This is a genomic window from Vibrio sp. T13N, assembly GCF_032970445.1.
GTDB lineage: Bacteria > Pseudomonadota > Gammaproteobacteria > Enterobacterales > Vibrionaceae > Vibrio > Vibrio diabolicus.
Map to the genome: position 1 here is coordinate 173,014 of NZ_JAWJYE010000002.1, position 57,671 is coordinate 230,684.

General features: G+C 44.1%; 48 protein-coding genes (2 of these 48 only partly in view). 26 read left to right on the top strand and 22 right to left on the bottom strand.

What is annotated here, in order from left to right; genetic code table 11:
* From R2S67_RS03875 to R2S67_RS03890, 4 genes are all read left to right on the top strand, one after another.
* Positions 1 to 691: the 3' portion of an outer membrane protein transport protein gene (locus R2S67_RS03875; RefSeq protein ID WP_012842310.1), read on the top strand. 554 nt of this gene lie to the left of the window's left edge; 691 of the gene's 1,245 nt are visible here — the last part of the coding sequence; its start codon lies off the left edge, out of view; it ends in the stop codon at positions 689 to 691.
* 20 nt (positions 692 to 711) lie between these two features.
* Positions 712 to 3,120, top strand: a complete 2,409-nt coding sequence (locus R2S67_RS03880; protein WP_317342361.1) for a VolA/Pla-1 family phospholipase — start codon at positions 712 to 714, stop codon at positions 3,118 to 3,120.
* 135 nt (positions 3,121 to 3,255) lie between these two features.
* Positions 3,256 to 3,465, top strand: coding sequence for a YgdI/YgdR family lipoprotein (locus R2S67_RS03885; RefSeq protein WP_317342363.1), 210 nt, complete (start codon positions 3,256 to 3,258; stop codon positions 3,463 to 3,465).
* 289 nt (positions 3,466 to 3,754) lie between these two features.
* Positions 3,755 to 4,312: a PhnA domain-containing protein gene (locus R2S67_RS03890; RefSeq protein ID WP_005395511.1), complete on the top strand. Its 558-nt coding sequence runs from the start codon at positions 3,755 to 3,757 to the stop codon at positions 4,310 to 4,312.
* A 191-nt stretch (positions 4,313 to 4,503) separates the two neighbouring features.
* Here the strand turns inward: R2S67_RS03890 and R2S67_RS03895 are convergent, their stop codons facing one another.
* The 3 genes from R2S67_RS03895 to R2S67_RS03905 form a co-directional block, all read right to left on the bottom strand.
* Positions 4,504 to 4,695 carry a hypothetical protein gene (locus R2S67_RS03895; RefSeq protein WP_005376351.1) on the bottom strand — a complete coding sequence of 64 codons (192 nt, stop codon included), beginning with the start codon at positions 4,693 to 4,695 and terminating at the stop codon, positions 4,504 to 4,506.
* Positions 4,696 to 4,973: 278 nt separating this feature from the next.
* Complete coding sequence (locus R2S67_RS03900) at positions 4,974 to 5,993, bottom strand: TerC/Alx family metal homeostasis membrane protein (RefSeq protein ID WP_317342369.1); 1,020 nt, start codon at positions 5,991 to 5,993, stop codon at positions 4,974 to 4,976.
* Positions 5,994 to 6,619: 626 nt separating this feature from the next.
* A complete protein-coding gene (locus R2S67_RS03905; protein ID WP_317342371.1) occupies positions 6,620 to 8,362 on the bottom strand; it encodes a bifunctional UDP-sugar hydrolase/5'-nucleotidase in 1,743 nt (580 codons plus the stop codon).
* 271 nt (positions 8,363 to 8,633) lie between these two features.
* Here R2S67_RS03905 and R2S67_RS03910 point away from each other — a divergent pair, with 271 nt between their 5' ends.
* The gene (locus R2S67_RS03910; RefSeq protein WP_012842315.1) at positions 8,634 to 10,268 is read left to right on the top strand and encodes an ATP-dependent endonuclease; all 1,635 of its coding nucleotides are present in this window, start codon (positions 8,634 to 8,636) and stop codon (positions 10,266 to 10,268) included.
* Positions 10,269 to 10,419: 151 nt separating this feature from the next.
* On the opposite strand, the gene R2S67_RS03915 is transcribed toward R2S67_RS03910, so the two are convergent.
* Together R2S67_RS03915 and R2S67_RS03920 are read right to left on the bottom strand one after the other, a co-directional pair.
* Positions 10,420 to 10,902: a DUF1097 domain-containing protein gene (locus R2S67_RS03915; protein WP_005395520.1), complete on the bottom strand. Its 483-nt coding sequence runs from the start codon at positions 10,900 to 10,902 to the stop codon at positions 10,420 to 10,422.
* 441 nt (positions 10,903 to 11,343) lie between these two features.
* The gene (locus R2S67_RS03920) at positions 11,344 to 12,249 is read right to left on the bottom strand and encodes a LysR substrate-binding domain-containing protein (protein WP_005395522.1); all 906 of its coding nucleotides are present in this window, start codon (positions 12,247 to 12,249) and stop codon (positions 11,344 to 11,346) included.
* A gap of 304 nt (positions 12,250 to 12,553) precedes the next feature.
* On the opposite strand from R2S67_RS03920, the gene focA reads away from it, so the two are divergent.
* Positions 12,554 to 14,005 carry a formate transporter FocA gene (gene focA / locus R2S67_RS03925; RefSeq protein ID WP_203347438.1) on the top strand — a complete coding sequence of 484 codons (1,452 nt, stop codon included), beginning with the start codon at positions 12,554 to 12,556 and terminating at the stop codon, positions 14,003 to 14,005.
* A gap of 138 nt (positions 14,006 to 14,143) precedes the next feature.
* On the opposite strand, the gene R2S67_RS03930 is transcribed toward focA, so the two are convergent.
* From R2S67_RS03930 to R2S67_RS03940, 3 genes are all read right to left on the bottom strand, one after another.
* The gene (locus tag R2S67_RS03930) at positions 14,144 to 14,713 is read right to left on the bottom strand and encodes a YceI family protein (RefSeq protein WP_005395526.1); all 570 of its coding nucleotides are present in this window, start codon (positions 14,711 to 14,713) and stop codon (positions 14,144 to 14,146) included.
* A complete protein-coding gene (locus R2S67_RS03935) occupies positions 14,710 to 15,249 on the bottom strand; it encodes a cytochrome b (protein ID WP_012842319.1) in 540 nt (179 codons plus the stop codon). The genes R2S67_RS03930 and R2S67_RS03935 overlap by 4 nt, the downstream gene beginning before the upstream one ends.
* A gap of 174 nt (positions 15,250 to 15,423) precedes the next feature.
* A complete protein-coding gene (locus tag R2S67_RS03940) occupies positions 15,424 to 15,666 on the bottom strand; it encodes a DUF2164 domain-containing protein (RefSeq protein WP_317342375.1) in 243 nt (80 codons plus the stop codon).
* A gap of 186 nt (positions 15,667 to 15,852) precedes the next feature.
* Between R2S67_RS03940 and R2S67_RS03945 the strand changes: the two genes are divergently transcribed.
* Together R2S67_RS03945 and R2S67_RS03950 are read left to right on the top strand one after the other, a co-directional pair.
* Positions 15,853 to 16,485 carry a hypothetical protein gene (locus tag R2S67_RS03945; RefSeq protein ID WP_005395531.1) on the top strand — a complete coding sequence of 211 codons (633 nt, stop codon included), beginning with the start codon at positions 15,853 to 15,855 and terminating at the stop codon, positions 16,483 to 16,485.
* A gap of 186 nt (positions 16,486 to 16,671) precedes the next feature.
* Entirely contained in the window at positions 16,672 to 17,460 is a 789-nt protein-coding gene (locus R2S67_RS03950; RefSeq protein WP_005395532.1) for an EAL domain-containing protein, read from the top strand.
* A gap of 27 nt (positions 17,461 to 17,487) precedes the next feature.
* Here the strand turns inward: R2S67_RS03950 and R2S67_RS03955 are convergent, their stop codons facing one another.
* Both R2S67_RS03955 and R2S67_RS03960 read right to left on the bottom strand, forming a co-directional pair.
* Positions 17,488 to 18,747 (bottom strand): DEAD/DEAH box helicase, encoded by a 1,260-nt coding sequence (locus tag R2S67_RS03955; RefSeq protein WP_085343685.1) that lies wholly within the window; start codon positions 18,745 to 18,747, stop codon positions 17,488 to 17,490.
* Positions 18,748 to 18,814: 67 nt separating this feature from the next.
* Positions 18,815 to 19,417, bottom strand: a complete 603-nt coding sequence (locus R2S67_RS03960; RefSeq protein ID WP_317342378.1) for an ACP phosphodiesterase — start codon at positions 19,415 to 19,417, stop codon at positions 18,815 to 18,817.
* A gap of 568 nt (positions 19,418 to 19,985) precedes the next feature.
* On the opposite strand from R2S67_RS03960, the gene R2S67_RS03965 reads away from it, so the two are divergent.
* A complete protein-coding gene (locus tag R2S67_RS03965; protein ID WP_237309299.1) occupies positions 19,986 to 21,416 on the top strand; it encodes a methyl-accepting chemotaxis protein in 1,431 nt (476 codons plus the stop codon).
* Between the two features lie 429 nt (positions 21,417 to 21,845).
* On the opposite strand, the gene R2S67_RS03970 is transcribed toward R2S67_RS03965, so the two are convergent.
* Together R2S67_RS03970 and R2S67_RS03975 are read right to left on the bottom strand one after the other, a co-directional pair.
* Complete coding sequence (locus R2S67_RS03970) at positions 21,846 to 22,514, bottom strand: HAD-IA family hydrolase (protein WP_005397612.1); 669 nt, start codon at positions 22,512 to 22,514, stop codon at positions 21,846 to 21,848.
* 194 nt (positions 22,515 to 22,708) lie between these two features.
* The gene (locus R2S67_RS03975; RefSeq protein ID WP_006742250.1) at positions 22,709 to 23,218 is read right to left on the bottom strand and encodes a hypothetical protein; all 510 of its coding nucleotides are present in this window, start codon (positions 23,216 to 23,218) and stop codon (positions 22,709 to 22,711) included.
* 266 nt (positions 23,219 to 23,484) lie between these two features.
* On the opposite strand from R2S67_RS03975, the gene R2S67_RS03980 reads away from it, so the two are divergent.
* The 4 genes from R2S67_RS03980 to glgC all read left to right on the top strand — a co-directional run bounded on the left by R2S67_RS03980 (position 23,485) and on the right by glgC (position 29,105).
* Positions 23,485 to 23,955, top strand: coding sequence for a CreA family protein (locus tag R2S67_RS03980; RefSeq protein WP_005397614.1), 471 nt, complete (start codon positions 23,485 to 23,487; stop codon positions 23,953 to 23,955).
* Between the two features lie 232 nt (positions 23,956 to 24,187).
* Complete coding sequence (locus R2S67_RS03985; RefSeq protein ID WP_005397615.1) at positions 24,188 to 25,492, top strand: inosine/guanosine kinase; 1,305 nt, start codon at positions 24,188 to 24,190, stop codon at positions 25,490 to 25,492.
* 236 nt (positions 25,493 to 25,728) lie between these two features.
* Complete coding sequence (locus R2S67_RS03990; RefSeq protein WP_256952753.1) at positions 25,729 to 27,477, top strand: formate--tetrahydrofolate ligase; 1,749 nt, start codon at positions 25,729 to 25,731, stop codon at positions 27,475 to 27,477.
* A gap of 410 nt (positions 27,478 to 27,887) precedes the next feature.
* Positions 27,888 to 29,105, top strand: coding sequence for a glucose-1-phosphate adenylyltransferase (gene glgC, locus R2S67_RS03995; RefSeq protein ID WP_006742254.1), 1,218 nt, complete (start codon positions 27,888 to 27,890; stop codon positions 29,103 to 29,105).
* 97 nt (positions 29,106 to 29,202) lie between these two features.
* Here the strand turns inward: glgC and R2S67_RS04000 are convergent, their stop codons facing one another.
* Positions 29,203 to 32,367: a chitinase C-terminal domain-containing protein gene (locus R2S67_RS04000; protein ID WP_317342382.1), complete on the bottom strand. Its 3,165-nt coding sequence runs from the start codon at positions 32,365 to 32,367 to the stop codon at positions 29,203 to 29,205.
* Between the two features lie 277 nt (positions 32,368 to 32,644).
* Complete coding sequence (locus R2S67_RS04005; RefSeq protein WP_164665609.1) at positions 32,645 to 33,526, bottom strand: AraC family transcriptional regulator; 882 nt, start codon at positions 33,524 to 33,526, stop codon at positions 32,645 to 32,647.
* A 206-nt stretch (positions 33,527 to 33,732) separates the two neighbouring features.
* On the opposite strand from R2S67_RS04005, the gene R2S67_RS04010 reads away from it, so the two are divergent.
* From R2S67_RS04010 to R2S67_RS04040, 7 genes are all read left to right on the top strand, one after another.
* Complete coding sequence (locus R2S67_RS04010) at positions 33,733 to 34,881, top strand: iron-containing alcohol dehydrogenase (RefSeq protein ID WP_006742257.1); 1,149 nt, start codon at positions 33,733 to 33,735, stop codon at positions 34,879 to 34,881.
* A gap of 296 nt (positions 34,882 to 35,177) precedes the next feature.
* Complete coding sequence (locus R2S67_RS04015; protein WP_104972557.1) at positions 35,178 to 35,825, top strand: lysoplasmalogenase; 648 nt, start codon at positions 35,178 to 35,180, stop codon at positions 35,823 to 35,825.
* Between the two features lie 170 nt (positions 35,826 to 35,995).
* Complete coding sequence (locus tag R2S67_RS04020) at positions 35,996 to 36,730, top strand: amino acid ABC transporter ATP-binding protein (protein ID WP_317342383.1); 735 nt, start codon at positions 35,996 to 35,998, stop codon at positions 36,728 to 36,730.
* Positions 36,730 to 37,527 carry an amino acid ABC transporter permease gene (locus R2S67_RS04025; protein WP_047008328.1) on the top strand — a complete coding sequence of 266 codons (798 nt, stop codon included), beginning with the start codon at positions 36,730 to 36,732 and terminating at the stop codon, positions 37,525 to 37,527. The genes R2S67_RS04020 and R2S67_RS04025 overlap by 1 nt, the downstream gene beginning before the upstream one ends.
* A gap of 9 nt (positions 37,528 to 37,536) precedes the next feature.
* Positions 37,537 to 38,379: a transporter substrate-binding domain-containing protein gene (locus R2S67_RS04030; RefSeq protein WP_317342385.1), complete on the top strand. Its 843-nt coding sequence runs from the start codon at positions 37,537 to 37,539 to the stop codon at positions 38,377 to 38,379.
* Positions 38,380 to 38,460: 81 nt separating this feature from the next.
* Positions 38,461 to 39,381 (top strand): amino acid ABC transporter permease, encoded by a 921-nt coding sequence (locus tag R2S67_RS04035; RefSeq protein WP_053808447.1) that lies wholly within the window; start codon positions 38,461 to 38,463, stop codon positions 39,379 to 39,381.
* Between the two features lie 92 nt (positions 39,382 to 39,473).
* Positions 39,474 to 40,292 carry an EAL domain-containing protein gene (locus tag R2S67_RS04040; protein WP_317342386.1) on the top strand — a complete coding sequence of 273 codons (819 nt, stop codon included), beginning with the start codon at positions 39,474 to 39,476 and terminating at the stop codon, positions 40,290 to 40,292.
* 103 nt (positions 40,293 to 40,395) lie between these two features.
* Here R2S67_RS04040 and R2S67_RS04045 read toward each other — a convergent pair whose 3' ends face one another.
* A complete protein-coding gene (locus tag R2S67_RS04045; RefSeq protein ID WP_167427474.1) occupies positions 40,396 to 40,929 on the bottom strand; it encodes an RNA-binding S4 domain-containing protein in 534 nt (177 codons plus the stop codon).
* Between the two features lie 226 nt (positions 40,930 to 41,155).
* Between R2S67_RS04045 and R2S67_RS04050 the strand changes: the two genes are divergently transcribed.
* Positions 41,156 to 42,109 carry an endonuclease/exonuclease/phosphatase family protein gene (locus R2S67_RS04050; protein ID WP_317342387.1) on the top strand — a complete coding sequence of 318 codons (954 nt, stop codon included), beginning with the start codon at positions 41,156 to 41,158 and terminating at the stop codon, positions 42,107 to 42,109.
* Positions 42,110 to 42,118: 9 nt separating this feature from the next.
* Here the strand turns inward: R2S67_RS04050 and cra are convergent, their stop codons facing one another.
* The gene (gene cra, locus R2S67_RS04055; protein ID WP_167427472.1) at positions 42,119 to 43,099 is read right to left on the bottom strand and encodes a catabolite repressor/activator; all 981 of its coding nucleotides are present in this window, start codon (positions 43,097 to 43,099) and stop codon (positions 42,119 to 42,121) included.
* Positions 43,100 to 43,473: 374 nt separating this feature from the next.
* On the opposite strand from cra, the gene fruB reads away from it, so the two are divergent.
* From fruB to fruA, 3 genes are read left to right on the top strand one after another with little or no spacing between them, the layout of a single operon-like run.
* A complete protein-coding gene (gene fruB / locus R2S67_RS04060; RefSeq protein WP_317342388.1) occupies positions 43,474 to 44,607 on the top strand; it encodes a fused PTS fructose transporter subunit IIA/HPr protein in 1,134 nt (377 codons plus the stop codon).
* Between the two features lie 9 nt (positions 44,608 to 44,616).
* Positions 44,617 to 45,588: a 1-phosphofructokinase gene (gene pfkB / locus R2S67_RS04065; RefSeq protein WP_317342389.1), complete on the top strand. Its 972-nt coding sequence runs from the start codon at positions 44,617 to 44,619 to the stop codon at positions 45,586 to 45,588.
* An 18-nt stretch (positions 45,589 to 45,606) separates the two neighbouring features.
* Positions 45,607 to 47,346, top strand: coding sequence for a PTS fructose transporter subunit IIBC (gene fruA / locus R2S67_RS04070; RefSeq protein WP_317342390.1), 1,740 nt, complete (start codon positions 45,607 to 45,609; stop codon positions 47,344 to 47,346).
* Between the two features lie 82 nt (positions 47,347 to 47,428).
* Here fruA and R2S67_RS04075 read toward each other — a convergent pair whose 3' ends face one another.
* The 4 genes from R2S67_RS04075 to R2S67_RS04090 form a co-directional block, all read right to left on the bottom strand.
* Entirely contained in the window at positions 47,429 to 48,142 is a 714-nt protein-coding gene (locus R2S67_RS04075; protein WP_317342736.1) for a hypothetical protein, read from the bottom strand.
* Positions 48,143 to 48,317: 175 nt separating this feature from the next.
* The gene (locus R2S67_RS04080; RefSeq protein WP_176319396.1) at positions 48,318 to 51,377 is read right to left on the bottom strand and encodes an efflux RND transporter permease subunit; all 3,060 of its coding nucleotides are present in this window, start codon (positions 51,375 to 51,377) and stop codon (positions 48,318 to 48,320) included.
* Positions 51,377 to 52,438 (bottom strand): efflux RND transporter periplasmic adaptor subunit, encoded by a 1,062-nt coding sequence (locus R2S67_RS04085; protein ID WP_317342392.1) that lies wholly within the window; start codon positions 52,436 to 52,438, stop codon positions 51,377 to 51,379. Before R2S67_RS04085 ends, R2S67_RS04080 begins: the two co-directional genes overlap by 1 nt.
* Positions 52,438 to 53,511 carry an efflux RND transporter periplasmic adaptor subunit gene (locus R2S67_RS04090; protein ID WP_074190630.1) on the bottom strand — a complete coding sequence of 358 codons (1,074 nt, stop codon included), beginning with the start codon at positions 53,509 to 53,511 and terminating at the stop codon, positions 52,438 to 52,440. The genes R2S67_RS04085 and R2S67_RS04090 overlap by 1 nt, the downstream gene beginning before the upstream one ends.
* A gap of 161 nt (positions 53,512 to 53,672) precedes the next feature.
* Here R2S67_RS04090 and vdeR point away from each other — a divergent pair, with 161 nt between their 5' ends.
* Complete coding sequence (vdeR, locus tag R2S67_RS04095) at positions 53,673 to 54,401, top strand: efflux transporter transcriptional repressor VdeR (RefSeq protein ID WP_006742273.1); 729 nt, start codon at positions 53,673 to 53,675, stop codon at positions 54,399 to 54,401.
* 133 nt (positions 54,402 to 54,534) lie between these two features.
* Here the strand turns inward: vdeR and gcvT are convergent, their stop codons facing one another.
* Together gcvT and R2S67_RS04105 are read right to left on the bottom strand one after the other, a co-directional pair.
* Positions 54,535 to 55,653 carry a glycine cleavage system aminomethyltransferase GcvT gene (gene gcvT / locus R2S67_RS04100; RefSeq protein ID WP_104970662.1) on the bottom strand — a complete coding sequence of 373 codons (1,119 nt, stop codon included), beginning with the start codon at positions 55,651 to 55,653 and terminating at the stop codon, positions 54,535 to 54,537.
* 260 nt (positions 55,654 to 55,913) lie between these two features.
* Positions 55,914 to 56,537: a helix-turn-helix domain-containing protein gene (locus R2S67_RS04105; RefSeq protein ID WP_237309289.1), complete on the bottom strand. Its 624-nt coding sequence runs from the start codon at positions 56,535 to 56,537 to the stop codon at positions 55,914 to 55,916.
* A 377-nt stretch (positions 56,538 to 56,914) separates the two neighbouring features.
* On the opposite strand from R2S67_RS04105, the gene R2S67_RS04110 reads away from it, so the two are divergent.
* On the top strand, positions 56,915 to 57,671 hold the 5' portion of the coding sequence (locus tag R2S67_RS04110) for a serine hydroxymethyltransferase (RefSeq protein ID WP_005395177.1). Its footprint extends 539 nt past the window's final position; the window shows 757 of its 1,296 coding nt (coding positions 1-757); its start codon is at positions 56,915 to 56,917; the stop codon falls past the right edge of the window.

A 57,671-nucleotide genomic window follows, 5' to 3' on the forward strand; every position in this document is an offset into this window, starting at 1 on the left:
TGGTAATAAGTCCGATAACCTTGTCGGCATGGAAGGCGAAACTTTTGCTTGGGGTTGGAATATTGGCGCTTTGTACGAGCTAAATGAAAACAACCGTTTTGGCTTTGGTTACCGTTCTAAAGTTGATCTAGATTTTGACGACGGTGAGTTTAGTAGTTACGACTCAGGCCGAGCTCCATCACCAAAAGTGGATGGCCGTTTAAAAATCTCTCTCCCTTCAATTATCGAATTATCGGCTTTCCATCAACTGAATGAACAATGGGCAGTACATTACGGCTGGCAACAGACCGATTGGAGCACATTTAAAGAACTGAAAGCGACGAGTCCTCAATGTAATGATGGAACTGCTGGTCAATGTTTCTACAAACCAGAGAAATACGAAGACAACAATCGTTATTCTATTGGTGCCACTTACACCCTCAATGCGGATTGGACATTCCGTGCGGGCTTTGCATACGACGAACAAGCAGGTGAAGCCACATTGAGCATCCCTGACAGTGACCGTTTTTGGTACAGCGCGGGCCTGACTTACGCAATGAATGAGAATTTAACTTTCGATGCAGGCTTTGCACTTGTTAAGAGTAAATCAGGCTCTTTCACCGAGACAAATGCTCAGGATGAAGAGATCAAGTTCGACTCTGAAGGTACTGCTTACATCAGCGCGGTACAGATGAACTACACCTTCAAATAATGGGATTACGGAGTAAACCAATGAAACACACGTTTAAATTATCAATGCTTTGTTCTGCAATCCTTCTTGCTGGTTGTGGTGATAATACAGCAAGCTCTGGTACTTCCGACAAAGTTCAATTTGAAGATGAAGTCCAAGCACTGCTCGACCGTGGAACATCTATCAGCTTTACGCTTCAAGGGGCGAATGCGGATGTACCTGCGCCCTCTTACTTATTAATGGACACAACAGATGGCACGCTTGGTCTGCCAACTGACGGTGATGATGCCTTAACCAACCCTAGAGCCTCGATGAATACGATGGATGGATGGTCAACGTCTATGCCAATCGTTCTGAACTTTAAAGGCGATGGTTTTGCAACGGGTATGCTGCCGTCTGGTATTAAAGTCATCAAGATTAATCAACGTTTGACCGAGTGGGATGGTAAGTCTAACCCAATCGAAGAAGTTCTCGTTCAGAACCAAGACTACGTTGTTCAAGCAAAAGGCAACTCTCTATATATCCAGTTCATGGATGCGCTTGATGAGTCAAGCGAGTACATTTTTGCAGTAACACAAGATGTTACTGACGTGAATGGTGAGCCAATCGGTACATCAGCCAGTTACGCGACAGGTAAATCGAAAGAAATCGTTTATGAAACTGGTGCTCTTGCTTCTATTCAAGCGGTGACACAAGCGGTGGAAGGCATTTTTGGTCTAGCTCAAGTTAACCCTGACGATATCGTTTACTCCTCATGGTTCAGCACTCAGTCTGTAGGTGATACTTTGGCGGCGGTTAAAGGTGTAACCGCAACCGGTTTCTCAACGGGTGCAAATACACTAAACGCCGTTTACAAAAACGATGCGAACGAAGGTTCAGTAGATTTATCAACAGCCTACACAATGACACTTGGTGCAACCCAAGACTTTAGCACTGCGCTAGACTCTGACGATGACTTTAGTAAGTACGTTAGTGATCTAGACGCGGCAAAAACGGCAATTAAAGGCCTTTATGCGAAGTCAGGTGCCGATGTAAATGTGACTCAAGGTGTGGTCAGACTGCCTCATTATCTAGAAAAAGGGGCAAACTGGAACATGCAGCCAATGGTATCTGCGATGCCAAGCCTAGCGAAGCTAAGTGCAGCACTGGCGGATCCGAACGAGCAAGCGAACATGGTTCAGCAGCTATCAACTGGCGTTTTCGCAAATAACCCTGTTGACGTGACAAAGCTTGCAACCGATCCTACAGAGCAGCTAAAACTGGTGGGTGCTAAACTCACATTAAGCGATGGTACCCAACTCGACAGTGAACGTATTGTGACTCGCTACTCCCCAGTTCCAGTCGTTAAATCGGTAGAAGATGTCGAAGTACTTGTCTTCACACCTAAATCTGGTGTCGCGACCGACGTTGTGATTTATCAACACGGCATCACTTCAGCAAAAGAGGATTCATATGCCTTCGCGTTCAATATGGTGAAAGCAGGTGTGGCTGTTATTGCTATCGACTTACCTATTCACGGCACACGTAGCTTAGATGAGCAACGTTCAGCTAATGCTAATATCTTGGCGTATCTAAATCTTTCTAACTTGGCAATCGCTCGTGATAACCTACGCCAAAGTGTACTGGATGTATTGGGTTTACGCGCGAGCTTAGTGGTATCGGCGCAAGGTGGTCTGTTGGCAGAAGGGCCTCTACAAGGCTTTAACCCAATGACGGGTTCTAAAGTCAAAATGCTAGGTCATTCTCTTGGCGGTATTGTGGCTACATCTGCTGTCGCAGCAGCAAATAATACGCTAGGTAGCCCTAACGCAGATGCACTTTACACATTTAGCTCTGCTTCTGTACAGAACTCTGGTGGCCAAATCGGCAATTTGTTACTAGGTTCAGAAGCCTATGGCGCTCAGATCAGGCATAACTTAGCATATGCTGCGTCTGCAGACTACGCGAGTTATGCAGATGCGTCATGTACACAATTGGAAGATAAAACGTGTTACGAAGCTTTTGAGGCCGCAGCAACAGAAACTCAGTTAGCAACACTAGAAGCTGGCTTCTCGCAGTTTATCTACGCGGCACAAACCACGCTAGATACCGTAGACCCGTTCACAAACGCGTCAGATTTAGTTGCTTCTGGTTCACTAACAACACCATTCCTGATGACCGAGGTTGATGGCGATGGCAATGTACCAAACAGCGTTCCAAATGCACCGTTTGCCGGGACTGAGCCTCTAGCAGCTAAGCTAGGTTTAACGACCGTAAACAGTGCTAATACAGCAGTGTCTCCAATGGCAAGCTTTGTGCAGTATAACGCTACTGCATCGCACATTACGTTTGTTTCTCCAAATGGCACACTTTCTGATATTGACCATCACGTTGAGATGCAAATGGAAAACACTGACTTCTTAATGGATGACACTTTAACGGGTGTGACTAATACTTCCGTTCTGAAGTAATCGTATCATCTCTCTTACCAAAGCCCAGTTTCGACTGGGCTTTTTCGTTCTCTATCATAAAAAACCGTCCCGTATATCCTTTGCTATAGTTAAATCGGTGTCGTACCTAACTTACTTGTTTGAAAGGAAAACTCTATGCGCATATTCACTATAATGGTCACTGCTTTACTTCTTGCTGCATGCGGAAGTAGCCAATATCTTATGTCGACAAATGAAGGAAAAATTATTACTTCTTACGGTAAACCAGACCTTAACGAAGAAACGGGTATGTACGAGTATGAAGACATGGATGGGAAAGAAATGAGCATTTCAAAAGATCAAGTTGTGCAGATTATTGAACGCTAGCAATATGCCCTCTATATTTTTAGAGGGCTCTGCCCACACTTCTGAGCGCAGTTAATACTCCCAACGAACCTCTAACTTCCTCAAGAAATGAAGCAACCAATTCATCATTCAAAACAATCAATGCATTTTCTTATATACAGGTATTATTTGTTTAGCGAATATTTTACATCTTCACCCTAATCAGGTTGGAATATTGTAAAATCTCGGCTTTAATTCGCTAACACCCTTTTATTTCTCAGGATAAAGTGGATAATACCGCCACAAAATAACATTACTAAGGTGAGTCCTTATGTCTATTGAAGCTACTCTGCTTGCGCGCTGCGAGTCAAAATGTGAACTGTGTTCTTCTGAATCTCAACTAACAGCATACGCTGTCCCACCTCACGGTAACGTGACCGTTGATACTGCTATCATGGTTTGTGATAAGTGTCTGGGTGAGATCGATGAGCCAAAAGACATTAACCACTGGCGTTGTCTAAACGAAAGCATGTGGAGCCAGGTTCCTGCAGTACAAGTGACAGCATGGCGCCAACTCACTCGCCTAAACTCTGAAAGCTGGGCTCAAGATGCTCTTGACATGATGTACATGGAAGAAGAGCAAATGAACTGGGCGATGAAGGGTATGTCTGATGATGACAAAACGCTGGATTGCAACGGCACTGAACTTAAGAAAGGTGACGATGTAACGGTAATCAAAGACCTACCAGTTAAAGGCACTAACCAAGTAATCAAACAAGGCACAGTGATCCGTGGTATCAGCCTTGGTGATGATCCGAAACTAGTTTCGGGCAAGGCAAATGGCGGTCAGTCAATGTACGTGATCGCAGAATACTGCCGTAAGAAGTAATATCGTATTACTCTACAAGTCAAAACGGGGCACTATTAGTGCCCCGTTTTCATTTCTAATGAACACCAATTTGGAATAAGCTCCTCTACTCCGGTATTGACTCCGTATAGAGTTCTAGCTCCGTTATTCGCGTTTGAGCAGCTAAAAAAATACCGGCTTATAAGCCGGTATTTTCATTCATTATTTCAAGATTAACGGTACATACCGATATCTTTTTGAATGTGAGCTGACAAATCTTCCGCATAGTAACTGCGTGGTGCAGTATTATCTACGAATAGAATGTCTAGTAAGTGAGCAATCAGTCCTTTGAAGTTAACCGCGTAGGTTTTCTTATCCATAGAGGTTGGTAAAGCTACATTTGTCATTTGCATTGCTTGTGCCATGATTGCCTCTCTTTAAAGCAGTAGTCTGTTTTGTTGGTTGTATATTAGTCAGTTTCTTATTGTTTAAGAAATGACAAATTTTACCTATTCGGATTAGATTATCTAATAAAACAAGCCCATTACAAACATCAAAAATACAAATGAATAATAACAGCATAAATAGTCACAAACTGTCTAATCATGTTGAATAACTTAACGTTACCTGCATAAAGCCATCTCGACTAACAACATATTCTTAACATTAAGTTTCGTTATTTATTTTATTTTTAGCGCTTTACTTATATTTTTTGATTAGTAATTTTAACGCTAGAGCGACTGTTCGACTTATTTTTGAGGAGCGATGCCACAACCGCTGATGTCATCACAACGATTAAGAATGTGAGTGACCACGTTGTCGGAATCTCATACTCTGTTCCCACCAATAACATCTTTACACCGATAAACATCATGATCACCGATAATGCTGGTTTTAAGTACACAAACTTGTCTAACATCGCTTGCAGAACAAAGTACAAAGATCGCAAACCCAACAGTGCAAACACGTTCGCGGCTAAGACTAAAAATGGCTCTCGTGTTACCGCGAATATGGCAGGTATAGAATCCAGTGCAAACATTACATCCATCACTGCAATTACACCGACTACGATCAGCATTGGTGTTGCCACCCACTTACCAGCTTGCTTTAAGATTAAGTGATTTCCTTGGTAATCATCCGTAACTGGCAATATCTTGCGAATAAACTGCTCAGGATATGGGTTAACCTCTTCTGCTTCACCTTTGTCGCGAGCAAGCTTAATACCTGTCCAAATAAGGAATGCGGCAAAGAGGTACAACACCCAGTGGTACTGCGCAAGTAACTGAGCACCAAACGCAATCATGATAGCCCGTAGAACTAACGCACCAATCACGCCCCAAAGCAGCGCTCGCGGACGCAAATGCTCCGGCACACTGTATTGTGCAAAGATGATGGCAAACACAAACAAGTTATCCACGCTTAGCGACTTCTCTAGTAAGTAGCCTGTTAAGAATGAAACCGTTGCTTTATCGTTCGTATAAGTGCTGTGCGGTGCGTAAAGGTCCCAGAATAAATAGATAGAACCTGCAAAAACAAAGGCAAGTAAGAACCAAAAAACACTCCAAAGGATGGCTTTTTTCATCGTTATTACGCCACCACGCGTTTGATAGATATCAAGCGCAACAAGAACAAGCGTAAAAAGACCAAAAGCGCCATACATCGCTAATGACTCTTGAAGTGGTGCCGATTGGCTCAATTGGGTGGTACTTTCGATAAGAGACATGCTTCCTCCCATGGCGGAAGGACATGAGTTTGGTGACCTTCCGCAGACAATAACAACAAGCAGTCACATAGTAATCATGTGCTGCCAGTCAATGAATGCGTTGGTCTCGTTGAAGTGTCGGCGTGGATGAATCACGCAACACCTTTACTTACCGGATAAGCTGATGCTTAACGAGATGACGATAAGTAAACTCGCGCTAACTACTCCCCAAACGCCGCAATGATAACGCCGAATGTCACGCTTTCCAACAAAAAAACTTTGTCCAATCGAAATAAAATTCCTATTAAAAATCAGAAAGAAATATAAAAAGAAAGGAATTGATTCAACCACGTGAACTTTTGTTATTAGGTGTAAAGAGCAGCAAGTGACTCAAGATGATACATTTAGGAGTCAGAGCGTTGTCTTTGAGAACATAGACACAAAAAAGGAGCATAACTGCTCCTTTTCTAACTTCCGTGTTATTAGCAATTCAAAAGCCGCTCAAAGGTACAAAGTAAACTAACGTTGACCAAATTGCGACCCAAGCAACCACCACTGCCGTATCTGTCCAATCTTTATTCCACATACTGCCACCCTCATCATCGCATGTAGCAATTGAAGGACAGCAAAATCGATACCAATATCTACTATCTGTGTTGCTGTGTATAAAGTTTGTGACTTTGATTCAAGCAGTTTGGCTCATCGGTCAGAAGTTCAATAAAACAGTCTGCCATGGATAAGTTGGTTACACGCCCCTCGCCTTTCATCTCCAGTAGCGCATCGTAACCTTCTTTCCCTTTCATGGTATAAGCGGAGGAAGTGCCTCGATACCAGGTGTCGTCTTGAACGTCGACCCATTGTTGACCATCAAAAATTGCTAATGACTGAATTCTTTCACCTTTAGGGGCATCAGCTCGGTACTCAAAGTTTAAATTGTAAGTGTATGGATAACTGCCAGAGCCAGTACCTTCCACATCATTGTTGAGTGCATTGTTTATGGCGCCTTCAAGTGCTCGGCGAATAGCACTGCCTTTTACGTCGTAAAAGCCGATCGGAACGGCAAAAGGCAACAACCGTCCGGCAATATCTGCCACTGTGATATTGCCAGGATTCAATGATGTTCGCACGCCACCCGCATTATGAATCGCAAATTGAACCTCATGCCCGCGTTTATTTAGGCTGTACAAAAATGAACGAGCAACAGAAGAAGCCAGCTCGCTCTCACCAAACTCATCTGGGATTCGCACATGACGCTTTTTGGTGTCAATACTAGCAATGACTTGTGACTGTAACTGTCTTACCCGAGGGATGTATTTATCACTTAGGATCGCTTGAGTCTCCGGGTGTTTCTTACAGACCACCACATTAGGTTGGCCATGGATAAAGTCACACGCGGTTTCGAATACGCCTTGGTCAAGCTGTTGATTTAGTGTCGAGTCCCAAAAAATACGTCGGCCAAGTAACAGTTCATTTTGACCACTCAGCATGGTTGCTTTGCCGTTTTCATCAAATTCAATGACGCAGTGCCCCATAGTCAAAGCATGAAAGCCCGCTTGCACAACGTAGGTATCTTTTACTTTGACACCATAAGGGTCATCTTGCCCTAAACCTATTGATGAGAAATCGCCTTGCAGTCGGTGGCTATGTCCACCAACAATAATACCAATCCCCTCAACTTGTTCAGCCAACTCTAAATCGCCTTCATAACCTAAGTGGCTCAGAAGAATGATATTTTTAATACCAGAGGAGTGAATTTGTTTTACGGTCGCCTTAGCGGTTTCAATTGCAGACTTAAATGGCGTATCTGCATCTGGGTTCGCTATATCGCTCATTTTATCAATGGATAATCCGAAAATCGCAACCTGCTCACGATGAAACTCTTTGACGATGTATTGTGCGCTTTGTGTCTCCGTTTGATAGCTATACACATTGTTGCTATCGCTGACTCGGTGAGGCTTTTGAAGCGATTCATTTGATAGATCCCAGTTACCAGCAAGTAATGGAAACTGAGTGCGTTGACAGAATAAGGCAACAGGTTCATTACCCATATCCAATTCATGGTTGCCTAACGCCATCGCATCAATCTTTAACGCATTCAACAAATCGGCGTTGGCTTTACCTTTAAATAATGAGAAATAAAGTGTGCCTTGGAAACAGTCTCCAGCATGGAGAAATAACATCCCATGCCCTTGACGCTGAGCGTCGTCTCGTAGCTGCTCTACTCGGGTTGCGATGCGAGAGAACCCGCCAGCACTCACGTATGGCTCTAACGTGAGTTCTTTGTTGATCTTAAGCTTTAACTGTAATGACGTTGGCTCAAAGTAGGAATGTGTGTCATTGATGTGTGCCAGTTTGATTCTCACTGGCTTATGATTGTTATTCATCTTCATCTTCTCTCTTTTCATTCCTTATAATAATAAGAAGTGAATCATGACAGAATCATGAATTTTATGAAACTGTGATTTTTTGATTTCATGTTTAAGTGATCACGATGCTATCTACACTACTTTTGAAAGCAAGCGTCGCTTGTTGCGGTCTCTATTCAGTAAGGGGCTCTCGTAATTTTGTGAACTGAGCTTAACTCCAATATTTCGAATTAATATATGCTTAGGAGTAGCAAAATAACTCTCTATAATTCAAATAATTGCAAGGAGGATTGAGATGAGACTAGAACGCATCGAAATCTCCGGGTTTAGAGGCATCAAACGCCTTTCACTCTCTTTTGACGAACTCACTACGCTCATCGGTGAGAACACGTGGGGCAAATCATCATTGCTCGATGCCCTTTCTATCGCGCTACCTGCTAATGGCTCATTATATCAATTCGAACTAAAAGATTTTCACGTTGATTACTCAATTTCTCATCCACAAACCCAACACTTGCAGATCATTGTTTGCTTTAAAGCACAGGACAAGAACGAAGTAAAAGCTGGGCGTTATCGACGGATAAAACCTGCATGGTGCACAAACGAGGATGGTGAGCAGGTCATTTACTATCGAATTAGTGCGTCTCGCGACGAGTATGATATTAAAACTGAATACGCATTTTTGGATCACAACGGCAAGCCGAAGAAACTGCACCACTCTGAGAAACTCGCTGTAGAGTTGATGACTCTTCACCCTGTTATCCGCCTACGAGACTCCCGACGCTTCCCAGATTTAAACCACGTCAACGGCGACAGCAAAAATGCTCGGATTGAAAAACGAATCAATAACACCTGTCGACGGCTATTGGCGATGCCTGGGCACGTAAACAAGGGTGAGATTCGCAGTAGTCTCGATTCAATGCAAACACTTGTCGAACACTATTTTGCGTTCCGCAGCGTCAGCAAAGGTAACCCACGAAAACCTCGTGATGGTCTTTTTTATACAAGCCCTTCCTCTGATAAAGGATTAAGTCAATTCCTTAAGGAAACAAATGATAAACAGAGCCGCTTGCTTTTAATGGGACTTCTCAATGCTTACCTTCAAGCAAAAGGCCCTACCGATTTAAGACGCTGCGCAAGACCGATATTGATTATCGAGGACCCTGAAGGCCGACTACATCCGACTCATCTCGCTAGAGCGTGGTCATTATTGCAGTTGTTGCCAATGCAAAAGATTTTAACTACCAACAGCGGTACGTTACTTGGCTCGGTTCCACTTTATTCAATCCGACGTTTGATTCGCTTGTCAGACCGAACCATTGCCAAAAGTTTAAACTCTGCCAAGTTTGGTAGAGATGAGTTACGCCGAATTGGTTTCCACATTCGTTTTCATCGCTCTGGGGCGTTGTTTGCACGGTGTTGGTTGCTCGTAGAAGGCGAAACTGAAGTTTGGTTATTTCATGAACTGGCTCGCCAATGTGGATATGACTTAGCTGCGGAAGGAGTTCAAATCGTTGAATTTGCACAGTCAGGACTGAAGTCACTGATCAAAGTAGCAAAAGAGTTCGGTATCGACTGGCATGTTGTTACCGATGGTGACCCGGCAGGTAAAAAGTACGCGCATGCCGTGAGAGCGCAACTCGATCATGATCAGGAAAGGCATAGACTTACAGAGTTACCTGATCGAGACATCGAACATTTTCTATACAATCATGGGTTTGAACTTTTCTTTAAGGACATCATCAAAGTTCCTCATGATCACCCTATCCCAGCTAAAAAAGTAGTAAACCGTGTTTTGAAAAAGCATGCAAAACCGGACTTAGCTTTGGCCATTGTATCTCACTGTGAAGAGAGAGGTATGGAATGCATTCCTGTACTTCTGCGTTGGACACTTAAGCGCGTTGTCACCATGGCAAACGGCAATACATGAGTTAGAGTATTTCACACTCACACCTTGCCTTGTAATACAAAAAAAGCACACCAAATTGGTGTGCTTGTATCAAACATCATTAATTTTGATTAAAGGTATTGAGAGGGATAAAACTCAATACACAGTGGATACAAATAAGATCGGGGGTTCACTACTGTGCTTGCTCAGCAAGCGTAGAAGAAGTAGTGCTTGATTTCGTATGCAACCAAAGTCCAGTCGCTTTCATTAGATAACCAAACACACCACCTAGCAGCAAAGATGGAATGACAAGTTGCCAGTTTCCATCAGCGGCAAATGTTGCGCAGGAACCAATAAAAGTGCCTGGAATGTACGCGAGCCAAGCCTGTTTCGCTTGAATACACATGAAAAATGCCACAATAGCGGTAATCACATAACCGATAATTTCCAAACCAACGTAAGTTGAACCGTGGATAATTACCATTGCCCAGAATACACCCGTCATATTAGTGATTAAGCTGATACCAAGTCCTTTCAATCCGCTAGTTGGCGCAGCAAAGTAGCTCGTGCAACCTAAAAAACCAGCCCAAGAAAGCAAACCTAAAGAAATGGCGATCCAACCCCATACGCCAGATAAAATTCCAGTAGTGATAGAGATAGCTAAAAGTGTCGTCATGGTAGTCGTACCTGCTTGGCTATTATCGTACCCACATGGCTCAATAACTGCCTTCATACATTGAAATCAAGGACACATGTTAGATACATCAGTCTTGCTTATCGGTGATAATGATCACAATAAGGCTATAACAATTTCATGATTTGCACTAAAAGTTTGACGCAACCGATAAATCAACAGATTTAGGGAATGAGTGTTTCTAGTGCTAGGTAAAAAGGATGTGTGTAGGACAGTTCCAATAGGTCACTCCAGCAAGCTTTAACGAGACTGGAAGCTAATATCGGCGTGTAGAATCATGGTTCACCAAGTGAGTGCATAAAAGCTCCTGAATCACACTTGTTCTTCTATGTTCAGTATACTGTACATAGAAATATGCCACTCCCAATTAAGCGAGTGGCATTGCTGTGCTTCTAGAGTTTATTGCGTGTATTGAGTAGTAACTTACAATACCGAGGGCTTACCTTTCATCATGCGCAGACCTTCTCGTTTAATGCAGTCGACTAGTGGGTTTTCTGCCATATCAGCTCGCCATATAAATGAAAGTGTCCTTTCCATTTTTAGCTCGGGCACATTTAACGCAACAAGATGACCCGCTTCTATATATCGCTCTACATCTAAATACGGTAAACAAGTAAGGTACTGGCCGTTAGCAACTAAGCTGCGTAACACCGGAACGTGCTCGTACTCTCGCCACACATCCAAATCTTCAATTAGATGATGAATAGAGCTATCAAATGTTTTTCGTGTGCCAGAGCCATGCTCTCTCAACACCCACTTCGCTTGTTCTAACTGCGCGAGGCTTACAGATTGATTGCGAGCAAAAGGATGATGAGAAGCAGCGACAACAGTAAGATGGTCTCGGCACCAGACTTCTTGGTGCAAACGGTTATCGTCACAACGCCCCTCGATGATCCCTAAGTCATATTTATAATCTAATACGCCATCAATAACCCCTTTTGTACTCTGCACACCAAGGGAAATACGCATTTCTGGAAAGTCATTATCAATGATACTGATAAGGTCTGGAACCAGATGCTCTGCCGGAGTTTGACTCGCGCCCATGCGAATCTCACCGCTTAACAAATGTTGCTCATAAAAGCCCATTTCAATCTGCAGTGCGTCTTGTAATAAGCGTTTTGCTTTTGGTCGTAGCCACATACCCCAATGGGTTAACGCCATTTGCTTGCCCTGCCTCTCAAATAAAGGCCTGCCAAGCATTTTTTCTAATTGCGCAAGCGACATACTTGTCGCTGATTGTGTCAAAGCCAGTTTCTCTGCGGCCTGGCTTACACTGCCGGTATCTGCAACTGCGTCAAAAACCGCTAATTGCTTAAGTGAGTAGCGCAAAGTGTCCTCCATTATTGGTGAGTATTTTTCATACCCTCACAATCGTTAAAAACATGCCCCAATAAGCAATAGAGTTCATTTTACCTAGCCGCATAAAGTTATCAATTAATTTGATGAGGTTTCTAAATATTATCAATTTTACCTACCAAACCCTTCTCCTTATTCTGACTGTGCGGTTCGGGAACACCGCAAGCCTCAATGACTTTGAGACTGAAGTCATTGAGGCTTCTAAATAAAAACAACAATTTCATTTTTGAGTTAATAACCAAGGAATTTTTATGCGATTACAAATTAAGGAGTCAATATGGCGGTGACCAGCTCTCAAAATCACCAGTACTTTTCTCCAAAAGAAATGATGGCTGAAGCGGAAAAATTTGCGTTAAGTAAAGCAAACAAAACCAGCAGTATGACACTGAGTCTTGCCATCATGGCGGGCGCGTTCATTGGATTGGCGTTCTTGTTTTACATCACGGTGACTACTGGCAGCGCTGGCGCTGGTTGGGGCTTAAGCCGTCTTGCTGGCGGATTAGCATTTAGTATGGGCTTGATCCTCATCGTGATCTGCGGTGGTGAACTATTTACTAGCTCAGTTCTTTCCAGTATCTCATGGGCCAATAAGCAAATCTCGTTCGGAAAAATGCTTTCTATTTGGGGCAAGGTTTACGTTGGCAACTTCATTGGTGCGATGTTCCTACTTGCGCTAGTTACTGCAGCTGGTCTTTATCAAATGGATAGCGGTCAATGGGGGTTAAATGCGCTTAACATCGCGCAGCACAAGCTTCATCACACTCTCATTCAGGCGTTTGCGCTCGGTATCCTTTGTAACCTATTGGTTTGCCTCGCGATTTGGTTAACGTTTAGCTCTGCAAATGCAATGACAAAAGCAGCAATGACAATCATGCCTGTGGCCATGTTTGTCAGTAGTGGCTTTGAACACTGTGTCGCGAACATGTTTATGGTTCCACTTGGCATTGTTATCGCGAACTTTGCACCTGAGTCTTTTTGGGCCTCCGTCGGTGTGCCCGCTTCACAGTACGCAGACTTAAATATTGGCCACTTTATTACCGCTAACTTAATTCCTGTCACGCTTGGCAACATCGTCGGCGGAGCGGTTTTAGTTGGTCTTGCAAACTGGTGTATTTTTCGCCGACCAGAACTAAAAGCAGCGAATATCTCTTCTATCACAACGACTACAACACTCTCGTCAGTTAAGGATTTCACCATGAAAAACGCATCTTTTGTTAAAGATATTATGAACCCAAAACCAGTTACCATCAGTGCAGAAACACCGATAGCAATCGCACTGGATGTGCTACTTGATAACAACGTAACTAGCGCACCTGTTGTAGACGTACAAAATCGATTGGTTGGTTTCTTCTCTGCTCACGATGTGATGGTAGAACTATGGTGTGAGGACTACATTCCGGTGAAAGACCAAAAAGTCGTCGACATCATGAGCCGCGATGTGGTCGCAATTGATGCTGGTGATCGTCTCGTTGATGTTGTCGAGTTCCTATGTATCGATAAAGAGCAGTTGTACCCAACTAGCAACATGGGCATCGCCACTCGCATGACGTCTCTATCTTTAGAAGAACGCGCGAAAAGCATCAAAGTGAGCAAGCCACAAGTACTTCCTGTACTTGAAAATGGCCAGATGGTCGGTGTTGTTACTCGTACTGAAGTATTAAAAGCACTACGCCCGATTTTTGGTGAGCGTTTAAACCTAGTAGAAAAAAACGAGTTAGAAACAGCGTAATTCATTAAACGCTTGCAACGTCTGTTGGCTTTCAATCGCTGTCACTGACTGGCTTGCCAATGTTGTCGATTGTGATTGAGGTAATAAAAAAGCGCTCTTTCGTTGAAGAGCGCTTTTACTGTATCTAAAAGAAGTTCGTTACTTCTTAACGCCTTCGATATGAAGTTCCATATCAACATAGCTTGAAGCACCCATTACTGGGATATCAAAGTCAGCAAGCTCAAGGCGAGTGTTACCAACGAAGCCAGCGCGCTCACCACCCCATGGGTCACTACCTGCGCCAACGAATTCAGCTTCGATAGTAATAGGCTTAGTAACACCGTGTAGCGTTAGATCACCAGTTACATCTAGCTTGCCATTGCCTTTATCAACCACTTTTGTGCTTTTAAAGGTCGCTTCGCTGTATTTGCCAGCATCAATGAAATCACCACTACGAATGTGCTTGTCACGTTCAGCGTGGTTGGAGTCTAAGCTAGTTGTATCAACAACAACATTCACTTTTGAATCAGCAATATTGTTCTCATCAAAAGAAAAGTCACCAGAAAATGTATTGAAACGACCTTTGATGAAGCTGTAACCCAAGTGACTAACTTTAAAGTTAATTGAAGCGTGAGCACCTTTGGTATCGATGACATAATCTGCAGCTTGCGCACCAAATGGTAGTGCCATAGCGATAGCTAATCCTGTAGCGAAGAGTGACTTTTTCATTTTGAAGCTCCTAACATTTTTCTTAATGTGTTGTCTTTATCGATAAAGTGGTGTTTTAGCGCAGCAATAGCGTGCAAACCTGCTATCAGGATGACGGCCCAAGCTGCGTAGAAGTGAATTTCACCCGCTATGTCTGATTGTCCTGGGAATAACTCTCCCGCACCTGGCACGGTAAACCAATTAAACACTTCGATACCGCGTCCATCAGACGTTGAAATGAGGTAACCTGAAACAAAGATGGTGACCAATAGTAGGTACATAACACCATGCGCCGCTTTAGCAGCAAGCACTTCGTAAGGTTTGCCTTCTACCTTTGGTGACGCCGTAACATGTTTCCATACAATGCGTGCCAAAGTTAAAATAGCGAGTAAAATACCGACAGAGCGATGGTAATGTGGTGCAGTTCGATACCATTCGCTGTAATAGCTAAGGTCGACCATCCACAAACCCACTGCAAATAGACCAATAATGCACAGCGCAGATAACCAGTGCATCACGCGTGCAGTAAGGTTGTAATTCTTTACCAGTGTATCCATCTCAAGTTCCTAGATATATTCCTAAGTTAATGTTGAGCAAGAAACACTACATTAACCTATTTACGTCATATGAAACAGATTATTTACCATCATTTACATCCAGCCAATGGCACCGTATCTATCAAGTTGTTCGAATTTTTTGAAGGAACTTTAAATCGTTTATAAAACTGAAACTTACAGCTTAACTTCTTGTTCTATCTCATACAGCTCTTCGGACACTTCTAACATTCTACGTTCAACCAGTGATTTTGCATCTTCCACCCCCTTGTTGTAATAAATTGGCCCTAGTTTTTCTGTAATGAAATCAATAAGAAATTCACTATCGAACTGGCCAATCTCAACATCTAGTTCGTCCTGCATATAATCTTGAATGGMGGTTGCCAGCGTTTCTTTTTGTGCACGTTCTAACTTTATCATCTTTGCCCTTTTTCAGAATTTTGTTCTATGTGTGCTTCTATCGTCTTGCTCTCTTAAAGAGTAGGCGCGATCATTTGTGAGAAATTTGGTGTTTAGATCAAGAAGTTGCCGAAGTAAATTAGTCTATTCTCAAAAGACTATGCTAACCTTTTGCAGTTCGTTTTGTTAATTATTAAGGGATATTCTTTGCTACTCGACCTAGTGATTCAAAGTGTTAATGATTTTCAAGACGACTGTCTTAAGCTGTGTGAAAAGCATTACCCTGCGGTACATAACCAAGGCATGAGTGAGCATCATCTTGGTCTCGCGTTTTCAAGAAGAATGGAACACACTTTCCGTCACTTCGGATACAACAGCGTGGTAAAACCAATTGAAGTTTTAAATACTCCGGACCTTCCTCATCACTACCGTATTTCATCTGAAATAGGCACGGTTTGGGTCCTGAGCCACCATATGGTCAGTGCGGGAAAATCTTGTCGAGAAAACTTACTCTCATCAATTACTGAATGGCAAAGCGAATATGGTTATGCGCTGCAACCGAATGATCTACTCTTTTTAGTTTGTGATCATTGGATCAGTCGCAGCAAAACGAGCCGAGAGTTGCTTCATTGGTGGATGGGTGAACTGCCCGATCAGATCAACGAATACACGGAGCAAGGCATCACGCTGTACACCAGCGAATCGCAGCTCACGCAATCGTTAGACACTCGATTTGGCATTAGTCCTTGTTACATTAAATTTGGTCATCCTTTACGTCGCTCGAACAAACAACAGTTGGTCAGAAAATACTTACAACTGTATGCAGTACTACAATGGTAACATCAAATTGCATTAGGAAGATTGTCAGTCATTTCATCAATTTGTTTGATATCACTCGACAAATCTAATCATCTCTTACCATCATTCTTGCTTGAGTTCATGAGCCCACTTAGATTCACTGCCAATGAAATAAAAAATTAGCGCGATAGCGCTGATGTAGAAGCATTGATTTAGGTTGTTGTAACAATGATGAGCACCTCGCAACTTCTTAGTTGCATCCGCAAACAAGCCGACGGGCAATATATTGCGAAATACGCAAAGCTCACTCTTCGAAGTGTCTTTCAACCTATATATAAAAAAGATATTTCTATCGTTGGACTTGAGGCACTAGTAAGAATTACCAATGCTAATGGCACCATGATCAGGCCAGATCAGTTTTTCCAATCAAAAACCATTGCCGCTCAAGACCTACTCAATGTCGAACGCTTAAGTCGCCTAATTCATATCAAAAACTTTGCCCAATCTCACTTTCACAATAAACAACTGTTTCTTAATGTATTACCAGAAGCAGCAAAAATACTAGCCAGAGACATCACGTACAATAGGCTGCTAAAACAAACCATTTATCAATCTCATTTAGTAAATGAACAAATCGTCATGGAGTTGCTTGAGTTGAACGTAGAAGACGAGTCCTCGTTGTCGCAAGCAGCTCGTGAATTAAGCCAAGGCGGGTTTAAATTGGCGATCGACGATTATGGCGTCAATGCCTCAACAATTGAACGAGTGAAAGGCGTTCGTCCAGACATAATAAAGATGGATCGCTCGTTAATGCTGAGATACGAAAATGGTGACTGGAAAGCTCTAGTCGATGCATTATCACTAGCAAGAACGTTGCGCTCTAAAACCGTTATCGAAGGAATTGAAACCGAGCATCAACTTAACTTAATGAAAAAACTCGGTTTCGATATGTATCAAGGATACCTACTCGCTATCCCGCAAACGTTAGACGTTTATGAAGAGGCAAAAACAGCCTGACTATGTAAGAACAAAAGTTTGTGCGGTTTAGCGAGAGTTACGTGATTTACCACGGTTCTTATGAATCGCTAATTTTGCTTTTAGCTTACGCTTCTCTGATGAACGGCTTCGACGGCGCCCACTACCATTTTTCTCAGGCTCGACTTCTTCTATAAGGCTTGGCTCGAAGCCTGCCAACCATTCTTGCGGTAGGCGTTGATCAAGCAAATTCTCGATAGCATGCAATAAATATTCTTCATCTCGACTCATTAGAGACACAGCTAACCCCGACTTTCCTGCACGGCCAGTACGGCCTATACGGTGGACATAATCTTCGGCTTTAAATGGCATATCAAAGTTCACCACTTGCTCTAACTCTTGAATATCCAGTCCTCGTGCTGCTACATCTGTCGCAATCAACGCACGCACCTTACCTTGCTTGAACTCATCCAACGCTCTTTGACGCGCACCCTGTGACTTATCCCCGTTAATTGAAACCGCTTTTATGCCATCTAACTTAAGCTCTTTTGCTAGCTCATCGCTACCTTGCTTAGTTTTTGTAAATACAAGCACTTGCTGCCAATTGCGCGAGCCAATCAAGTACGCCAATAATTCACGTTTACGCTTTTTGTCTACCGGATAAACCATCTGTTTTACTGTTTCAGCCGTCGTGTTTGCTGGTGACACTTCAACTTCAACCGGCGATTCCATGAGTTTGTACGCAATAGTCTTGATTCGCTTTTCAAATGTCGCAGAGAACAACAGGATCTGTTTTTCGGCGGGTAAACGTCGGAAAATGCGTTGCAAGTCAGGCCAGAATCCCATATCTAACATACGGTCGGCTTCGTCTAGAACGAGCATACTGGTTTTGGAGATGTTTACGTTGCCATTAAACAGATGATCCAAAAGGCGACCTGGTGTTGCAATCAAAATATCAGCGCCCTCTTCTAACTTCCTCTTTTGTACGCCAATGCTTGTACCACCATAAACACACACAATGCGAAGTTCGGTTTGTGCAGAGTACTGATTCAAATTATCAAATACCTGCTGCGCAAGCTCGCGTGTTGGAACCAAAACCAATGCTTGAGGCGTACCGTTGAGTTTCTTTTGCTGAACGGTTTGTATAATAGGTAAACCAAACGCAGCTGTTTTCCCCGTACCAGTTTGTGCAGCAGCAAGTAAGTTCTTTCCTTCAAGGACGTGTGGAATAGACTTTTCTTGCACTGGTGTTGGCGTTACGATATTTAGATTGCTTAGCGTCTCGATTAGCTTTTGTTCAATGCCTAAGTCAGCAAAATTAACAGACATGTGTAACCTCATTATTTTTGGAGCGCAGAGTTTACCAGAGCCCCAATAGCCATACTACTTTTCTATCTCATTGGGCTGAATCAATAAGCTGTTGCTGAAAATCATACGACTGGCGTAAAACGTCTCGATAGAGTGTCGAGAACTTCTCTTCCAATACTGTGTAATCACTCTCAATCACTTTAAATGTTGTAGTAAGGTCAGCCATTCTCGGGCTTCTTTGCGACATTCGATGTAGTGCAAATTCGATATTATCCAGGTCTTGGTATGACTGAAGCCATCGACCGTGCCACATCCGGCTGTGGAGCACCAAAAAGCGCGGCGGCAAATGTTCATTAACGTCACGGTTTACTCGCTCGTATGCCGAATCGACAAACTGTTCGAGAGATACGGCATAAAAGTCGTTCCAGTGTTTTGCGAGACAATGGTCCCAGAACATATCGAGAGCGATAGGGGCAAAGCGCCGCGCAGTACCTTTGAAGTGAGGTTTGCATTCGTTAACAATAGGATGCTGATCAGTAATGCGGTCAACAAATCTATGTAATTTGATGCCGTTAGAGATATCACGTTCATACAGCTTGCTTGGAGCTCCTTTTACGAAGTCTCCAAGCAAGTTTCCCAATAAATGGCTGTTACAGTGGTCTGCGATATGCAGGTGGGCTAGAAAGTTCATCCGACGCCAGTTTTGGCCTTTAAGGCTTGGTGTGACATGAACTTAGTATAACGTCAATTACGACGAGATGAGAGTGTTCCGCTATTCGGCTTCGTTGTCTGAGCCAACGTATTCCGACAAGATAATGCCAATTTCAAGCGCATCTAGCAGCTCTAGGCTCTCATCGTTTTGGTATTGGTCGCTCATTGTGACCTCCTTTATTTTAAGCTCTCTTGCTTGTACTTGCTGACAGCTTGGCCTTGCCATATCTACGTCAACAACTCCTTTTTATAGTCTTTATATGACACATTCATGACAGCGAGAAGTAAAGATTTAAAAACCTATGAGCAGAATCAAAAGTAAACGTTTGCAACCAGATTTCATATCTACTTAGCACTACAGAGAAATAGCTCTTTTATCAATATTTATGTCAATTTAAAGATATAACATACCGTTATAGGCGTCCTTAGATCTCATTTCTTAAACTAAATTTAGTTTTCGTTACATATTTTGCTGATTAACTTCGCATATTTTGTTTCGATATAGCAATAGATTTGGTCAATATCTTTTATCTCTAATGGAGCTTTAAATGAGAGAAGTTGAGTTTAGAACGATAGACAGGCTGTTTATCAAGATGTCTATCAACGACAAAATGTGGGTTATATTCCTGCTGTTTTTAGTAGCCCTCACTTCTGTGGCTGGAAGCCGCTACTTCAATGAAATACAACAATTTAAACAACAAGCGATTTCTGCTAGCGAAGCGAAACTTTCTGGTATTGTTGACGCTCAACCAGGTCATGTTCCACAAATTGACGGCGTATCGAAATCAAGTCGCGTAAGCGAGAGCTCTTTTGTTGACGGCTCTGTCACCGCTTATGCAAAGTTGCATTCTGGCGAAGTGATTAAGTTGACTCAAAACGTATCCGCGCAATACGAATCTGCAAAGTCGTCAGCCTTAACCTCTCTGTTACTCAGCTTTTCATGGGTTGTTCCTTTTGCCCTTTTCTCTTACTGGGTTGCGACCTTTATAGGAGGCGCCCTGTGGGTTTTATATACGACAACCGAAAAAATTGGTGAAGGTGATTTAACCTCTCGCCTTGGTTTTCATCCTGGCCGAGACGAGTTTGGCACCATTGGTTGCGCGTTAGATAAATCTATGGACACCTTAAGTGAACTGGTTAACAGTGTGAAAAATAATGCGGCTACATTGAGTGAGACATCTTCTGCATTCGAAAAAGATATGCAGTTGAGCGAAACGCAGATATCTCATCAATATCAAACACTCGATTCCGTCGCGACAGCAATGGAAGAAATGACAGCCTCTGCAAAAGAAGTATCCAGCATTTCCCAACAAGCGACGATGCAATCCGATCAAGATGCTCAAAAGATCGAGCTAAGCAGAAATCGCGTGCAAAATGTGATTGGCGAAATTGAGACGTTATCCAGCTATATTGAACAGGCTTCCACGTCAGTAACCAATTTAAATGAAAACACGACGCAGATTAATGACGTTATCACAACGATCAATGCCATTTCAGAACAAACCAACCTATTGGCTCTGAATGCGGCAATTGAAGCGGCACGCGCCGGGGAGCAAGGTCGTGGATTTGCTGTGGTTGCTGATGAAGTGCGTACATTGGCAAGCCGAACTCAACAGGCAACAGTAGAAATTCAAGCCATGATTGAGAAACTACAAGCCGAAAGCCAGAACATTGCTTCAATCACTGATCGAACCGTTCAACAAGCGCAAACCAGTAGCCAGCTTATTGATGAAATTGGTCATGATGTGACGTCCATTGCTGAATCCGCACGCTCATTGATGGACATGAGTATCCAAATTTCCACCTCAGCAGAAGAACAAAGCGCAGTCGCCAACGATATTGCATCTGAGCTTTCAGAAATTCGCAGCCAGTCGAGCACAATCAGAGAAGTTGCAGAGCAATCTACCGTAGGGGTAGCTAATCTCACTCAGGCGTCAGTGTCTCTTGGTGAGGTATTACAACGCTACCGCACCGCATAACTTTGCAGCATTTATGATCAACAAGGGCTCCTCAGGAGCCCTTTTCTTTAAACCGTTTTCAGCCGTTATCGTCGATATTTTCTACTACACACAAGTGGATATTTGAAGTGAATCTCAAGTTCTCGCTGTACCTGATGAAATAATGTTCATAAACAAAGCGTTCCGCTATGCTTAATCCTGCCAATTCCAATTTGCTGCTGGAAAACAATATGAATAATTACAAAGATACAAAAGACATCGAAAACCTAAGTTGCCCTCTCTGCCAGGGGGATGAATATCTCATTTCATCGGATGGAGAGAAATTCACATGCGCTGCTTGCGGATTTCATACAAAAAGCTTCTCATCCATCCAATGCCTACATCAAACCCCTTACCTACAGTCCAAACTTAAACATATCCATAGCTTAAGTACGGTGTGCCATTAAGAGATTAAACAGAGCAGCTAAATAGCTGCTCTTTTAATTCATCTAAATGTTGAATGCGAATTACGCGTTCATCATCAACACGATTGATTGCCTCACCATTAAATAGCTGTACGGTTTTAATGCCAGCGTTTAATCCCGCTTCTACGCCTTTAGGTGTGTCATCAATATAAAGACAGTCGCTCGGTAAAAAGCCCATGCTCATTGCACTGTACATAATTAAGTCAGGTTCAGGCTTCCAACTATTCGCATCGAATGCAGAGAACACTTTCCCTTGGAAAGCATCGAGCAATCCTGTTAACTCCAATGCGTATTCTATTTTATCTTTCGGCCCATTGGACGCGACACAATATTCGATATTATGCGAATCTAAAAACTGAATTAATCGCTTTGCGCCATCCATCGGCTGTAAGTGGCGAACAAAAAGAGACTGGACTTCTTCACGGTATTGCGGCTCTAAGACATCAATAGGGACTTTGATATCTTTCAGCTCTTTAGTATCTAAAAGGATGTCAGCGAGCTTTCCTCCTTTAAAATGAGAAACGCACTCTTCCATCGTTAATTCTGCGCCATGCAGGTTAAATACATTGACGAGAGCTTGGCAACACAATCGTTCACTATCGACCAACGTACCATCACAATCAAATATCACGCACTTAATATTGGTAATTGCCATAGCCATCTCCAGACATCTTAAAGGCTAATGCCCTAGCTGATTTAAAAAATGTTGGCTTAATCTTATTTAAGTTTGGGATTGTTGAAACGACGAGCTTGGCATTTCATGGAAATAGAGGGGAGCAATTACAGTTTTTCTAAGCAAGATCACCTATCGTCATCTTGCTTTGCTTTTTATGCATTTGAGTGCGCAAATTAGCTTTCAATAATCACCGAATCTAAAAGCTTGTGTTCGGTACTTAGTCTTTTAGCAAGATCCGCCACAAACGAACTCTTGTATTTTGATTCAGAAACCGCGACATCAGAGATAAGCGTGTTTCCTTCAAGGTGGCTAATAATAGCGGCACCAATTGGAGCTCCAGATTTAAAACCAACATATAATTCAAAATCTGGCGTTAGAATTATCTGAGTGAGATATTCCACAATCATATCTTTATCGTACTGTTGATCCCAACGCTGAGACTGCAGGACAGAAAACATGATAGTGAGTCGGTGAAAATCGACCAGAAAAATATCGTCAGAGCTAAATTCAGAATTACTCTCAAGTAGCGTGTCTTTGTCGACCACTTGATAAGTTGCTTGTTCTAGTGCTTTGAAATAGACATCACGCCCTTTCAGACTCTCTGGTGTTGGAAATTCAACTTCAACCAGATCATACAGCCATGTATTTTTACGCTCGATACTGGCTAACTGTTGTTCATTCATTTTGATACCTTAGTTGCAAAACGAAATGTGCAGAGTGTTTCATTCTCACATAGAGTGAAGCTTAGACAGAGCGACAAGCGATATAAAGTCAAACATATTGGGAGAAAGTATGGTCACTCTAACTCATCATTTCGTTTAGAGCAGTACATTAGCATGAAGCCCACAACAAACCTAGCGTACGTAGACCTTTCCTTGGCTAAATTTTGTTTTAGTTGCAAACCTCTGATAGATTTCATCAATATCTTTCCTAGTTAAGGACAAAAATAATGAAAAAGATGCTGTTAAGTGCATTGCTTGCTACTACGCTGGTTGGTTGTTCAGATAACGATGTTGCTGATGTAGGACTCGGTTGGTTTACTTTGAAAGACATCAAAGTAGGTGAATTAAAAGACGAGGTAGTCACGGGGGTAACGTGTCATATAGCTTCTATCGAAGCAGATTTTAGCTTAGCGGATCCAAGTGACAGCTCAATATCCTGTCGTCAGACTGGCGAAATTACGCCGGAAATGATTGCAAAAATAGATAAAAGTAAGTCTGGCGAAATTGTATTTAAGAAGTCAAAAAGTATTTTCTTCAAAACCATGAAGGTTCGCCGAATTTATGATGCAGACAACCAAACCTTACTCTACCTGTCTTACACAACAAAAGAGACAGACGGTAGCTTTAAGCACAGCCTATCGACAGTTCCACTTTGGGGTACCAAGGCTTACGTTGAGCCTACTGAAGTGAAAAAGTAACGCAGCTAATTTTGGGTAGCTCCAAGCTCGTTGTTAAAGAAAATAACCGCTCAACAATCTGAAAAGCGACCAATTGTAGTACTATAAGCATCAGCAATTTAGGCTATCTTGGTCGCAATTTCTCCAGCTCGCTGATTTTTTCAGCGGGCAAACTTCTTTGTAATAAAACGCCACGATTTTCATTTTTTTGTGATACAATCCCGCCTCTTTTTTTTCTCACTCAAGAACAAGCATGAAGTTTCCTGGTCAGCGTAAATCTAAACACTACTTCCCAACTCACGCTCGAGATCCATTAGTAAACCAAATCCGACAAGCGCCTAAGCTATATCGCCCAACTATTGTTGGTGTCGGTCAAACCATCGTAGATATCGAAGCGCGTGTAGATGATGCGTTTTTAGAAAAATACAACCTAAGTAAAGGACATTCACTCGTTCTTGAAGAAAGCAAAGCAGATGCACTTTACGAAGAACTGGTTGAGCAAGGCCTGATCACACACCAATACCCAGGTGACACGATTGGCAACACGCTCCACAATTACTCAGTATTGGCGGATAGCAAATCCGTTTTGCTCGGTGTGATGTCCAAGAACATTCAAGTTGGTTCTTTTGCTTACCGTTACCTTTGCCGCACGTCTTCACGCATGAACCTCAACCACCTACAAACGGTAGATGGTCCTATTGGTCGTTGTTATACCTTGATTTCTCAAGATGGCGAACGCACATTTGCTATCAATGAAGGTCACATGAACCAACTACTTCCAGAAAGCATTCCTGAAGAGATCTTTGAGAAAGCATCAGCTCTGGTTGTTTCTTCTTACCTCATGCGCGGTAAAGAAGAGGATCCAATGCCGAAAGCAGTACAAAAAGCGATCGACTTTGCCAAGAAGCACGATGTCCCTGTTGTACTAACTTTAGGCACAAAATACGTTATCGAAGGTAACGCGCAGTGGTGGCAAGAGTACATTCGCGAGAACATATCTGTTGTTGCAATGAATGAAGAAGAAGGCGCCGCATTAACAGGCGAGACAGAACCGCTAGCGGCTGCTGATAAAGCACTTGAGTGGGTCGATCTTGTTCTATGTACTGCAGGGCCAAATGGCCTATACATGGCAGGTTACACCGACGAAAAAGTAAAACGAGAAACCACACACGACATTCTTGAAGGTTCAATTGAAGCCTTTAACCAATACGAATTTAGTCGTGCGATGCGTAAAGGAGATTGTGAGAAGCCAATGAAGGTATACTCTTACATTGGTCCTTACCTAGGTGGTCCACTAGAGATTAAGAACACCAACGGCGCAGGTGATGCGGCGCTTTCTGCTTTACTGCATGATATGGCTGCAAACTCTTTCCATCAAAAAGAAGTGCCTAACTCAGAAAAGCACGAAGTACGCTGTTTGACTTACTCATCACTTTCTCAGATCTGTAAATATGCAAACCGAGTAAGCTATGAAGTGTTGACGCAACACTCTCCTCGCCTATCGCGAGCACTTCCTGAACGAGAAGATAGCTTAGAAGAAACTTACTGGGATCGTTAAGATCACAGCTTTAAAGCTAAAAATACATCAAGGTCACCATTTGGTGGCCTTTTTGTTTTGATCTGGCGCAGTAAATAGTAGATTTTGTTAGTATGTAGCACAGTATAGAGCAGTAAACTCTTTACATACCGAATCGAAACCGTACTATCACCGAGCAAACGTTTGCCCAACAATAATACTTGCTCCAACTCAGATTGTTTTTCAACACTACCTGCGAGTCACTTTAGGGATTATCCATGCAGTCAGATATTGAAATTTGCCGAAACACACCACTTTCTTCTATTGATGTTATTGCGGAAAAAGTAGGGTTACTACCCGAAGAATATGACACTCACGGGAAGCACAAAGCCAAAGTCCATCCAAAATGTTTGGAGCGGCTAAAAGAGAATGATAACGGTAAGCTTGTGCTTGTTACTGCGATCACTCCTACCCCACTTGGCGAAGGAAAAACCGTTACAACTGTCGGACTGGCGCAAGGTTTAGCTAAGCTTAGACAATCCGTTATCGCATGTATTAGACAACCTTCTATGGGGCCTGTATTCGGTATTAAAGGCGGTGCTGCTGGCGGTGGTTATTCCCAAGTTGCTCCAATGGAAGAACTGAACTTACACCTTACTGGTGACATCCATGCGGTGACGGCGGCGCATAATCTAGCTTCAGCCGCGCTTGATGCTCGCTTGTATCATGAACAACGCGAAGGCTATGATGCCTTTGAAGCACGTACTGGATTAAAGGCACTTAAAATCGATACGGCAAGCATTACTTGGAAACGAGTAATGGACCATAATGATCGTGCACTACGTAAAGTCAAAATTGGGTTAAATGAGCCAGGAAAAGTCATCAATGGATACGAACGCGACGAAGGGTTCGATATTTCTGCCGCGTCTGAGTTAATGGCTATCATTGCACTGGCTAAAGATTTAAAAGATTTACGTCAGCGTATTGGGAAAATTGTCGTAGCGTATGATTTGAACGGAAACCCGGTAACCACTGAGGATCTGCAAGTTGCAGGAGCAATGGCAGTGACATTAAAAGAGGCCATAGCACCGACACTGATGCAAACTCTGGAAGGTGTTCCTACGTTGATTCACGCAGGCCCGTTTGCAAACATCGCCCATGGAAATTCATCTATTATTGCCGACGATATCGCGCTAAAACTATCAAGTTACACTGTAACGGAGGCGGGGTTTGGCTCGGACATGGGATTTGAGAAAGCGTGTAACATTAAAGCTGCCGCCGCCAGCAAGGCGCCAGATTGTGTAGTGATAGTAGCGACATTACGCGGCCTCAAAGCAAATTCTGGACACTATGATTTACGACCAGGTATGGCCATTCCAGATTCCATTTTTAATCCAGACCAAGCAGCATTGGAAGCGGGATTTGAAAACTTAAAATGGCACATTAATAACGTTCATAAATATGGCATTCCAGCTGTTGTCGCTATTAACCAGTTCCCGCAAGATTGTGAGAAAGAGCTTAAAATACTTAAAGAGCTGGTTCAGCAATTTAATCCGGAAGTTAAAGTCGCTATCAGCACCGCTTTTGCGCAAGGCGGGCAAGGCACAACTCAGTTAGCTCAACATGTTATTGACGCTTGTACCCAGCCTACAGAGTTTCGTCCTTTATACAATAAAGAACAATCGTTACACGAAAAACTTATGGCTGTGTGTGAAGTTGGCTATGGTGCCGCCAATATAGAAATGAGTTCTCTTGCTACTGAACAGCTCAACCATTTTGAAAATCTAGGTTTTAACAACTTAGCGGTTTGCATAGCGAAAACTCCACTATCGATAACAACAGATTCCGCTGTCAAAGGTGCGCCGACAGGTTTTACAGTCCCTATCCGCGAGTTACGTCTGTGTGCTGGCGCTGGGTTTGTGTATGCGTTATCAGGCACGGTGATGACGATGCCAGGTTTGCCTGATAAACCTGCATTTATGAATTTAGACCTTGATGATGAAGGAAATATCGTCGGTCTCTCTTAGTGTAACGTCAACGTATAGTTGACTATAAAGGAAGCACGTTTAAAGAGTGAGTGGTTTACTTCTATATCCACTCACTTTGAACAGACGAAGAGGCGTGCTTGATTATCTTTATCTTACTGTTTTATCGTCACTTTACATTGTAAATCCATACTTATTTTCTCCCCTTCCCTATAATCTTGCGCCAATTTGATGCACGGCCTACTTGGCACTTCACTAATGTGGTGCAATTACCTTGCGATGAACTTTTAACCCCTTTGATTTTTAAAGAGATATTCTATGGCTCGAATCTTGTACTAAAGTTTGCAGTAGTAAACACATCAGCACATGCACTTTCAAAACCTCTGCGCTGTACACCACTTCCTCCTGGTTAGCACCGTTTTGATGCATGCAAAAAAGGGAAAGGGAATAATATGGAAGACGCACTCGCCGTAATTTTAGCTGGAGGGATGGGGTCTAGACTCAGCCCACTCACCGATGACAGAACCAAGCCAGCAGTACCTTTTGGCGGAAAGTATAGAATTATAGATTTCACACTAACCAACTGTTTACACTCAGGTTTACGTAAAATCCTTGTTTTGACCCAATACAAATCTCATTCACTTCAAAAACACTTGCGAGATGGTTGGTCGATATTCAATCCAGAGCTTGGCGAGTACATCACTGCGGTTCCACCTCAAATGCGCAAAGGTGGTGCATGGTATGAAGGAACCGCTGATGCGATTTATCACAACATGTGGTTACTATCGCGCAATGACGCGAAGTATGTGGTTGTGTTATCCGGCGATCATATCTATCGAATGGACTACGCCGCGATGCTTGAAGAGCATAAAGAGAAAGGTGCTAAGCTCACCGTTGCCTGTATGGATGTTCCCGTAGAGGATGCTTCAGCATTCGGGGTAATGGGCACCGCAGAAAACGGGCTAGTTACTTCATTTATAGAAAAACCAGAATGCCCACCTACCCTTCCAGGCAGTAAAACCAGAAGCCTCGTTTCCATGGGTATTTATATCTTTGACATGGATGTTTTAAAAGAAGCACTCGAAGATGACTCAAAACTCGATTCATCAAGCCATGACTTCGGAAAAGACATCATACCTAAGCTGATTGATACGGAATCCGTTTATGCTTATCAATTTTGTGGCAGTAAAGGGCGCGTTGATAAGGATTGCTACTGGCGCGACGTGGGTACCATTGATTCCTTCTATGAAGCGAATATGGATCTGCTAGAGCCAGTACCACCAATGAACCTATATCAATCCAATTGGGCGATTCGTACTTACGAGCCGCAGTTTCCACCAGCTCGTACCGTATCGTCAGCCACGGGCAATGAAGGTATTTTTATTAACTCCATCATTGCTACCGGTGTCATCAATTCTGGAGGCTCAGTACAGCATTCCATCATTTCCTCTAACGTACGTATTCAAGACAGTGCAACGGTTGTCGATTCCATCATTTTTGATGACGTAGAGGTCGGTGAAGGAAGTCAGTTGGTCAACTGCATAGTTGATAAACATGTTCGTATTCCGCCACATACTCAAATTGGCATCAACAAACTAGAAGATGCGAAGCGATTTAAAATCTCAGACAAAGGTATTGTCGTCATACCCGAAAGTTACCAATTCGATTAAACGACAAACCATCGCAACAAAAAAGCGCACGATSATSATCGTGCGCTTTTGTTTAAGTGCCTATTAACGTTAGGCTATAACAAATAATACATAATAATTAGATGTTACATACCGTTGACCAGCTACCATCTGTGCCCGGCTCAGCCGCTGTCCACCAGTTCGCTTGGTAAACCACACTGTTGTGGATGATCTTATCACCTTGGTTAGCGTGGCTTGGGTTACCAGCCCAATCCGTTTGTGGTAGAGCTGGGTATGTCACTAAACCTGTCGTATCACACGTACCTGGTTCAGTAGTACCACCATCACCCGAGCCTGCATTTAGGTCGCCAATTGGTAGTTCTGGCTGTTCAAACTTGAACGCAAACTCTTTACCACCAGAAATCACTGAGTAGTTAGCCGGACCAGAGATTGGTAGGTAGTAAACCATATCAAGCTCGTAAGTACCGCCCGCAGGTAAATCTTTCCAAGCAGGTAGAGAGAACGATACGCGGTGCATTACGCCATCTAAGCCACCGATGTTGTTTGCACGAGTATGTCCAGAAGCAATGACTTTCAAACCGCCACCTGATTGATCTTTCGCGTTATCAGGAGCTGATACTGGGATATCAAACTGGAATTCAGTACCACCAGGGATCGCTTGACCAGTGTTGTTCGTAAACGTGATCTTCGGATTAATTGGGTAGTTTTGGTCGCCAACCTTAAAGCCGCCAACGCTGACTGTAATGTCTACCGCTTCTGTTGGTGTCGGACCCGTCGCGACTTTATTACCGTAAGGTGTTGCAGACTTAAACTTGTCGTAGATAGCTTTGGTCATAGTGTTACCCATGTGGTACTCACCATTACCAGCTGCACAAGCTTGTTCAGTTGCATCTACTGCCGTACGATTACCATTTGCATCCAGTACGTAACAGTTGTAGTCACCTGCCAGTTCCCAGAACATAATACCGCCGATTTCTTTATCGATAACGTAATCAGCTTTCACTTCGATAGAAGCTTTATCTTCCGTAGATAGGAACACGCTCTTCTCTGCGTTCCACAACCAAGGCGCTACCGCAACGCTATCGTAATGACGAGTATATGTACCAACAAACTTATCCGAAGGATCGTTAACTGGATCAAGACCGTAAGCGGCTGCGTAAGAGCCCCAGATACCATTTTCTAGGTTCTTCGCATGCCACATTGGGTTAGAGCCAGCGCCCATTTCGTTGCCTTTAGGGTCTGTATCGTGCCACATGTTGTCGATACCAATAGCACCGTGACCACAGTTGTTCTTCTCGCCTTCACCGGTACCAGGTTGACACTCAGCTTGGTTTGGCAGTGCTGCTCGGCCCCACAGACCATTTTCACCACCAGTAACACCTTGCCAACCACGGGTGTAGTAAGGAACACCGATGTTGATACGACCTGCTGGCATAGAACCACGGAAATAGTGGTAAGCCCAGTCTGTGTTCAAGTAACCGATACCACCGTATGCAGCAGTGCCGTATACGTTCCACTGGGCTAGCTCCGAGTCTTTACCAGTATCGAATAATGCTGCGTTGTGACCAACGTGATCATTCCAAGCCCCATGCAAGTCGTAAGACATGATGTTTACGTAGTCTAGGTACTTAGTTACATCGAAGGTTTCCATGCCACGCAGTAGGTAACCTGAAGATGGTGCTGCGATAGTCAGCATATAATGAATGCCATCTTGCGCGGATGCCGCATCAAGTTTCTCACGCAATACTTTCATCAGCTCTTGGTAAGACGCCCATAGATACTGACGACGTGGTTCCATGAAATCTTTGTCGTAAGGGTTACCAGCACCTGCCATTGATGTCGGGTATTCATAGTCGATATCCAGGCCATCGAACTTGTACTGACGCATCATTTCAACGGCTGAAGTTGCGAACTTCTCGATGCCTGTATGGTTAATAGAACCGTCCGCATTCGTCGTCATGGTGTAGAAGCCACCATCAGCCACACGATCGCCATTCGTATCGAAGTGACCGCCCGTTTCAGCCCAACCACCGATAGAGATTAGCGTTTTAACATCATGTTTTTGCTTGTAAGTCGCGAGCGCACCAAAGTGACCTTTAAAGCCAAGAGCAGGATCTACCTCAACGCCAGGCCAAGTTTTACCCGTAGCAGGGTTGTTAGGGTCATTAACGTCACCAACGTTTACTTTACCATCAGAACCAATGCTCACAAACGCGTAGTTAATGTGAGTAAGTTGCTCCCAAGGAATATCTTTAACAAGGTAAGTCGATTGAGGGTCCTCACCTGCGCGCCAACTAGTAAAGTAACCAATCACACGACGTGGGTGATCGGCGCCCATTTTCTCGCGACCTTCTTCGTCATAAATAGAACAGTAAGGAACGTCTACACCCGTTGTTTGATACAAGCCATCAGGGCGACAGTTAGATGTCACCGCACCACCGTTTACCGTTAACGTCGCAAGTGCAGAATCTGCAGTTGCTCCGGCATCATCGGTTGCTCTCGCATAAACACTTAGCGAACCAGCTTGTGAAGGCGTTACATCAAGCGTGTATGGTGCAGTTGTTGCGGTGCCAGCTAGGACACCCGCCACATAGAAATCAACTTTAGCAACGGTGCCATCCGCATCTGCGGCATTCGCAGTCAGTGTGACGGAGCCACCCAAGTCAATAGAAGTCGCAGAAAGTGCAACATCCACTGTCGGCGCTTCGTTACCAGATTGTGCTGGTGCCACAGTTAACGTCACAGCGCTTGCTGTGCTTACTGCACCTGTATCGTCATACGCCTTAGTAGAGAATTCGTGCTGGCCTTCAGTCGCTGTCCATGACGCAGCATAAGGCGCAGACGTTGCCTGACCAACTAATACGCCATCAACAAAGAATTCTACTTTGCTAACAGTACCATCGGTATCAGCTGCATCTGCAGCTAGGTTAACAACATCCCCTGCAGTCACAGAAGCCGACGCAGAAGGCGATGTCAGAGTAACAGTCGGGACTTCATTCTGAGGTGGATCAACCGGTCCAGTGCCATCACATGCGCCAAGTGTTTCCCACTCGCCCCACTCACCAGATTGCGCTGGGTTACTGTTTTGCGTCCAGTAACGTGCTTTGTAAGCATTACCTTCATGTTGAACTTGGTCACCACCGTTATAAACTTTTGATGATTGCCAAGTTTCTAGAGGGGCACAGTCAACCGCTGCGTAGCTATTGAAGGCCATAAGACAAGAAGCGGTGAGAGTGCTTAGTGTGAACACGCTTTTCACTGCGTTGCCGTTTTTAAGGTGCATAATCGCTCTTCCTTAAGTTATTGTTAAAACAATACTAAATGCGCTAAACAAAGCGCACTTATACTTTTATTTCGACGTAAAATAACTTAAGTACAAGTTGGTGATTTCACACTATCTATTTACGAGTTTTCCACACCGCCTCGCAACAATCCACTAAATGCTTGCAACAACGTACCTATTATTTGGCACCAGTAACTAATTTTATAAATCAAATAAATATGTCACTCGCAAATTAATAAAAAAGGCAAAAAAAGTCGTTATTTTGAAATAAAGATCACTAAGCCTTTGTTGACCTTGGCGTTTCATTAAAATGTCGCTTGTACTCGCGACTAAACTGTGATGGGCTCGTGTACCCGACCAGTCTCGCGGCATCATTAACACGTCGCCCCTCCAACTGGATTAACTCGCGCGCTTTATTAAGTCGAACTTTCTTAATGTATTGCAACGGAGATTCAAGCGTGACATTGCGAAAAGCTTGATGGAAAGCAGACACACTCATATTGGCTTCTTCTGCCAATGTTTGTACGCTCAACTGTTCATGGTACGCTTGATGAACACGATTCAGTGCTTTAGCGACCCTCGCGTAAGAGCCTTCTTGGTGTGCTAAGTCAAATAAAACATACCCTTCTTTGCTTACCAAAGTGCGATAAACAATTTCCTCAAGAAGTAGATCACCGAGCATGACAACATCCAGCTCATTACACAACGCGCTCATTAGTCGCTTGCATGCATCCAGCATACCTTCGCTCATGTGTACCGATTTAAGGCCGCAACGGGTAGTGTCCAGGCACTTATTACTGAATTTCTCAGCCTCAAGTTTTTTAACGAGCTTATGAAGAAGCGTTGGCGAAATATCTATCGAGATGCCAAGTAAAGGCTCATTGTTTGTCGCAAACGCTTCGCACTCCAGGGGCATGGGAACTCCTACGACAAGGTAATCATCGGGCCCATATTGGACAGGTGTATCACCGATATGAATGTTCTTATGTCCTTGCCCTAAAACAATAATTCCAGACTGATAGACAAACGGCTGGCGATGATTTCCTTTGCTACTGCGATAAAACCATACGCCATCTATTGCGGTTTTCTTCATACCTTCTAAGTCATGCAGTCCCTGCTTTTCAACATATTGCTGCATGATATCTGCGAGAGTGTGCATTCGAGCGCTCCATCAATGACCAACGAGTTTGGTCTCTATTATCATTTCGTGCACTATACTTCCTCTCGACTTTAACTTTCTAGCTCAAGAGCATCAATTTTGTAGAAATAGGCAGATTATTTGCAGAAATCGACCTATTAACGAACGTTAATCAGGACTAATATGCACGTATTCAATCTCCTTTACTGGAAGCAAGAGGGCTAATAATGAACTTTTCTTATGTAAACCCAACCAAGATTTTCTTTGGTCAAAAACAAATCGCTGCAATCAAAGAAGCTATCCCATCCGACCAAAAAGTTTTAGTGGTATACGGCGGTGGCTCAATTAAAAAGAATGGCGTGTACGACCAAGTCTCAGAAGCACTAGAGGGACATGAATGGCTAGAGTTTTCTGGTGTTGAACCCAACCCAACCAAAGAGACGCTCGATAAAGCGGTCGCAATGGTAAAAGAACATGGTGTTGACTTTATTCTTGCTGTAGGTGGTGGTTCAGTCATTGATGGCTCTAAATACGTAGCAGCAGCATCTAAGTATGATGGTGATGGCTGGGATATCATGATTGGTAAACACCAAGTCACTGAAGCGACGCCTCTAGCTGCAATTTTGACACTGCCAGCAACAGGCTCAGAGTCAAACATGGGCGCAGTTATCACTAAAAAAGAAACTCAAGACAAACTTCCGTTCATGTCTCCAGCAGTACAGCCTAAATTTGCTGTGTTAGACCCGGATGTAATGAAAACATTGCCAGAACGCCAGCTTATCAACGGCATTGTTGACGCATGGGTGCACGTATGTGAGCAATACTTGACGCTTCCTACCGGCGCAATGGTTCAAGATGGTTATGCAGAAACACTGCTGAAAACCTTAAAAACACTCGGAGAACAGTTTGCCGAGCGAGACGACGATATGTGGCGCGCAAACTTAATGTGGTCTGCTAACCAAGCATTGAACGGGTTAATTGGTAGTGGCGTTCCACAAGACTGGGCGACACATATGATCGGCCATGAATTAACGGCTCTATGGGGCGTCGATCATGCACGTTCTCTTGCAATCGTCCAACCATCGCTACTTCGCAACCAAATGCAATTTAAACGTCCTAAGCTAGAGCAAATGGGTCGCAACGTATTTGGACTTGAAGCTGGAGACGACCTTGCTGAACGTACCATCGAAGCGATCGAAGCGTTTTATCATCAACTTGATGTCGCAACTAAGCTAGAAAACTATGGTGAAAGTCGTGAACAAGCGATCGATGCCATCATCGAACAACTCAACAAACACGGAATGACCGTTCTCGGTGAAAACCAAGCGATTACTCTTGAACGTAGTCGTGAAATTTTAGAACTCGCTGTTGCCTAACAGCAAAAACAGTTCACTGCCCTTTCTAGGGTTTAACGGTATTGTGACTTAACGGTCACAATACCGTTTTTTTATGCTATTTTGTAAGCTTCATCACGTTCAAATTCGGGAACTCCTCAAAATAACGATTAATCCCTACAAACTCATTGATCGTGTAGGTCAGTAAAGAGACAACTGTCTAGCTTTACACAAACAAAAATAAAATTGAATTCAAAGGTCTAACTTACTCATTTAATGGACCTTTTATTTGTTGTAGTTATTCACTACATTAGCTTGTCTGTTCGAGAATCCATTTTATGTGGCTAGTTGTTGTCGTATTAGCATTCATACATATCATCAGTATCCGTAAAGGTCCTAAGTGGGTCTTCTACGTATCCAAACCATTACCAGTGCTCTGTATGTTAGGAATTTTAATCCAGTCTCCTGCCTATCATATGCCATACACGCATTGGATTTTGGTTGGCTTATCGCTCTCGTTGCTTGGTGATCTACTATTAATGCTCCCTAGAGATAAGTTTATTACCGGATTAGTGCTCTTCTGCTCTGCCCATCTTTCCTATAGCTACGGTTTTACCATCATGTCCGCTTGGCATTTTACGCCTTGGCTCCCTATTGCTTTATTTGGACTCGGTGTATGTTTCTATTGGTTGTTTCGACCGGACCTTGGTCAAGAAAAGCTCCCGGTTGCCAGCTACATATTGGTATTGATGACCATGTGTTGGGCTGCTATCGAGTATTATTTGAGTGGAAAAACACAATCGTCCTCATTTGCAGTGCTCGGAAGCTTTATCTTCATCGTTTCTGGTACCGTCTTAGCTTTTGAACGCTTCGGGGGACGATCCGTATTTTCGCGACAAGTCGTCATGGTGACCTACTATTCCGCACAAACATTGATGGTGATGTCCGTTGTTGCCATCGTTGTTCGTTATCCGTATCTCAGTTGAACTGAATTATTAGTAATAGCCTCTGTGCCTAATTCTTAAAACATTACTTTATCAAGCACTAAAGTGAGCAGGTTCTTAATCTTAGAACCTGAATATAAGCTTGTTCTTAATGAAATAATGCGCACAACTTGCTATTGTAGAAGAATATTTTTCCTTTATAGCGTGCCCCTTTGAAAGAGAACACTCCTGTTGTTGAATTTAGCAACGTAAACAAGTGGTATGGCGATTACCACGCTCTAAAAGATATCAACTTCTCCGTACATTCTGGCGAGATCGTCGTGGTGTGTGGCCCTTCTGGTTCAGGAAAATCAACGCTCATTCGTTGCATCAACCATCTTGAATCGATTCAAGAAGGTCAACTTCATGTGTTTGACCAGCCTTCTCATGCAAAATCTCTCAAGCCCGGTAAAATCGGCATGGTGTTCCAGCACTTCCACCTTTTTCCTCATTTGACTGTACTGGACAACCTCACCTTAGCGCCGATTCGCACACTCAAATTGTCAAAACAAGAAGCTGAAAAACGCGCACGACATTACCTCAAGCGCGTCAATATTGAAGAGCAAGGGAGTAAGTATCCTATCCAGCTTTCTGGTGGTCAGCAGCAACGCGTCGCGATTGCCCGCTCCTTATGTATGAAACCGGATTTGCTCCTGTTTGACGAACCAACTTCGGCACTTGATCCGGAAATGATCAATGAAGTGTTGGATGTCATGGTTGAGCTGGCACAAAGCGGAATGACGATGATTTGCGTCACGCACGAAATGGGATTTGCCAAAAAAGTAGCGAACCGCGTGGTATTTATGGATGAAGGCAAAATTGTGGAAATGAACTCACCGATCGCCTTATTTGAAACACCACAGCATCCACGAACCCAAGCATTTTTGAACCAAATTTTAAGTTACTGATGATAGTTCGCGTAATCAAACCCGTCCTTCAAGCTTTGCTGCAAATGATGCTCCTCTTCATCGCGATTGTGTGGGTGTTGGACTCTGGTGCCGATGCTATGGGCTATCAATGGCAATGGGAACGCGTGCCTGATTACATCGCTTTTTATGAAGATGGCGAATGGTGGCCAGCAGAACTTATTGATGGGCTATTGGTCACGCTTAACATCTCGGTCATCAGTCTATTCTTCACCTTAGTGTTGGGGTTGGTCACCGCGTTACTAAGGCTTAGCGATTCGAAAGTCGGCAATGTTATTAGCACCACTTATGTCGAGGTAATACGCAACACGCCGTTGTTGGTGCAAATCTATTTGCTCTACTTCGTGTTTGGCCCCGTGATTGGTTTGGACCGATTCAGTACCGCCGTTTTGGCATTGTCCCTTTTCCAAGGTGCCTACACTGCGGAAATATTCCGCGCAGGTTTAAACAGTATTCCTAAAGGGCAATTCGAAGCAGCACAAACACTCGGGTTATCACCGTTTTACACATACAAAGACGTGATTTTGCCTCAGGTTTTACAGCGCACATTACCGCCATTGACCAATGAAGTGGTTTCTTTGATCAAAAACTCTTCCATTGTAAGCGTGATGGCGATTTTTGATTTAACAACACAGGCACGCAACATCGTCTCAGAGACGGCGATGCCGTTCGAAATTTGGTTTACCGTGGCAGCAATTTATCTTGCTCTCACTCTATCACTTTCTGGCTTGTCTGCATGGCTAGAACACAAACTCGGAGCCAGTTGGCGCAAATTATAAGGAGATAACATGAAGTTATTCAAAGCGACCATTACTGCATTATTAGGGCTAGCCATCACTGCATTATTAGGGCTAGCCATCGCTATGCCTACAATCGCGAAAGAAGAAGCTGCCACACCCAACGTAGATCAAATCAAGGAACGAGGCACTTTGCGCGTTGGTATGTCAACATTTGTACCTTGGGCAATGCGCAACAAGCAAGGTGAGTTAATCGGTTTTGAAATCGATGTTGCCAAACGCTTAGCAGAAGATTCAGGTTTGAAAGTGGAATTTGTACCGACTGCGTGGGATGGCATTATTCCCGCACTACTGGCGAAAAAGTTCGACGTGATCATCGGTGGCATGTCGGTCACGCCCGAGCGTTCCAAAAGCGTGTTGTTTACTGAACCCTATTCACACTCCGGTGTTCAAGTAGCAGCAAATAAAAAACTGGCTTCTGGTTTTAGCGAGTTTTCGGACTTTGACTCACGACGCGTAAAAATAGCGGCCCGTCGCGGCGCATTCACCGTTCAAGTCGCCAGAGAAACCTTCCCGAAAGCGAAGATTCTGCAATTTGATGATGACGCTCAAGCGTTCCAAGAGGTGCTGAATGGTAACGCCCACGCGGTCATTGCTTCTAGCCCAAAACCAGAACATGAGACAGTGAAACACAGCGACAAACTATTCCTTCCATTCTCCGAGCGACTCTCAAAAGGTAACGAAGCCTTTGCGGTTCGCCTAGGAGAAGAAGATAAAAAAGCCTTTTTCAATAAATGGATTGAAGAAAGAACCCAAGATGGATGGTTAAAACAGCGTTATGAATACTGGTTCTCGACATTAGATTGGCAAGATCAAGTCGCGCGAGGCCAGTAATCTAAATGGCTCGTTGTCTTCGCGAGCCTATACTTTCCAATCATCCATTTTACTTTTTCATCATCTATCGGAGTCAAATTTTTGGGCGAACAAACCACCACTCGCACAGTACCCACTAATTCCAACACAGGTTCCTTTCTATCGCGGTTAAACACGCTAGATTGGGTACTTCTTATTATCTGTGGTATTGGTGGCGTTTGGCTGTACCATCGCTCCACTGTTGGTGTACATTATTTGTGGCAGTGGAAAGAGGCGTTTGAACTACTTTTTACGCCCAGAGCCGATGGTGGTTTGCCCTACTTCTTCCAAGGTTTGATTTCGACGTTAAGGCTCAGTATTTGGGGCATCAGCTTCGCGTTAGTGCTTGGCACGTTGCTAGGCTTAGCACGCTTCTCTCGCTCCGTTTGGTTGCGCACACCTGCAAACACATTTATCCAGTTGGTAAGAAACATCCCACCGTTGGTTTTTGTTTTTATTTTCTACTTTTTCATTTCTAACCAGTTGATCCCGTTACTCGGTTTAGAAGATATTCTACGAAACTATAACGGCGAACCAAATGCGCTACAGAGCTTTCTTTTTGGGCCTTATAACCTTTGGGAAAATCTTGCCTCTGGCGTGTTATGCGTCGGCCTACTCTCTTCTGCCTACGTTGCAGAAGTGGTGCGTGCAGGTTTACAAAGTATCGACCAAGGACAGTGGGAAGCGGCAGATTCATTGGGCTTGTCTCGGTGGGTGAAATACCGATTCGTTATTGCACCGCAAGTGCTCAAAGTCATCACCCCAGCACTTGCAGGTCAAACCATCTCTCTAGTGAAAGACACCTCTATCGTTTCACTGATCTCGATACAAGAAATGACGTTTGTTGGTACCGAAATGGCAAATTCATCAGGGTATATCTTTGAAATTTGGCTCATTGTCGGCCTTGCTTACTTTTTGATTTGTTTCGGGTTGTCACTTATTTTTCGCTACATTGAAGCAAAATCGGAATCCATTTCAAATTAACTCAACTGTATATGTAATTAGACACATTTGAATCTTCAAATCAGAATTGCATCCTGTTACATTGAAAAGATGCTAAATTTTCGGCGTTTTTCATGGAGTTAAAGAATCAATCGGACTACGAGCGATACATTAAGCAAGATAATCTTGGTGAATATTACGTAGTTCTCAATCAATTCACTTTTCACAGTGTTTATCAGCCGATTTTTGATAAGCACCAGCGTATTATTGGAATGGAAGCTCTACTGCGAATTCGTGGCATTGATGGTTCGTTAATTCGTCCTGATGTATTTCTGGCCAACAATGGCCTCGATCCCTACTTTCGATTGTGTGTTGAGTTTTTATCCAGAGCAATGCACATTCGAAATTTTGCACGCTGTTTCGCAGGAACGCCTATCAAACTGTTTCTCAATGTCATGCCTCAAACCCTACTCACCCTAACCAAAGACATGGGCTTTAAAGACAACGGCCTGCTTTACAAGCGCCTTTCCGACCTTGGTATGAGCCCATCAGACGTGGTGTTTGAAGTAGTCGAAGAGTCCTGCGGTGATACTGATTTACTGATCAAAGCCGTGCAGTTAATGAGAGCGAATGGCTTTATCTTTGCTATCGATGATTTTGGCGCTCAACATTCTGATATCGCACGTGTTCAGCAGCTCTGCCCTGACATCATAAAAATCGATCGCTCTTATCTACTTGATTACTGCGCCGGAGAAACTTTTTCCATACATAGCGCCGTTGAGCTCGCGGCTCATATGGGAGCAAAAGTGATCATAGAAGGGGTAGAAGAAGACGTGCAGCTGCAAGCGATGTATCAACTTGATTTGGATTATTACCAAGGCTTTTACTTAGGTAAGCCTTGCGCCATTCATCACTGGACCGATAGCCTAAACATTGAGACGACACTGCATTGACACTGCCCCCTTACGATACAGTAAAACCAAAAAAGCGCCGATATATACTCGGCGCTTTTGGGTTTTGCTTGGCGATGACCTGCCTAGCTAGGTATTAATTTGCTTAGAAAAAGTCAATAGAGTTACGTCCGCTCTTCGGATCACGAGTCGCTCGCGGCTTTTCAGCTTTCTTACCTTTCTTCGCCGATTGCGAAAGCGCGTTTTGTTGTGCTTTACGCTCTTTATGCGCTGCTTTTCGGCCTGTTGACTTAGGTCCAGAGCCTTTAGCTGGCTTGCTTTGGCGAGATTTCTCTTTACGTGCAGATTGCGCTTCTTTCTTCGCTTTCTTTTCCGCTTTTTGCTCTGCCGTTTCAGGTTCGGTTACTGGCGCATCGCAAACCACAACATAATATTCCTGGTTAAACTCAAAAAAGTCACCATCATACATCTTGCGGCGCTTACGTGTTTCTAGCTCACCATTCACCGCGACGTAACCTTCTTCGATGATATGCTTTGCTTCGCCGCCACCGCTGACCAAGTTCGCGATTTTAAAAAGCTTGTACAGTTCGATCGGATGCGCATCAACGTCGATGCCAATCGCTTCGATCTCAATCTCTTCGCCTTCTAAATACTCTTCGTGGTCGTAATCTTGGGTCATGTTACTTACTCTTACTATTTGATGCCCTGAAGTTTAAACGCAATGCTTAAAAATAGAAACCTCTGCCGATGCTCAATCACTGATTAGCCTTGGCATTTGAGCACCTCTTAACCCATTTAACTTGCTGCTCGTTAGCTTGTATGTCGAGGCTTGGTTCAAACGAAGCTGCAATTACGCAGTCTGAAGGTATATACTCTTCAAGTTATTGTTGAAAAGAGCGAATACTTTGTCTCAACCAAGCAGAATTACCTTTGTCACGGCTAACTTGTTTAATTTTGTCGCACCTCCTGATGCCTACTATGATTTCGAAAACATCTACTCGTTAGAGCAATGGCAAGACAAACTTGCTTGGACGCAACGTCAAGTTGAAAAACTGGAAGGTGACGTGATTGGCGTACAAGAAGTATTCAGTATCGAGAAGACCCAGGCATTCTTTTCAACCATCGGCTACCCCTACTTTGCGACCGTTGACACCCCACATGTAGAGGATGAGTACATTTACTCAAGCCCTGTTGTGGCAATCGCATCTCGGTTTCCAATCGAAAAAGTACAAGCTGTAGAATTTGACTTAGCAACGCTTGAGCCTTTTGGAGTAAGTGTTGCTCCAGAGTTCAGTCGTAAACCTATCTATGCCCAAGTCATACATCCTGTACTCGGTCATATCGCCGTTTACGTGACGCACCTAAAATCTCAACACCCAGCCGACTCAGAACAACCAGAAACGTCTAGCACGATTATGGGGCGCTGGTTATCCACCCAGCAAAGAGGTTGGGAAGCTGCGATGTTAAGAGACGCGATGCAAAAAAGGTATAGAAAGGAGCCAATGCCAACGGTGTTAATGGGCGATATGAATCAACCTATCACTCCAACCAGTGTTAATAGCGCATTGGTAGCCAATACTGGTGACAGCGTCACTGAGTTGCAACTCAAAGATGGATGGTCATTACAAAGTGACGCTCTGAAGGATGAACGCCCCGCTACGCATTATCATTTTTCCACTGGGAATGTGCTCGACTATATCTTGCTCTCTCAAGAGTTTGACACCTTATCAGATATATCGGTTGCCGAGGTTGTTGATTATCAGGTGTCTAACCAACATCTGATCAACCCGATTTATGACAGAGATAAAAACGCCAGCGACCACGCATTTGTGGCGCTGACGGCTGAAGTAAAGCTTTGAGTAACCTGTTTAGTGACGTTTAACAATTTTACGTGGAATCAACTCAACACCCGGTTTATAACGTTTGGCGGAAGCGTTGAGCGCTAACTCCATTGCGCTGTCCGCGATCAACTCAAATTGTTGAGGTAAAGAGTTGATTTTCACTGGCAAGAAGTCCAGCAGTCGATTATCACCAAACGTCGCTAGGCGAACTTTGCTCATGAGTTCTGGCTTTTCGAGCATCACATCCAACACACCTTCTAACAGTGTGTATGACGTTGTGACAATGGCATCTGGCAGCTCGTTCTCTCCTAGCCATCTCTCTAAGACTTTCTTGCCTTCTTCTCGGGAGAAGTGTTGTCCATAACCCACTGTTGCCGTTTTGCCACCTTGTTGAGAAGCGGATAGAAAACCGAGCTCACGCTCTTTTGAAACTTGAAGGTCTTGCAATGCGCCGATTAAGCCAATGGACTTTATATCCTCGGACAGTACTGACTGAGTGAGTTCAAGTGCGGCGTCAAAATCTTCGCTGATGACACAACAAAAGTGCTCATCATCCATTGGGCGGTCTAGCGCGATAACTGGCGTACCAGAATTTTGCAACTTAAGATAATACTCGTTTGCAGTGGGCATACCACTTGCCACAAACAACGCATCAATGCGACGACTGACTAACGCTTCCGCCACCTTTTGCTCTGTATCAGGATCATCATCAGAGCAGCCAATTAAAATTTGGTACCCTGCTTTACGCGAGTTTTGTTCAATCAGTTTTGCAAGACGCGCATAACTGGTGTTTTCTAAGTCTGGGATGATAAGCCCAAATGAGCGTGAATTACCTGCTCGCAAAGAAGACGCCGCATGATCTGGCTTATAATTGTATTCTTCTACAACGGCCATCACTTTCTTCTGAGTCTTCTCGCTGATGCGGTATTTCTGCGCTTTTCCGTTAATCACATAGCTTGCAGTTGTCTTAGAAACGCCTGCTAATTTGGCTATTTCATCCAGTGTCATATTCTAAACCTTATTCTGTGCGCGCGATCATATTAATACATCAGCGATCTTTCGATAAGTTGAATTATAAGCTGAACCGATTCAGTATAAAAGCTGAAAGGATTCAGCAAAACTTAAAAATTGACGTAAATCACCTGAATACACAACAAACCAATTTGTAGGCTAGGCTATAGGACAGCGCCAAAGACTCATTTGTTAACGTCAGTTTTTAAAATAGTTTTTCTGAGTCTTTTAAAAAATTTACCAATAAGCTGAATCGATTTAGCTTGAAAAATAGAATGGTTTGAGGAGTGATAAGCGCTCAGCAGAAGCAGCGTTCAACTTCTCACACAGAATACATTTTTAAATTGATACCTTAAGGCTGGAGAAGCACCATGCTTAAGCTAAATAAGAACGACATTACCCTCTCGCAATCAGCGACAGATAAGTTTGCAGCAATCAAGAATATTGCGCAAAGCCTGACAGACAAAGGCCTTGTTGAACAAGGTTATGTGGAAGGCATGCTAAACCGTGAAAACCAAAACTCTACGTTTTTGGGGAACGGTATTGCCATCCCGCACGGCACGACTGACACTCGCTCAATGGTGAAAACAACGGGTGTTGCTGTGCACCACTTTCCACAAGGTGTCGACTGGGGTGATGGTAACACGGTATTCGTCGCTATCGGCATTGCAGCTAAATCTGATGAGCACCTTGGCATTCTTAAACAGCTAACGAAAGTGCTAGGCGCAGATGGCGTAGAAGAACGTCTGCGTAATGCAAAAAATGAAGACGAGATCATCGCCCTACTGCACGGTGATGTTCAGCTTGAAGCAGACTTTGACGCTTCTTTAATTCAACTGATGTTCCCTGCGAGCGACATGCTACAGATGAGTGCTGTTGCTGGTGGTCTGTTGAAAAATACGGGATGTGCTGATAACGAATTCGTTGCAGATCTCGTTACCAAACAACCAACTCACTTAGGTAATGGCCTGTGGTTAATTGGCAGTGACAAACATGTCACTCGCACAGGTGTGTCATTTGTCTCGACGGCAAACGACTGCGAATATGAAGGTCAAAAAGTGCGTGCACTTGTCGCGTTCGCGGCATGTAACAATGCTCACCAACCTATCCTAAAAACGCTTTCTAATATTGTGTTTAACAATGAACACGGCAAGCTTTTAGATGCATCAGTAGAACAGATTCTTGCTTTGTTCAAAGGTGAAGAAGTCACAGCTGCATCTTCAGAAGAAGGCCATACCGCTGTATTTAAAATCAAAAACTCTCACGGCCTACATGCTCGTCCGGGGGCAATGTTAGTCGCAGAAGCGAAAAAGTTTGAATCCACTATACGTGTTGCCAACCTAGACGGAGATGGAAAAGCAGTAAACGCGAAGAGCCTAATGAAAGTCATCGCGCTGGGCGTTAAGCACGGTCACCAACTTCAATTTACAGCAGAAGGCCCTGATGCACCGCAAGCCTTGGAGTCTATCGGAAATGCAATCGCTTCTGGCCTTGGTGAAGGTTAAGGATCCGATATGGCAAACAAAACAAATAAGGTTGTCACTATTACGCTCAACCCGGCATTGGATTTAACAGGTTCAGTAAATGAACTAAACGTTGGTTCCGTGAGCTTAGTACAGCAAAGCAATCTCCACGCTGCTGGTAAAGGTGTCAACGTAGCAAAAGTATTGAGCGATTTAGGCGCAGACGTCACGGTTACCGGCTTTCTTGGTAAAGATAACCCTGAGCTATTTCATCAGCTTTTCAATGACATCAACGTTAAGAATGAATTTGTGGAAGTAGAGGGTGCCACTCGTATCAACGTTAAGCTGGTTGAGGCCAATGGCAACGTCAGTGATATCAACTTTCCTGGCGTTCAAGTAACGACCGACGAAATTACTCGCTTTGAGGAGACGCTATTCCGTCTCGCAAAGACTCACGATTACTTTGTACTTGCGGGTAGCTTACCTGGAGGCGTAACCGCCGAACAATGTGCTGCGTGGATAAAAGCACTGCATCAACAAGGCAAAAAAGTGTTGTTCGACAGCAGTAAAGCCGCATTGAAATCAGGTATTGAGGCTCACCCATGGTTGATTAAGCCTAACGATGAAGAACTTGGTGATTTTGTTGGCGAATATCTAGAAACACCAGAACAATGCCAAGCCGCCGCGCAAACACTGAGTGACAAAGGCATCGAGAATATTGTTGTGTCGATGGGAGCTGACGGTGTGATGTGGCTAAACCAAGGCGAATGGCTTCGTGCACAACCCCCTCGAATGAATGTGGTAAGCACCGTTGGCGCTGGCGATACGCTAGTTGCTGGCTTGTGTTGGGGTCACATGCAACTGATGCCGAAAAACGATTTATTGCGCTTCGCTACAGCACTTTCTGCCTTGGCAGTTAGTCAAGTCGGCGTAGGGCTAACCAGTCAGGAAGAACTGGAGAACATCAAGCTGCAAACTGAAGTTAGCGAGCTTTACCCTATTACAAACTTAGAACAAAACTAAGGAACAGAAGGTTATCGTATGAATATTGCCATTATTACTGCCTGTCCGAGCGGTGTTGCAAATAGCATCCTTGCGGCAGGGTTACTAGAACAAGCAGCCGCAAAATTAACCTGGAATGCAAAAATCGAATGTCAATCAAGTGTGGTTGAACCTACACTGCTGACGGAAGCTGACGTTGAGCAAGCAGAAGTCATTATCATTGCGGCAAATACTTGCGTGGATACTTCTCGTTTCGTAGGGAAAAAGGTTTACCAAGCGGAAATCCGCGAAGTAGCAAAAGACGCAACTGCATTTCTCCAGCAAGCGGTTGAAAACGCCACTTTACTTGAAAAAGCAACCACACTTGCAGCCCCTATCACTCCTGAAGCAACATCAGCAGCGAAGAAAATTGTCGCAATCACCGCTTGTCCTACTGGCGTTGCGCATACCTTTATGGCAGCAGAAGCGCTAGAAGAAGAAGGCAAACGCCTTGGCCATCAAATCAAGGTGGAAACTCGTGGTTCAGTTGGTGCGAAAAACCAACTGACAAATCAAGACATCGCAGACGCTGATCTAGTGATCATTGCTGCAGATATCGAAGTGCCACTTGATCGCTTCAACGGCAAAAAGATGTACCGCACGAAAACAGGCCCAGCTCTGAAGAAAACAGCCGAAGAGATGGACAAAGCATTCGAGCAAGCCACGATTTACCAACATTCAGGTTCTGCAAATTCTGCTTCGGCAGCAGACGAGAAGAAAGGCGCTTACAAACACTTGATGACAGGGGTATCGCACATGCTGCCTGTGGTTGTCGCTGGTGGTTTGATCATCGCCCTATCGTTCGTGTTTGGCATTGAAGCATTTAAAGAAGAAGGCACGCTAGCTGCAGCATTGATGAACATTGGTGGTGGCTCTGCATTCGCATTGATGATTCCTGTTCTTGCGGGTTACATCGCGTTCTCAATTGCTGACCGTCCGGGTCTGGCTCCTGGTCTTGTTGGCGGTATGCTAGCAAGTTCAACGGGTGCTGGTTTCCTAGGAGGTATCGCAGCTGGCTTCATTGCCGGTTATGCAGCGAAGCTCCTTGCGGACAAAGTAAAACTCCCACAATCGATGGAAGCGCTTAAACCAATTCTGATCATTCCATTTGTGGCAACACTGTTCACCGGCCTTGTGATGATCTACATCGTAGGTGGCCCAGTTTCAGGCATCATGAACGGCCTGACTGACTTCCTAAACAACATGGGATCTGACAGTGCAGTTCTGCTAGGTATTATCCTTGGTGCGATGATGTGTTTCGACCTAGGTGGCCCAGTAAACAAAGCCGCTTACGCATTTGGCGTCGGTCTATTGGCTTCGCAAACTTACGCGCCAATGGCAGCAATCATGGCAGCAGGTATGGTTCCTGCGCTAGGTATGGGTTTAGCGACCTTCATTGCGAAGAACAAATTTGAACAAAATGAACGTGAGGCTGGTAAAGCATCATTTGTATTGGGCCTGTGTTTCATCTCTGAAGGCGCAATTCCATTTGCCGCCAAAGATCCAATGCGTGTGATTCCATCTTGTATGGCAGGTGGCGCGCTTACTGGTGCCCTATCCATGCTGTTCGGTGCAAAATTAATGGCACCACACGGCGGTCTGTTCGTACTGTTAATCCCTAACGCCATTTCACCAGTGTTAATGTACTTAGTGGCTATCGCAGCTGGTACAGCAGTAACTGGCTTTACTTACGCTTTCTTAAAAAGCAAAGCAGAAGCCAAACAAGAAGTCGCGGCATAAACAGAATTACTCCGCTTAACAATGCCACCCTCGAATTTGGCATTCAGCACCTCCCTTTAATTCCGGTTAAGGGAGGTGTTTTTTATTCCGCAGCCGGAACGGCAACAATGTCTACTTCCCCACTATTCATATCCACCGTCGCTTTATAAGTACTATGCGGATCACCGTAATGTTTAAAGGTGAAGTGGTATACATTGGCTGGCGTCCACAAAATTTTCGAATCAGCGGGCATAATGTCATAGCCATCTTGCTGATAAAGCTCTGTCGCCATTACATTCGCAATTGCCGCCTGCTGGTTTGAGTCACGATCCACCTTTGGCTCCAAAGAAGGGTTACTCGGGTAAGATTCACCGTTGTAACTCATGAGTCGATATGAGCCATTACTCCAAACGATGAAATCTTGCCAGCCATTGCTGTAACTATCTGCAAGTACAATAGGCGTGCGAGTGACAGACATTCGATTGATAACGTTCCCCTCATTATCAAACATATAAGCTGCACAACCACCGCTGCCACAGAAATAACGGTCCTGTAGCAATACAATGTGTTCTGCATTGCCATCGCTGTTTAAGTCGGCGCTACCCGATATATAACGTAGATTGTCTTGTTCGAGTGAAAGCCCTTCAGACGCTAAAACCTTGCTACCAATCCAGTTGGAGATGACTTCAGTGCTAACGCTGTTGACTTTAGGAATGGCTTGCTTAGCCTCTTCTGTAGTCATACTGTCTGTCGTAGTACAGCCAACCAAGGTGAAAGAACCGACGAAGAAGAGTCCGTGTAATACGCGCTTGTTCATGTTATCTCGCTCTTTGATGTATCGTTCCATCAGTATACGCATGATTTGTATTGCATTCGTAAGAAAATCATTAGAATCAAGTAAATGAATGGGTTGGTGTACATTGGTAAGATCAAAAAAGCCCTGAAGAAGACCTTCAGGGCTAGGCAGGAAGCTGGCAAATAGCCAGGAGTCCCTATGCAGTGGTCGGTTTTACCCTAAACAGAATCGCAAACATCACTGGCACTACAATCAGTGTCAGTACTGTAGCAAAACCAAGACCTGCCATAATCGTTATTGCCATCGATCCAAAGAAGGCATCGAAGACGAGTGGAATCATCCCCAAGATGGTCGTCAGAGCAGCCATACTTACCGGACGAACACGACTGATCGCACTATCGACAATCGCGAGGTAAGGCTCTTTCCCTGATTCCAACTCAAGGTTAATTTGATCAAGCAACACAATACCGTTTTTCAAAATCATGCCACTTAGGCTCAGCAAACCAAGGAATGCTGTAAAGCTGAACGGCATATTAGTGGTAAGCAAACCAAAGGCAACACCAATGATCGCCAACGGCACGGTGAACCAAATGACCAACGGCTTTTTAATTGAGTTAAACAGCAAAATAGTAATGATGAACATCAACAAGTAACCCATCGGCAACGAACCAAACAGACCTTCTTGCGCATCTTTCGATGATTCATACTCACCACCCCATGTGATTTCGTAACCTTCTGGAATATGCAGTGCCATCACTTTAGGCTGCACACGCGCAAACAAGCTTGCCGCCGTGTCGTCGCTCAACACATCGTGGTCAGCAAGCACAGTTAATGTGCGCTTGCGGTCACGACGCTGAATTAGCGGCTCGCTCCAATCCAATTTAACGCCATCAATCACTTGGTCGACCGGAATATACGTTTGCAGTGATGGGCTCCAAATGGTCACGTTCTGTAGTGATTCAAAGTCCACGCGTTCTTCTTCAGGAAGGCGCGTCATAATTGGCAAAGTGTGTGTACCATCGCGTAAGTAACCCAACGTGCTACCACCAAACGCCATTTGTAGTGTGCTTGAAAGATCTTCTTTCGAAATGCCCAAGCGACGAGCTTTAGACTCATTGAAAACAGGCACAAGCTCCTTAGTACGCTCTCGCCAATCGTGACGAATGTTTCGGGCACCAGGGTCGGTATGAAGGATGTCTTCAACTTGCACCGCTAAATCACGCAAAACTTGTGGGTCAGGACCAGTAATACGCGCTTCTATCTTAGACGCTGGTGAAGGGCCAAACTCCATCAATTTAAATTGGAACGTAGGCGCATCAAATGTTTTCGCCAGATTCGCATCTAACTTGTGCAACAAACCGAACATGTTCTCACGATCAGTGGCGCGAACTTGGAACTGGGCGTACGCTTCGTAACTTTTCTCTGGCTGATACGTAAGAGCAAAACGCTGCAACCCCTGCCCAATTGAAGCAGAAACAAAGTCAATATCGTCTTGCTGACGAATGTAGCTTTCCACTTCTTCGGCTTTTTTGATCGTTTCGCGGATATCCGTACCTTCTGGCATCCACATATCAACGTAAAACATCGGCGTGTTCGATGGTGGGAAGAACTGCTGTTTTACATTACCAAATGCCACGACAGCACCCACTAATAGCGCGACCATGCCAGCAACCGTGAGCCAACGGAATCGCAGTGCGAATTTCAGCGATGCGCCAAATACAACAAACAGCCAACCTTTATAGGGATCTTCTTCGTTGGTATCTTGGCCCTTGTCCTCTTCTTTCAACAATAGATCTGCGAGGAATGGCGTCAGCGTAATAGCGGTAATCCAGCTCAAAAATAGTGAGAAACACAGCACCCAGAATAGAGAGCCCATGAATTCACCCGTTGCATCTTGCGACAAACCGATAGGTGCAAAAGCCGTAATCGCAATGATGGTTGCGCCAAGCAAAGGCCACTGTGTTTGCTTTACAATATCGACGGCCGCTTGAACTTTAGTGCGCCCTTTTTTTAGGCCAACCAAGATGCCTTCCACGACCACAATCGCGTTATCAACCAGCATACCCAGAGCAATAATTAACGCGCCAAGAGAAATACGGTGCAGCTCGATATTGTTGTAGTTCATCAAGATGAAGGTACCGAACACCGTCAATAACAGCACGACGCCAATGATGACACCACTGCGTAAGCCCATCGTAAACAGCAGAACGATGATAACGATCGCCACAGCCTCTGCTAGGCTAATCACAAACGCTTTAACGGACTCATCCACTTCATTGGCTTGGTTGTAAAAGTAGTTCATATCGATGCCAGCAGGCTTGATAGACTCAAGGCTCGCAAGCTCCGCATCCAAACGTTCGCCAACCTCAACCACGTTCACACCTGACGCAAACGAGATACCGATATTAATTGCTTTTTGACCGTTAAAGAGTACGACGTTGCTTGGCTTCTCTTGGATACCACGAGAAATCGTTGCTACGTCTTTTAGACGAATTAGGTTCCCAGTGTCACGACCATGAATGATCAAGTTTTCTAGCGCTTCTACGGTGTTTAAGGTACCACTTGGACGAATGACAAGGCTTTCGCCATTGACCATCACTTCCCCTGCTGAAACCACATTATTTTGTTGGTTCAACAAGCTCGCAACCACATTCATGTCTAAGTTCAGCGCGGCAAGGCGGTCAAGAGAGATCTCAACAAACAGCATTTCTTGCTGATCGCCCGTGATATCCACTTTTCCTACGCCATCAACCAGCTCGATTTCACGAGTCAGGTAATCAGCATAGCGTTTTAGCTCGACATAATCGTAGTCATCGCCAGTGAGCATCAGCATCACGCCATAAACGTCACCGAAATCATCAATGATCTGCAAAGATTGTACGCCCTGAGGCAAAGTTGGTCGCAAGTCATTAATTTTACGGCGCATTTCATCCCAAATTTGCGGCAGTTCATCAGGACCATAGTCCATTTCCATACTGACCGTGATTTGAGACATACCATCAGAAGACGTAGAGGTAATTTTGTCTATGTAAGGGAGTTTTCGAATCTCTTTTTCTAAAGGATACGTCAGCTCTTCTTCAACCTCTTTCGACGTCGCGCCAGGGTATGTTGAAATGATCATGGCATCTTTAATCGTAAATGCCGGGTCTTCTAGTCGTCCAAGCTCCAAAAACGACGTTAGACCACCAACAGCAAGGATAATAATGAACAACCAGCTGATGACTTTATTTTTTATTGAGTACTCAGCAATGTTCATTATTGTTTATTCTCCACAACATCCACATGTTTACCTTCACGTAATTTACGTAGGTTTGAATTAATCAGAACGTCGCCTTGCTTAACTCCTGACGACACAATGGCTCCGTTGCCATTCACTTGGGAAATCATCACAGGCACCCGAGTGACAACGTCACCCTCTTTTTTCCATACAAAGAACTCATTCTCTTCGCTGCCCGCTTGAAGCGCCGTTACTGGAATACTGTAACCATCGATGGAGGTAATCCCCGCCTTAACCATATCAACCAGAACACTGACACTGGTTCCCGGCAATATCTCTGGTTTTGGCTGTGGCATCGTCAAATACATTTCGTAAGTTTGAGTTTCGGAGTTAGGCTCACTTGTGTGCTCTAAATAGTCCAAAGCAAATGTGTCATTAATGCCGGAGAAGGTTGCTCTGGGCTTGTAACTCATGTTGTCTGAATTTGGGTCCACCATAGCGAGAACATTGTCGGAAAGCTCAATACGCACGTACACCAAATCGTTTTGGTATAGGTTCAACACTGGCTCTCCAACTGCCACACGTTCAAAACGCTCTTTGAAAACGTCAGACACTTTACCGGCAAACGGGGCGAATAAACGGGTGTAGTTCAATTGATTGGTGGCGTTATAGAAATTAGCTTCTGCCAACTCTTTATTAGCTGTTAGCTCATCAAGCTCGGCTTTTGAGATCATCTGACGAGCGTGTAGGTCTTCGCCGCGTTTGAGCTGACGAATCGCCAGTGTATATTGCGCTTCTGCGTCATTTACGGCTTGCTTTTCTTTACTGTCATCCAGCTTTGCGATCATTTGGCCTTGCTTAACAACGTCGCCCGCTTTCACCAACACGTGTTGAATTTCTCCCGCGCGGCGGAATGCCATAGGTGTTTGCTCTGCTGGTACAACTATTCCTTTAAAAGCTCGATATTGGCTTTGTACCGGCGCATCCACAGAGACAGTCGACACAAAAAGCGGCTGCTCGACGACAGCTTGGTTTTCATTTTTGCAACCCGTTAAAACTGCAAGCGCAATTGCAGAGATCGTAAATAGAGATCGTTTCATTAAATGCCTCCCTCACGAACCCAAGCTTTCACGACTTGTCCTTCGACCAGTCGCTCAACGCCAGCAACAACAACGTAATCATTGTTATCAAGCCCTGCTTTCACACCTCCAGAGGCATCAAGAGACACTGTGACTTTATTAACTTGCTGTGTGTTTCTGTCCATTACCCACACTTCGCCTTGCGTCTCTTTTTTGTTTACCCAAGCGGATTGAGGCAACGTCATCGCGTCCGATAGATGTTGTTTAGCTATGTGTACCTGCCCTGTCATACCTGTTAGCAAATTGCGATCTTCTGGTCGAGTTATAGTTACGATCGCCTCATAACTATTGGTATCGACATTTGGCTGAGTCGAAATTTCTTTAAATTTTCCAGGGATACGTTTTCCTGGCTCGCTATCCATCGTCACCCACATATCGGAATTTTGCAGTGACTCAAGTGATACGGATTCCGCATAACTGACTGGCAGTGTGAACGACACATCTAAGGTCGTGTTATCGATAAGATTCAGGATCTCTTGCTTCTCTGCTACCACTTGAAACGGGTTGACATAGGTGTATGACACGATGCCATCAAAAGGCGCGTGAATCTTGGTATAACTCAAGTCTGTTTTGGCTTGTTCGTAGTTTGCCAATGCCGCTTTATATTGAGTTTCTTTCTGGTCGTACTCATCTGTACTAATCAGCTTTTTTCCATAAAGGTTTTTCGCGCGCTCCCATTGCGTTTTTGCTAACGCGAACTGGGCTTGAGAGGCGTCTAACGCAAGCTGAAGATCTTTAGGGTCTAACGTTGCAAGCACTTCACCTTTTTTTACCTCTTGGCCCATGCGAACAAGTAATTCATCGACCTCACCACCCACCTGAAAAGAAAGCTGTGCGCGATGTGTCGCATCAATACGCGCTAAAAAGGCATGCGAGTCTTCAACTTCTAGATCTTTCACCGCCAGTAATTTTACAGGTTTGATTAAAGGTTCAGACGGCTCGGAAATGGCTTTGTTACACCCAGTTAGCATGCCAGAGAGACTTAATGTCACCACAGCACCAACTAAAGTGCGCTTTAAATATTGTTTTCGCACCCGCTTTCTCCGTAGGTTTTATATATTACACAGTCGTGCAGTATATGCAGAATTTGAAATTGATCAACATATTTTCCAGGTGGAAAGCAAATTAATTAGTCAAAGCGTCCGGTTTCTGGTAAAAGTAAGCGCGTTGATTAATATTCGGGAAAATTCGAACTATGAATGAAAGAAAGCAGGGGCGTAGAAGTGCTGAAGCCGCAGAACAAACTAAGTGTCTGATCCTTAAGGTGGCAGCAGATATGTTTTGTGAACTTGGTTACGAGCGTGTCTCACTGCGCAATATCAGTGAAAAGGCTGGTGTTTCACATAGTTTGATCCGTCACCACTTCGGCAGCAAAGAGAAGATTTGGCAAGCGGTTAGCGACGCGATGGATGAATTCATGCAGTGCTATATGGCTGAATTAATCAATGAGATGCCTGAGAACACACCTTCGAATAGAAAAATTTATCTGTTCATGGTTCGCATGCTGGCATTTGCGCTCGTTAATCCTCACCCAGTACAGATGATCGCTGATGCTATTCGCCAAGGCGATGATGGTGCCCTGCTGCAGTATTTCTTAAAGTCAAAAGATGAGTTTGCTGCGATATTTACCGGAATTTTTGAGCAGTACAACAGTGAAAACCCTAACGCCCAATTTGATCAGTGGGAATCAAAGTGGCAGATGTTGATTTTTGCACATGGTGCAATCAGTCTTACTCCGATGATGCAAGAGACATGGCCTGACATCGCTGATAATCGCGAAAAAATGCTGATCAAACATTGGGAGTTGTTCAATACGATCATGGCGTCTCAGTTTGGGATTGCAAAAGAAGACATGATTCATCCGGAAAAACTTGAAGATATCGTTATCGACATGTGTTGTACAATCGACAAAGCGGTCGGATAAGGCTGCAGAAACTACGATAACTTCCAAGCGTATAAATAAAACCGATATACATAAAAATGCCGAGCTAGAAAGCTCGGCATTTTTGCTTGTTTCTTGCCTCGCGAATACGCGAAGAATGACAATAATGAGTAACCTAACCGCGGTAGTAACGTTGCGGTACAAACGGCATTTTCTCAACCGTCATTGGTAGCATTTTACCGCGTACTTCAGCGAACAATTCGGTACCAATCGCAGCAAGATCAGCACGCACATAACCCATTGAGACAGGCTTACCTGCATTTGGACCCGCAGTGCCGCTGGTGACAACGCCAATTTTAACGCCATCAGCATCAAACAATTCCGCGCCTTCACGGACTGGTGCTTTAGTTTGGCCAACCAAACCGACACGCTTGCGCGCCACATCTTTGGTCTCGATCTGCTTAAGAATAATATCCGCACCTGGGAAACCACCTTCACGTTCACCGCCGATACGACGAACCTTTTGGATACCCCATAACAAGCTTGCTTCTACAGGCGTAGTTGTTGTGTCTAGGTCGTGACCGTATAGGCAAAGACCACACTCAAGACGAAGTGAATCACGAGCACCAAGGCCAATCCATTCAACTTCCTCTTCCGCGGTCAGTTTACGTGCGAGTTCTTCTGCCTTGTCAGCAGGAACCGAGATCTCGTAACCATCTTCGCCAGTGTAGCCACTACGAGAAACAATGCATTCGGCGCCTAAAATATCGACTTTACGAATATCCATGAACAGCATGTCAGAAACTTCTGAGGCAAAACGCGCCAATACAGCTGCCGCTTTAGGACCTTGGATCGCAAGCAGAGCACGGTCTTCGATAATGTCTAGCTCAACACCAGATGGCAAATGCGCTTGTAGGTGTGCAATGTCTTGTTCTTTGCATGCCGCGTTCACAACCACAAAAAGATGATCGCCTAGGTTCGCTACCATCAAGTCATCCATGATGCCGCCCTCTTCATTAGTGAAGAACGCATAACGCTGTTTACCAGACTCAAGATCCACAATATCCACTGGCACTAATGTTTCTAGGAACGCAGCTGCACCGTCACCAAGTAGGCGAAGTTGTCCCATATGAGAAACATCAAACAGACCTGCCGCATCACGAGTGTGTAAGTGTTCCTTTTTTACGCCTAGAGGATACTGAACAGGCATATCGTAACCCGCGAACGGGACCATTTTGGCACCAACTTCAACGTGAAGTGCGTGTAGTGGTGTTTTCAGTAGTTCTTGAGTCATTTTCGTCTCCATTTAGATAGACCCGAGAATGCTATCGGCATTCGATGTGTTTCCAATAATAAACACGGCTCATTCTATTTTGCACGAACAAGACGTAGATCGACTTGCAAAAGTGTGACTCTTAACATTTTAATCACAACAAATCGTACAAAAAAAGCGCTTTAATGAGTGTATTCTCATCAAAAAAGCGCCTTTCCATCATAACGACCACCAACAGCAATCGTTTGCTTTCACTATAGGAAATTTACAACTATTTATCACTATTTGGCTGTCACCCACAAAATGTGCGCATCTTCCTCGCTAACACTGGTCAACATATGTCCCATGTTCGCATCGTAATAGACGCTGTCGCCCTCGCTTAAAACAACAGGTTCGTAGAACTCAGAATAGAACATGACCTCACCAGATAAGATAAGCAGAAATTCTTCGCCATCATGACGAACCCAGTCTTTGTATTCATCAAAACTGCGAGCACGAATTTGGCTCTTAAACGGCATCATTTTCTTATTGGAAAGTTGAGTAGCGAGCAGTTCATGTTCATAGGTTTGCGTTGGGTGTGGTTTGCCTTCATTCTTCTTGGTAACATCCCTACGCCCTGTCGCAACCTTTTTTCTAGGTGGCTCAAAGAGTTGCGGTATATCAATTTGTAAGCCAAGCGCCAATTTTTGCATTGCTTGAAATGTCGGAGAAATCTGCTCATTTTCTATTTTACTCAGTGTAGAACGAGCAAGCCCTGTTCGCTGACTGGCTTCTTCTAGTGTAATACCAAGTTTTGAGCGGATATCCTTGATACGCTGACCCAGCTTTAATGGCTCGATATTTTGATCATTTTGCTCTTTCGCTAACGTCATCGATGGGTATTCATCGTAAATACTTTCTGCCATAAATCCCTCTATAGATATCCTTATTTTTGTCCTACTAGCATTGTGCATGAAGCACATAGTGGATAAAAGTCCACCAAGTGAATTAAACCGTGCTCTTGTTAACAATTTTTGAAATCTTGTTTCCTATAGGAAATTTTTGGTTGATTGTTCCCGCTGCAGGCGCTATGTTACCAACTTGTTAGATGTAGAGATGCATATTTCCGTAAGAGATTGGTAAAGGAAACACGCAATCCGACGGAGTTTTTGCCCACATTTAGGGCCGGATGTTCACTCTGTTCTGCTATGCAGTTCAGCTGTTTTGAGGACAAATGAACCACAACCGCAAATCATAATTCATCTATTGCGGGTTCATTTTAAGATTTGGAAGGTCAACTACCATGAATAAGAGTTACCCTAACCACAGCTTGGAAAACTTTTTCTCTACCAACCTCTCTGCGACAGATGATGCTGTCTTTGCTGGAATTCAGGCGGAATCCGCTCGCCAAAATGAACAAATCGAACTTATCGCTTCTGAGAACATTGTTTCTAAAGCGGTAATGCAAGCTCAAGGCACATGCCTAACAAACAAATACGCTGAAGGTTATCCAGGTCGTCGTTACTACGGTGGTTGTGAGCACGTAGATACAGTGGAAGCCATTGCTATCGAACGCGCGAAAAAACTTTTTAATTGCGAATACGCAAACGTTCAACCTCACTCAGGCGCTCAAGCAAATGGTGCGGTGAAACTGGCTCTTCTTCAACCAGGTGACACCATTCTTGGCATGTCTTTGGACGCTGGTGGCCACCTAACACACGGTGCACGCCCAGCACTTTCTGGTAAATGGTTTAACGCAGTTCAATACGGCGTTGATCGCGAAACACTAGAAATCAACTACGACGACGTTCGTGCACTTGCAGTAGAGCACAAACCAAAGATGATCATCGCGGGTGGCAGTGCTATTCCACGCGTTATCGATTTTGCTAAGTTCCGTGAAATCGCTGACGAAGTTGGCGCAATTCTTATGGTCGATATGGCGCACATTGCTGGCCTTATCGCAACAGGTGCACACCCTAGCCCATTGCCACATGCGCATGTTGTGACAACCACAACACACAAAACATTGCGTGGCCCTCGCGGCGGTATGATTCTTACTA

Bases quoted from the DNA above. Each gene is read 5' to 3' on its own strand.
- R2S67_RS04005 (WP_164665609.1), bottom strand. From the start codon at position 33,526: ATGCACACTCTCGCAGATATCATGCAGCAATATGTTGAAAAGCAGGGA.
- fruB (WP_317342388.1), top strand. From the start codon at position 43,474: ATGCTTAAGCTAAATAAGAACGACATTACCCTCTCGCAATCAGCGACA.
- R2S67_RS04030 (WP_317342385.1), top strand. From the start codon at position 37,537: ATGAAGTTATTCAAAGCGACCATTACTGCATTATTAGGGCTAGCCATC.
- R2S67_RS03975 (WP_006742250.1), bottom strand. From the start codon at position 23,218: ATGAATGAACAACAGTTAGCCAGTATCGAGCGTAAAAATACATGGCTG.
- R2S67_RS03905 (WP_317342371.1), bottom strand. From the start codon at position 8,362: ATGAAGATGAATAACAATCATAAGCCAGTGAGAATCAAACTGGCACAC.
- R2S67_RS04045 (WP_167427474.1), bottom strand. From the start codon at position 40,929: ATGACCCAAGATTACGACCACGAAGAGTATTTAGAAGGCGAAGAGATT.
- R2S67_RS04080 (WP_176319396.1), bottom strand. From the start codon at position 51,377: ATGAACATTGCTGAGTACTCAATAAAAAATAAAGTCATCAGCTGGTTG.
- fruA (WP_317342390.1), top strand. From the start codon at position 45,607: ATGAATATTGCCATTATTACTGCCTGTCCGAGCGGTGTTGCAAATAGC.
- focA (WP_203347438.1), top strand. From the start codon at position 12,554: ATGGCGGTGACCAGCTCTCAAAATCACCAGTACTTTTCTCCAAAAGAA.
- glgC (WP_006742254.1), top strand. From the start codon at position 27,888: ATGGAAGACGCACTCGCCGTAATTTTAGCTGGAGGGATGGGGTCTAGA.
- gcvT (WP_104970662.1), bottom strand. From the start codon at position 55,653: ATGACTCAAGAACTACTGAAAACACCACTACACGCACTTCACGTTGAA.
- R2S67_RS03915 (WP_005395520.1), bottom strand. From the start codon at position 10,902: ATGACGACACTTTTAGCTATCTCTATCACTACTGGAATTTTATCTGGC.
- R2S67_RS04015 (WP_104972557.1), top strand. From the start codon at position 35,178: ATGTGGCTAGTTGTTGTCGTATTAGCATTCATACATATCATCAGTATC.
- R2S67_RS03970 (WP_005397612.1), bottom strand. From the start codon at position 22,514: ATGGCAATTACCAATATTAAGTGCGTGATATTTGATTGTGATGGTACG.
- R2S67_RS03950 (WP_005395532.1), top strand. From the start codon at position 16,672: ATGATGAGCACCTCGCAACTTCTTAGTTGCATCCGCAAACAAGCCGAC.
- vdeR (WP_006742273.1), top strand. From the start codon at position 53,673: ATGAATGAAAGAAAGCAGGGGCGTAGAAGTGCTGAAGCCGCAGAACAA.
- R2S67_RS04010 (WP_006742257.1), top strand. From the start codon at position 33,733: ATGAACTTTTCTTATGTAAACCCAACCAAGATTTTCTTTGGTCAAAAA.
- R2S67_RS03980 (WP_005397614.1), top strand. From the start codon at position 23,485: ATGAAAAAGATGCTGTTAAGTGCATTGCTTGCTACTACGCTGGTTGGT.
- R2S67_RS04040 (WP_317342386.1), top strand. From the start codon at position 39,474: ATGGAGTTAAAGAATCAATCGGACTACGAGCGATACATTAAGCAAGAT.
- R2S67_RS03955 (WP_085343685.1), bottom strand. From the start codon at position 18,747: ATGTCTGTTAATTTTGCTGACTTAGGCATTGAACAAAAGCTAATCGAG.
- R2S67_RS03910 (WP_012842315.1), top strand. From the start codon at position 8,634: ATGAGACTAGAACGCATCGAAATCTCCGGGTTTAGAGGCATCAAACGC.
- R2S67_RS03960 (WP_317342378.1), bottom strand. From the start codon at position 19,417: ATGAACTTTCTAGCCCACCTGCATATCGCAGACCACTGTAACAGCCAT.
- R2S67_RS03965 (WP_237309299.1), top strand. From the start codon at position 19,986: ATGAGAGAAGTTGAGTTTAGAACGATAGACAGGCTGTTTATCAAGATG.
- R2S67_RS03890 (WP_005395511.1), top strand. From the start codon at position 3,755: ATGTCTATTGAAGCTACTCTGCTTGCGCGCTGCGAGTCAAAATGTGAA.
- R2S67_RS03985 (WP_005397615.1), top strand. From the start codon at position 24,188: ATGAAGTTTCCTGGTCAGCGTAAATCTAAACACTACTTCCCAACTCAC.
- cra (WP_167427472.1), bottom strand. From the start codon at position 43,099: ATGACACTGGATGAAATAGCCAAATTAGCAGGCGTTTCTAAGACAACT.
- R2S67_RS03880 (WP_317342361.1), top strand. From the start codon at position 712: ATGAAACACACGTTTAAATTATCAATGCTTTGTTCTGCAATCCTTCTT.
- R2S67_RS03895 (WP_005376351.1), bottom strand. From the start codon at position 4,695: ATGGCACAAGCAATGCAAATGACAAATGTAGCTTTACCAACCTCTATG.
- R2S67_RS03930 (WP_005395526.1), bottom strand. From the start codon at position 14,713: ATGAAAAAGTCACTCTTCGCTACAGGATTAGCTATCGCTATGGCACTA.
- pfkB (WP_317342389.1), top strand. From the start codon at position 44,617: ATGGCAAACAAAACAAATAAGGTTGTCACTATTACGCTCAACCCGGCA.
- R2S67_RS04025 (WP_047008328.1), top strand. From the start codon at position 36,730: ATGATAGTTCGCGTAATCAAACCCGTCCTTCAAGCTTTGCTGCAAATG.
- R2S67_RS04000 (WP_317342382.1), bottom strand. From the start codon at position 32,367: ATGCACCTTAAAAACGGCAACGCAGTGAAAAGCGTGTTCACACTAAGC.
- R2S67_RS04085 (WP_317342392.1), bottom strand. From the start codon at position 52,438: ATGAAACGATCTCTATTTACGATCTCTGCAATTGCGCTTGCAGTTTTA.
- R2S67_RS03990 (WP_256952753.1), top strand. From the start codon at position 25,729: ATGCAGTCAGATATTGAAATTTGCCGAAACACACCACTTTCTTCTATT.
- R2S67_RS03900 (WP_317342369.1), bottom strand. From the start codon at position 5,993: ATGTCTCTTATCGAAAGTACCACCCAATTGAGCCAATCGGCACCACTT.
- R2S67_RS04075 (WP_317342736.1), bottom strand. From the start codon at position 48,142: ATGAACAAGCGCGTATTACACGGACTCTTCTTCGTCGGTTCTTTCACC.
- R2S67_RS03935 (WP_012842319.1), bottom strand. From the start codon at position 15,249: ATGGATACACTGGTAAAGAATTACAACCTTACTGCACGCGTGATGCAC.
- R2S67_RS04105 (WP_237309289.1), bottom strand. From the start codon at position 56,537: ATGGCAGAAAGTATTTACGATGAATACCCATCGATGACGTTAGCGAAA.
- R2S67_RS03885 (WP_317342363.1), top strand. From the start codon at position 3,256: ATGCGCATATTCACTATAATGGTCACTGCTTTACTTCTTGCTGCATGC.